A 57,671-nucleotide genomic window follows, 5' to 3' on the forward strand; every position below is an offset into this window, starting at 1 on the left:
GGTGAGGGATGGTGTCATGTGGGATCCTAAAATGGTTTGAAATTAGGAATTGACACCATAGTCACTTGTTATGTTTTTAACCGAAGATCTAAAAAACGCTTCATTAATTTCACATATTCAGAGTGTTGTTGCTCAATTTCCTTTTTATCCGCTGATGATAGCTCATGCAAATATCCATTTCTAAGCTGCCTAGCACTCTTACTTCCTCGCTTTCCAGATCCACCTTTATAAATCAAAAGTAAAGATTCTGAATTAAAGTGCAAATTGAAATGTTCAAGTGATTTAGAGAGGCTTTGAGTATTCAATCTCGTCTGCAATGGTTGTTTATCTGTTTGGTAATAATGCTGTAATTTTGTCGCGAAAACTTCACAGCGAAGGTATAAACCAATAAATTCACCGACCACTCCTTGGCACGAAAAACCAGGATCATTTTTAGATACACTATCTAATCCCAAATTTCTTCTAGCAATCAAAGCTGACTCTTGTTTGGTACTTCGTTTGATCATGACAACCTATTAAGAAAACATAACAGCTTATTGAACCCCACTTTGGTGGTTTATAACACCCCAAGACGGCGCATATTACATTGTTTGATATTTACACTAAATAACTCTATTAGTAACAACTAGCTACAAGAGTTATTCAATGACCTTTATTATTTAACCTCAAAACGACTTTTAATAATGTTATAGGACAAAACTAAAGTCACTGTGTTTATACACAGCAATTAATTAATTCTATTTTATTTTAGGCTTTATAGCTCTAGCCTTTAAAACCTTGTATCCCTTTCGCAAGGATTACCATCGCCATCACCATCCATTTTTGTGTTCGGGCAGTTATTAATAAAAAATACAGCCTCTTCTCGTGAGCCCATTTCAGTACAATATTGCCTGCCATCACACGTAAAATTTTGCGTGCTTTTTTGAATAACGATTTTTGGGTATTGTTTATCAAAGGTGGCTAAATCGGCATTGGTGATGACGGGGGTTTGGCTGCTTGAGTGAGTGTTGTATTTATTAATCGCGTAAAAGCAAAGTGCGGCAATAAGCGCAATTGATGCGGCTTTACCTAGAAAGCTACTGGCAAAATTAGATTTGGCAATACGGTGCGGCTGGTTATTGTGTTTTTGATAAGGTGCTTTAAGCTCTGCAACGCCTTCTATACGACAGTTAACTGCTTTGGTTTTACCGTCGGGCTGTGTTGCTACTTCAAAGTAAATGGTGTCGCCAACTTTTGGCTTGCGGCTCATGTGTTTGAGCGCTGATATGTGTATAAATGTGTCGTGTTCTAGGGTGTCTGATTTAATAAAACCAAAACCTTTGTCTGTTTTCCACGACTTTAACAATCCTTTGTTCATGTATTCACCTGCTCTGCTTAAGCTGCGTTTTACGCAAATTCCATTTAGTTAACACTTGTTATTATACGTTCCTAAATTAAAACCATGCAACCAATTATTCATATTGCGTTAATTTTCACGCTTTCGCTATTAAAGTTAGCTGAAAAATAAACGCGCTAAAAACAACTAAATCCAACCTGTTTTATTTATACTTTGCGGTCATATGTCCTTTAATTCACATGAATCATTGCGCACCCATTTATGAACTTAACAGCTTGTTTACACTGGTTTTTGTTATTAGTTATTTCTATCTGAATGATGCTTTTTTAGTATGATTTTTCATTCGTTATTTACTTAATTTATCTATACAATCCACACCTTATTTTTACGCACGAATTTCAAGTGATTATCTCATGCTATTAACGATTGTTTATATTATTGGTATTACCGCAGAAGCCATGACCGGCGCACTTAGCGCAGGACGAATGAAAATGGATTGGTTTGGCGTAGTGCTAGTAGCCAGCGCTACAGCAATTGGTGGTGGTAGCGTTCGAGATATATTACTAGGCAATTACCCGCTTACGTGGGTACAACACCCAGAGTATTTATTAATTACCTGTATTGCCGGTATTGTTACTACGTGGCTGGCTAAATGGGTAGTTAAATTTAAAGGCATATTTATGCGCTTAGACGCCCTTGGTTTAGCTGCCTTTAGTATTATTGGCTGCCAAGTGGGTCTAAATATGGGATTACATTACGGTATTTGTGTAGTGGCCGCCGTTGTTACTGGCGTATTTGGTGGGTTACTGCGCGATTTGATTTGTCGCCAAGCACCGTTGGTATTACACAATGAGCTATATGCAAGCGTATCGTTAATTGTAGCGTGCTTATACCTAGCATTGCACCATTACAATATTGACGACAACATAAGCATTATTGTGAGCTTGGTTGCAGGTTACTTAATACGTATGGCATCAATACGCTTTAAGTGGCGCTTACCTACATTTAGTTTATTAGAACCCGCTAAGTAAGTAACTTAAATAAATTAAATGAGACAGGCTTGAATCGGCTAGGCAATTAGGCAATAAAGCCTGTCTCCTCTTTTATTACTCTTTAATGCTCTCTATCACTCTTTAACACTCACTACATCGCTTAACGCGGTTTTTAACCCGCTGCTATTGTGCGGCATTACGCTAAAACTGCCATCGGTTTCTAGCACTACGGCGGCTACATCTTCTATGGCTAATATGCCCGCACCACGAATAGCAGCGCGAATTTCTGATTTTGTTACTCGCTGCGATTTAAGTGCAGCAGTGCAATATTCACCATTACTCAGTAACAACGTGGGCTCAGCTTTTACTAAAGCTGCAAATTTAGATGAGCGAACACTGAGCCAGGTAATTAAATATTGCAGCCCTATTAAAACAACAAAGGCCAATATGCCTTCAAGCAGCGCGACACTTTTTGTAATAATAACAGACGCTAATATAGAGCCCAGCGCAATGGTGACTACAAAGTCGAACACGTTCCATTTAGATAGTGTTCGCTTGCCCGATACACGCAACCAAAACACCAGCGCTACATAACCCAATACGCCAATAATAAGTACGCGCACTAAACCCTGAAGATCATCAAAAAACATGCTTACTCCTTTATTTTTAAAGCCGCTATTAAATTTAACCCTTCTTTAATTGAGTTAATAGCTTTGCACCTAAAATCGTACCAATGGGGATAAATAAAAGCCATAGATATGCATAAAACTTTAAAGCAGATTTAAGCAATGCAAAGTCATTTACACGTTTATTTTTAATCAACGTGTAACTTATAAAATAGCCAGCTATTGCTGGTGCAATTTGTATTAACGAAATTACAATACCTGATGAAATATGCCCTGCTATTAATTTAGGATCGCCACCAGCAAATGCTGCATAAGCATTATAAACACCTGTAAAAAAACTAATTAGCGAAATTAGCGAAATTAGCGAAATTAGCAAAAAAGCCTGTAAAAACAGACTTACTACGGCTAAAAATACGATTGACGATTGTTTCAAAATCATCTTTAATTTAGCTAATGCATTGTTTAAAATTAGTTTTATGGCCCAACGGTTTTATCTGCCAGTGCTGCTAATACTTTACCTATTTTTTTAGCCGCTGGGCAATTTACTGCGTTATGGCGCTCAGCTATATAAGTAGGATCGTTATAACTTAACCACACTTGCGATTGTGCGTCTTCCCATACCAGTGCTTTTAGCGGTAAATCAATACCTATTGTTTGTGCGCACTGCATAAGAGGTGTGCCGCCTTTGGGGTTACCAAATATAAGAACCTCTGTTGGGCGTAGTTGCTGTTCTACTTTTTTAGCACCAGCAGCGTGATCTATTCGTGCAAATATATTTAGCCCTTTTTGTTTTGCCAAATTCTCAAACTTATCCATAGTGGCTTTTGCACTTAATGGGCTTTTTACTGAAATTAGCCCCTCTACTGCGTTAGCATTTGTAATAGCAAAGAGTAATGCGAGTCCAAAAATAATATTTAGTGTTTTCATAGTGTCTCCGTTTAAATATAAAAATACTGAGCGTTATTGCTCCTTTAATTTTTACAATGTACATTTTTTGCTAGGTAATTAAATTTAATAAATTTTTTGGCTGATGGTTATCTGTTTCAATGTATAATAAATTTAAAGGGAGAAATACATGCACATTGGAATAATTGAAGATCATCAATTAGTACGCGACAGTTTTAAAAAACTACTAGAGCTACAAGCAGACTGGGAAGTAATAATAGAAGCCTGCAATGTTAGCCAAGCAAAACTGGCTGTTGAGCTTGAACAACCCGATATATTTATTGTTGATATATCACTTAATGAATCAGAAACCGGCCTTACATTTTTAACCTACCTTAACGAAAATTTCCCTGAAATTAAAACCATTGTTGCCTCCATGCACGATTACGAACCTTATGTAAGTAATGCGCTACGATTAGGCGCACTTGGTTACGTGTCTAAACGCTCTGCGTCGGAGGAGTTAATTGATGCAGTTAAATCGGTTACATTAGGTAAACGCTATATAAGTGAAGATGTAAATTTTGCTTTAAATACGCCAAACTCAGCGTTAACTATTTTAACTAACCGAGAACTCGAAGCTTTACCACTGTTAGCAAAGGGCTTTAATGCAAAGCAAATAGCACAAAAATTAGAAATAATGCCTAAAACAGCGCATGTGCATAAGGCAAATATTTACAGCAAGCTTAATGTAACAACATCGTTTGAACTGCTAAAAATAGCAATTGATGCGGGAGTAATTCAGCTAGATGAACTTACCTAGTACATTACCTGCTTTTAATTTTTCTATTGCAGCAACCGCTAAAGAAATTACAAAGCAGTTTGTAGTTGGCATAATTTATTTTCTTGCCTGTATTGCTGCTTTTTGGGTTGGAGCTAATTTAGAAACTGTCCCTGAAAGTAGCGCTATATTTATTCCTGCAGGGATAAAAATTGCTTTTTATTTGCTTTCGCCAACTCGGTATTGGATTACGTTGTGGATATCGTCTCGTGCTTTGGCTGCTCACTTAGGTTATACAATGACCGGGGTTTGGGAGTTTAATTTACTGCATGGTTTTTGGCAGGAGCTTTGCTTTTTTGTCCTTGTGTATGTGTTTAAACATAGCCGCTGGCCGCCAAATATTAATAATAGTTTAGGTATACTTTCGTTGATTTTATTGTGTGTTGCGAGCACCTCAATAAAGTGGTTTTTGTTTTCTAGTGCGTTTGAATTTACAAACATATTGGTTGCTAAAGAGCTATTACAGTATCAGTTAAATATGTGTCTTGGCGATATAACAGGCTCGTTATTAGTTGCGCCGTTTATTATGCTACTTCACTCTTTAAACCTTTCGTTAAAGCGCCCGGCATTACTTAAAGTAACTAATTTAACGGTTACGTTAGCTACTGTTTTACTTGTTGCGATGCTTGTATATCTTATACGGCCCGATACTTACCCATTACTTCGCCTTGCATCGTTATTACCTATTATTTGGTTTTCGTATCGCTTTGGCGTATTAGGCGCAGTAAGTAGTGCGACGCTTATAAATGCACTCATAATAGTTGAAGCAAGCATGACCCATGAGCCTAGCAATACCTATATTAGCCAGTTGTTTATTTTGGCTAATGCGATTACCAGTATGGTGTTAGGCGCGGCAATTACAGAGCTTAAACGTAAAAATACTGAGTTAAAAAAGATTAACCGTGCACTGACTAAGCAGCTTAATCAAAATACCCTTCTTGGGGCTAAAATGGTGAGCGTGCAAGAAAACGAGCGAAAGCACCTTTCACAAGAGTTACACGACGAACTTGGGCAAAACTTAACAGCTTTAAAAACCGACTTGGCTATTTTATCGCACCTTTGTGACGAAAAAACACAATCGTTTGTGGCTACGTTAAAAAGCAATGCAAACTCTATGTACGATTCTGTTTACCAATTAATGCACTACCTTCGCCCTCGTGAATTAGACGAGTTAGGGCTACAAAATGCGATGACTCAAGGGCGATTAAAAAGTTTACTTACAAAAGCAAATATAAGCTATGAGGTTAATTTTAACGTAGATGATACGCTCACTAAAGAGCATGAAATTGCCGTTTACAGGATTTGCCAAGAAGCTGTTACCAATTGTATTAAGCATAGCAACGCAACCAAACTTATTATAAATATTAAAACGGATAGTCAGTTTATAAAATTAGAAATTAGTGATAACGGAAGCGAAGTAAAACCAACAGAAAACTCAGGCCACTATGGTTTAGCTTTTATACAAGAGCGAGCTATTGCGCTGGGTGGTAGCTTTAAGGTTACTAATCAAGGCGGCTTTAGCATTAAGGTAAAACTGCCTATAAATATTGGCCGTTAAACACTTTAACAAATTGATACTTGCTTAGTGTAAAACTTTTGCCTTGGTTGATCATCAAATGCGCTATCTGGGTTTACCTGAATTTCAACTTGGTTACCCACCAGCTGTAGCAATAGTCCGGTAGCTATTTGGCAATTGCCTAAGGTTGACTTTACTATTACCTTTTTGCCTATAGCGTCTTGCAGCCTTGGTTTTGGTAAATTAGGGTTAGTAACAGGCCTCAAACCTTCTGCTTTTACAAATAAATTTATGCAGTAAAGTTTAGCTGCGGCGACTCTTTGCTCGTTCATTTTAGCTATATCAACATTATTCAAAAAATGAATAATGGCTTGGTTAGCGCGGTTAAAGTCACTGGTAACATCATCTAGTTCGCGCCCTTCTGCCCACTTTCGGGTAACTAAATACTTGCCAGCTTCCACTCTTGCTAAGGTAATCGACGCTCCGGTCATTTTACTAAACCACTCAATACAGTAACTTGCTGTATTGGTGTTATGAAGTAATACGCTCATACTGCCAAATTCTTTTGTACTTTCATCTAATAAAGTCATATTTGTATCTTAACGTCCTAGTTTTCAATAGTTTATTAGCAATTATGAAAGTAAAAAATCATCCATATTCCTAATCAACCTAGGAAAATGGCTTAGAAAATAACACGTGCTATTTATAAAGCTCCGTTTTGACAGTCAATTCCACGATTAATGGTTAATAAGTAAAGCAGTGGTTTAAATTTATAATACGGTTGATTATGATAAATTAAGTACTATATCTATGCTTTCGCTTTATTATTTTCAGTAAGGATCACCATGTCTAGCTATAACGAATCTCCAGAGCAAATTGAACAAGCCACGCAAGGCTATGTGATGCAGCAAACTATGTTGCGTATTAAAGATCCAAAGCCGTCTTTAGAATTTTATGAAAATGTATTGGGTATGAAGCTTTTAGGTAAGTATGACTTTCCTGGTATGAAGTTTACGCTTTACTTTTTAGGCTACGAACAAGAGTTGCCAGAAGGCGATGATAAGGCAAAAGCTGAATGGGTGTTTCGTCGCCCTGCGTTGATTGAGTTAACCCATAATTGGGGCACTGAAAACGACGACAGCTTTGAGGGCTACCACAGTGGCAACCAAGAGCCTAAAGGCTTTGGCCATATTGGTATTAGCGTGCCGGATGTTTACGAGGCCTGTGAGCGCTTTGCAAAATACGATGTAGAGTTTGTAAAAAAACCAGATGATGGCTCAATGAAAGGCTTAGCCTTTATTAAAGATCCTGACGGCTACTGGATTGAAATACTCTCTGCTGAGGGTATTACTGAAATTATTCTTTCTCAGTAATAAAGATTTATTTATATTAAAAAACCAGCTTTTTAGCTGGTTTTTTTAATCGTAAAAATTCATTTTTATTTATAGGCCCAAGCATCGGTTATTGTTACTTGGCACTTGTTATAACTAGCCGCTTGTTTTTGCGCAATACCTCTTACTCTAAAGTTGGTTGAGTCATTAGGCATTAGAATTAGGTCTTCGTCGGACATTGATAGCGTATCGACTAGAGTGTTTTGATCTGTTAAAAAATCGACCTTAAACTTTAAATTTTTAAACGAAAAATCTGATTCATTTTTTATTTTCCCTATACAGGCAACATACAAACCATCGATTTCATTTTTAGTGCTTATTTGGTTTACATTAGCAGTTAGGTTTTTTTGTGCTTGTTCTTCAAGCCCTGCTACATATATATTTTGATAAAAAATAAACCCAAAAATACCAACAATAATTAAGGCCAATGCACCAATAATAATAGGATTGTTTTCTAAATTAGAATATTTAGCTTGAAGTGAGGTGCATTGCGGGCATTTTTTAGCGCGTGAATCTATGGCGCTAAAACACATAATGCATTCTTTAGTTTGCTGCATCTTTTCCACTACAATAAGCATCCTTGTTAAGTATTAAATGTTAAGTATTAAAACCAGTAGTATTGCTGACTTTAAGGTATGTTAGTTTACTTATACATAATAACTTCGTAAACACATATAGCTTAAAAAAGTAACGATTTTATAAAGCAATACAAGGCGCTGTATATAAACACAGTGCATGCGTGTTTTGGTATTTTAACGTAAACATAAAAAAGCCAGCAATTAAGCTGGCTTAGTATATTAACTATTTTACATAATTACTTACGAAGTGCGTCGATTCGAGCATCAAGCGGTGGGTGCGACGAAAACAACTCAGCAACACCTTTACCACTTGCAATACCAAAGGCCATCATTGAACCTTCTAATTGCGACGGATGGTTTTGCTTTAAACGCTCAAGGGCTGATCGCATTTTATCGGCACCAACTAGTTTTGCCGCGCCGCTGTCGGCTGCAAATTCACGTTTACGGCTGTAACTTGCCACTACTATACTTGCTAGCACACCAAATAATACTTGGAATAACATATCGAATAAGAAGTATGTCCAGCTACTACCACCCTCTTCTTCATCGCTATTAATAAAGTTATCTACTATGCCTGCCAGTACTTTTGCAGCAAATATTACAAAGGTGTTTACCACGCCTTGTATTAGGGTAAGCGTTACCATGTCGCCGTTAGCCACGTGCGATACTTCGTGGGCAAGTACGGCTTCGGCTTGATCTTTGGTCATGTTGTGCATTAAGCCTGTGCTTACTGCCACTAACGAGTTGTTTTTACTTGGGCCGGTTGCAAATGCGTTCATTTCTGGGCTGTCGTAAATAGCCACTTCTGGCATTTTAATACCTGCTTTTTTTGCTTGCGCAGATACCGTTTGTACAAGCCAGCGTTCGGTTTCGTTTCGGGGCTGCGTAATTACATGCGCGCCGGTTGATTTTTTAGCGATCCATTTCGACATTAATAACGAAATAAACGATCCACCAAAACCAAACACCGTGGCTATAAGTAAAATTCCGCCAAGGCTACGATGGCTTAAACCCAGCGCACTCATTATTATTGAAAGCACTACACCTAATACCAACATAACCGCTAGGTTAGTTAATAAAAACAAAAATACACGTTTCATATTGTCCTCACAAAATTAATATTGATCACCGAACGCTTAAAATAAATTAGGTTAAAGCAACCACTACGCCATGACACACTATGTCATAACGTTAGCGCTATTTTGTGACAAACTATGTCGTAATACAAGTGTTATTTATGTGTTTATTGATAATTTTTTTGAGAGGCGTTTTATAGCAAATTTAAGACTGAAGTTTCTTTATAAATCAGTTTATTACAAGCTGTTATTTAGCTCTGCCATATCAATTGGAAAACCACGCTCACCTGCTAATATGCGTGCAACTTCACCAATATTTTCGCAGCTATTGTGTTTAAGGTACGACCATTGATGGCTAATGCGGTGATGGTTTACAGCAGGATCGCTGCTTATTATTCCTAATTTTATAAACTCAGACACTATTTGATCTGCAGCAATTAACGTTGACGATGCTTTGACATTTTCGGCCCGGGCATAACTAATATGCGAATATAAGCTTACATCGGCTACGCGCAAAGTGTCGTCATCCCCTGGGATTTGTTGCCCGCCAAACAAGGCATTATTTTGAGTGTTAGCACTTTTAAACGCGGGTACAAACTCGGCTACATAATCTATTGCTGTTTGGTTACGTGTTTGCAATGCTGTTTTCTCCCACCCATCTTTAATATAGTGCAGGTATTTATCGGGGAGTTTAGGTTGAGCACTCATTGGTGTTGCATCAGCTAAGCCATCATTAAATAGCGTAATGTCGTTGGTCATGCCGTGTATTTGAAAATATCCATTTGGGTAAGGCGTTAGCTGCGCCATGCCCTCTGGTGTGCCACGGTTACCGTAAATAATAATTTCGGGTATTTGCCCACCAGCACCTTGCCAATGAGTGATGTAAGAGGCTTTAAATTCAACCATGCGCTTTACATCTACCCCAACCAAGTCGTCAATAATACCGGTTTGAAAACCACACGCATTGATTAGGTAATCTACTTCAACGGTTTTAGCTTTTAAACTTGGTTGTGTTTGGTATTCAATATTCCACTTGGTTATTTTTTTATCAATCTTATTATTGGTAGCAGGTACGACGCGATTAACGCATGTATTTGTTAAAACGTGAGCATGTTCATACTCGGCAAGCGCGAGTTGAGCACTGGCCGATAAACGAAATATATTCCAACCATATTCTTGTGCAACAATTAGCGGAAACTTTAGCTTATCTAAATCTAAATGCTTAGCCACGGGTATCATCCACTCATTTAACGACGTGGGCTTGGCTACTTGTTTTTGCTTAGCAAGCTTTAGCATTTGCTCGCGGCTATATAACTGATAATAATGCTCTGGCTCACCTAACACTTTGTTGGCGCTGTCTTGCTCAACAAGCTCGCTATAGGCTTTTACTAATTTATCTAAACGCGGAAATAAATCCTCTGGTGAGTCATCGTCGCGCTTGGGTACAGCAAATACTGTAGGGCGAACATCGATGGTGTGAGGATAAAGGCGCGCTATGTCTATACATTGCTTGAGTAAATCTATGCAGTCTTCGTCGGGTATTTCGCGATATAAGTTACCACCTGAGTGCAAATGGCACATTGGCGGGCCATCAATTAACGAGTTTTTCTTTTCAAATACGTAAGTTTCTAACCCTAACGCAGCAAGCCTGATGGCTATAGTGGCACCCGCTGTGCCCCCACCTATTATGCCTACGCGTTTTTTAGGTAAACCCTTGTTTAGTGCTTTTGGCTCTGCACTTACGTGCGAATTTGGGGCGTAGCTTTCAATAAATGGGTGCGTCATATAGTCGTTATGTCCTTAGTAACATTGTTTTTGAGCAAGCTTTGTATTTATAAATGTTTATATGTGTACTAAGGCTGACTATTTCAATATTTACCTAAAAAAGTAAATCTTTCTAAAACCGCTTAAGTGTTTATAGATAACGCACTAAGCAAGCTTTTGTATATTTGTAACTTAGGCTTTTGCTCGCTGTAAGGGCTTATGGCAAGTATTGGAAACGGTAAACGTGCTTTGAGTGAATCTAGGTTTGCTTGGTACTCGTCCATATTTTTATCGACTTGGTTTGCAATCCAACCAACGCAGTTTATACCCATGCTTTGCATATGCGCAGCGGTTAGTAATGCATGATTTAAACAACCTAGCTTCATACCTACAACGAGTATGACTGGTAGCTGCTCAGCCTTTACCCAATCGTATAAATAGTCGGTATTATTAATTGGTAGTGCCCATCCACCCGCACCTTCAGTAAGGATAATGTCAGCACCTTGTTGTTTTACGTTTTTATAAGCATCACTTAGTTTATCGACAGTAATACTCACCCCAACTTGATCAGCAGCTATGTGCGGTGCAATAGGTGGTGCAAACGCAAACGGATTAACTACGTCGTATTTAGCGCTTACTGTTGCGCTTTCCATTAGTATGAGAGCATCAGCATTTACTAGCTGATCAAACGCCATTTCGCAGCCAGCAGCAAGAGGCTTAAAGCCAATGGCTTGTTTTTTATGTTGGGCAAGTAACTTTAATAGCAAACTGGTAACGTGGGTTTTTCCGGCATCGGTGTCGGTGCCTGTTATAAAAAATTCTTTCATGCGTTGCCTTTAATGTCTTTGGGCTTATTTAGTGTTTTTCTAATGATAACAGCACCACATGATAAGACACACATGCTTTGTTATTTATAAGCGGATACGCACTGCACACTTTTTGTAGCGCAGATTTGGTAAGTAACCCTTGACGCGTATTGGTATGATTTTGCGTAGTTGCCCCTATAGCTTTAATTGAAGCAATCGCTTTTAAAGGTGTTGTGTATTCATCGGTATAAATACATTTTTTTGCACTGTTAATAATAAACCCTGCATTTTGGACTGATTGGTTTATATGCAATTCACTATTAAAAGTATTTATGTGGCTGTTTGAATCAAGCGCTGCAAACGCTGTTTTTATTTCGTTAAGTGAGCCCTCTACCACAGTGCTTATGTACGCCTGCCCGCCTGGTTTTAATATGCTGTAAAGTGATTGCATTAAAGTCGAAAAATTAGCAGACCATTGCACTGCAAAGTTACTGTAAATAACATCAACACTGTTTGCTTGCAGCGGTAAGTTATCCATATCGGCACATATTTTAGCTGTGGTTAAATAACTACTTTGCAGCATATTTAAACTTAAATCTATTGCCACAACGCTTGAAAACATGCTTTGTAATGTATGTGTATTAACAAGTGGACCTGCGCCTAAATCAACACATACCTTATTTTTATTAAAGCCTGGTTTTATAAGTTTAAATAGATCGGTCGCGGCATGTTTTTGTACATTTGCATGGGTGTTATAACTCGCCGCCGCCTTTGAAAACTTACTTTGGGTGGACTTTTTAAGCTCCTTGCTTAGCTCTTTATTCAATTCGCTAATTAATTCTTTATTTAACTCTTCATTTAACTCTTCATTTAACTCTCTATTTAACTCGCTACTCACCAGGCACGGTTTTACTTTACGTGTTTGCATTAAATCTGTTTTTAATACTGGCTGAGCAGTCATGCTATTGCACCTACTAAATGCTTCACTAAGTGCGTTATGTCTTGCTCGGTATGTGCTGCGGTTAAAGTAATGCGTAAACGCGAGGTGTTATGTGCAACCGTCGGCGGTCTAATTGCAGTGAGCCAAATACCCTCTTGCTTAAGTTTATCTGCCGCTTGCAACGTTTGCTCAGCGCAGCCTAATACAATGGGCTGTATGGCTGTGTTTGACTCCATCACAGCAATATTATGGCTTTTAGCGAGTTGCTTAAACAATGCAATATTGGCATTTAGCTTATCGCGCTTATCATCAGCTGTTTTTATGCTTTTAATACGCGCAAGTGTGTGGCTTGCCAAAAGCGGCGACATAGCAGTTGAATATGTGTAATCGCGATTAAATTGCAGCATGTAATCAATAAACTGCTGGTTGCCCAATACACACGCGCCACTACTCGCAACGGCTTTGCCAAAGGTAATAACTAAAATATCAGGAAGTGTAATACCGTCTTCTAAAAGTGCTTCGCAACTGCCTAAACCTGTTTTACCTAATGCACCAAAGCCATGTGCGTCGTCAATCATTAGCAATGCGTTGTGCTGTTTTGCTAAGACGAGTAATTCTTTAAGAGGTGCGGTATCGCCACCCATCGAAAACACGCCTTCGCTTATAATTAGCTTGTTTTGCGCTTTTGATTTTTCGAGCCGAGAACGTAAATGGTTTAAATCGTTGTGATTAAAACGCACTAAAGCCGCGTTACAATGCAGAGCACCGTCAATCAAGCTTGCATGATTTAACTTATCTTGAAAAATAGCACTGTTTTGTGCAGCAGCTTTATCTTGAAACAATGCTTTAATTACGCTGCTATTAGCGCTAAACCCTGAATTAAATAACATTCCTGCGCCATAACCAAATTGCTCGCATAAGTATTGCTCAAGCGCTTTTTGCTGCGCCTGATAACCTGTAACCAATGCTGAGCTGTGACTGCCTAATGCTTGGGAGTCATTAAGGTTTACAGCCTCATCCCCAAAGCCTAAGTAGTCGTTACTGGCAAAGTTAAGATAGGTTTTATTATTAACCGTTATGGTGCGCGCTGTAGCGTGCTCTACTACATTGCGTTTACGAAGCAGCGCATCTTGCTGGCGAGCCTCAAGATGCGTATTTATAAAATCAAAAGGCATAGATATAAAAGCCTACGCTTCGTAAAACAATTCAGACGTTGCTTTGTCGGCTACTTGCGATGAAAGCGAGGCTTCTACGGCTTCGTCTGAATAGTCATGACGTTTTTCTGGGTTCATGCCTAGTTTTTTAATTAGGTTCATATCGGCATCAGCGTCTGGGTTTTCGGTGGTAAGTAGTTTATCACCATAAAATATTGAGTTAGCGCCTGCAAAAAAGCACATTGATTGCATTTGCTCGTTCATGGCATTACGCCCTGCCGATAAACGTACATAACTGTGTGGCATCATAATACGCGCTGTTGCTATGGTACGTATAAATTCAAAGTGATCTAAATCGTCTACGTTTTCAAGCGGTGTGCCTTTAACTTTAACCAGCATATTAATAGGCACGCTTTCTGGCTGTTGTGGCAAATTAGCTAGTTGCATAAGTAGTCCAAAGCGGTCGCTTGCTTGCTCGCCCATGCCGACTATTCCGCCCGAGCATACTTTCATACCGGCATCGCGTACGTGGTCAATGGTATTTAATCTATCTTGAAAAGTACGGGTTGATATAATTTGCTCGTAATACTCAGGTGACGTGTCAAGGTTGTGATTGTAGTAATCAAGCCCTGCGTCTCTAAGTTCATGGGCTTTTTCGTTAGTGAGTTTGCCTAGCGTCATACAGGTTTCTAACCCTAGCTCTTTTACTTCTTTAACCATTTGCGAAATGTATGGCATGTCTCTATCTTTTGGATCTGACCATGCAGCCCCCATACAAAAACGGGTCGCGCCTTTTTGTTTTGCAAGGCGTGCTTGCTCTACTACTTTTTCTACTTCTATTAAGCGTTCGCGTTCTAAATCGGTTCGGTAATGCCCCGACTGCGGGCAATACTTACAATCTTCTGGGCAAGCGCCTGTTTTAATTGATAACAACGTAGAAATTTGCACTTCATTTGGGTTGAAGTTAGCACGGTGAACCGATGCGGCTTTAAAAAGTAAATCGTTAAATGGCATTTCAAATAATGCTTTAACTTCAGCGTGGGTCCAATCGTGACGAACAGGTGCAAGTTCCATAATACTCTCTTATTTTTTTCTCAGCGGTGATATTGGCTTAGTCTACGAGTTGAAGTACCATTGTCAACGAAGCCCACCAAGTTAAAGTTTACATATGATTAAAAAGAACACGATTGACCTTGATTTTGATCGTGAGCACATTTGGCATCCATATACATCTATGACTAAGCCAATTCCGGTATACCCCGTTACACATGCAAATCACAACATTATTTACCTCGAAACTGGCGAGCAATTAATCGATGGCATGGCCTCGTGGTGGAGCGCAATACATGGCTATAACCACCCTGTTATAAATAACGCCATGATTGAGCAAATTAATAATATGAGCCATATTATGTTTGGCGGTATTACACATAACAGCGCGGTAGAGCTGTGCAAAAAAATAGTAAATATAACGCCGCCTAGTTTAACTAAAGTATTTTTAGCCGACAGCGGCTCGGTAAGTGTTGAAGTGGCAATAAAAATGGCCCTGCAATATTGGTTAAGCCAAGGCATTACAACAAAACAAAAATTAATGACGCCTTACAAGGGCTACCATGGCGACACGTTTGCAGCCATGAGCGTATGTGACCCCGTTAACTCAATGCATAGTTTGTATAGCGGCTTTTTACCTGAGCATGTTTTTGTACCTGCACCGGTGAGTAAGTTTGGCAGCGAATTTAACCAGGCAGAAGCCCAAGAGCTTGAAGCGTACTTTAAAGCAAACCACAGCCAAGTAGCCGCCTTTATCATTGAGCCTATTGTACAAAACGCAGGTGGCATGAACTTTTATCATCCTGATTATTTAGCCTGCGTCCGTAAATTATGCACCCACTATAACGTACTACTAATTTGCGACGAAATTGCCACAGGCTTTGGCCGTACAGGTAAATTATTTGCTGTAGAGCACGCCAATATAGAGCCCGATATAATGTGTATTGGTAAAGCACTCACTGGCGGCTCAATGACGTTATCGGCCACTATAACTAGCGATAAAATAGCGATTGGCATAAGCGAAGGTGAAGCAGGTGTTTTAATGCACGGCCCTACGTTTATGGGTAACCCACTTGCCTGTGCAGCGGCCTGCGCAAGTATTGATTTATTACTTAAGCAAAACTGGCAACAACGAATAAAGCAAATTAACACCCAACTACAACAACTTCATAAATGCAGCGAACTTAATGCAGTTGCCAATGTGCGTACCTTAGGTGCAATAGGTGTTGTTGAACTAAACGAGGCTGCGGGCAATGTTGATGTTGCAAAAATTCAGGCCTATTTTGTAGAGCAAGGTGTATGGATACGCCCATTCGGTAAACTAATTTACCTTATGCCACCGTATATAAGTGATGACACCAGTATAAAAACATTGTGTGATGCGATTTATAATGCAATTAACAATAAGCATTACTAATACTTGTTGTTAATTTACTTACTCATATTCTTCATTAGGATTTAGGCTAGGGTGTGGAGACCTTTATGGATTGAAACTTGTCTAATCTGAGGCGATTGAATTGCGGCGCGGGGTATCAACCTAGTGGGCTCGGAAACTGCTCCTGCATTATTCTAATGGCTTACGTCCATATAAGAGTAAGTAAAAACCGAGCAAAACTTTCGCACCCTGCTCACGCCCCTTACCAACATCCGTGGAGTAACAAAGAGCATATCGTCACTATAATATACCCAACGGGCGCGCATTTTTGCGCATTTATTCTACGTTATCGCCTACTTATGCGGAATAAACATATTCCATAGGCCCTGCTTTAAATATCAAACATACTACTGCAAATTCAACCACGAAAGATAATATGCCTAATTAGTAAAAATACTCAGTACAAGTAAGGATAAGCCAGCGCAAAGCCAGATATGGCCAAATTTTTGCCATATTAGCGCGTTTTTATACACTCTGTGAGGGTTGTCTTTATCAACTAATAAGGAACAAGGCTCTCCTTGTTTATATAATTTAAATATCGATTCATCTAAGTCAACTACAACACTGTGAATATCGCCATTGTAATTAAAGCTTACCAACATTGATTGTTGTTGCGCGCATTCTAATGGTAATACGCGTGTGTTTATTACGGAGGTGATGTTACTAATTGCACATACTCGCCAATGATGTTTGTTTATCTTACATTTCATCCATCTGAAAAATGGTAATAAACCGGCAGCTATAAAACACATCCCTAAGATTACAAGTATATTACTCATTACATATTAACCTTCTAATAATTGATAAGCACTATGCGCTGCAATTAAGTCGCTAAGTCCAGTACCGACCGATTTAAATAGCGTCATATCTTTATTATTTAAACGGGCATTCTTGTTCTGGATTGCCAATTCGGATAATTCTGCGCAAATTTCGTGTGCGCAAAACACACCCTCTTTAATTGGCAAGAGTAATTCGCCAGCCTCAGCAAGTACGTTTACTTTACTATCAACATATACATTGCTGCGAATAATTGTGGTTGAGTCACATTCACGTTGTTCACTATGGTGATTACCAATTAAATCAATATGAGTGCCTTGGTTTAACCAAGACCCTTTAAATAAAGGTGTTGGCGATCCCGTTGCACAGCTAATCACATCAGCACTGTAAACAACTTCCTTAGTGCTTTTACCAATGACGAACTCCATATTAGGAAATGCCTGCTCTAGGGTATGTTTTAACGCCGCCACTTTTTGAGCATTTCGTGCAATAAGTGTTACTTTCTCAAAATTACGCACCGATATATGTGCTTTAATCATATATAAAGCTAAATTTCCGCTACCAAAAAATACTAAGTGTTTACTGTTTTTTCTGGATAAATACTGGCTTGCTAATGCAGACACAGCTGCAGTTCGCCAAAGCGTAATACGCGTGCCATCGACTAATGCTAATGGTTCACCATGATTGCGAGAAAATAGCATTATTTTAGAATAGAGCGATTGATATTCTGTTTCTGTGTTTGTAGGAAAGTAAGTAAACGCCTTAACGCCAATAACATGTTCATTCCATGCGGGTAATATCGCAAAAGCATCATGATTTGACTTGTCTGTATTAAGTTCGTACACATTACGTTTAGGCATACAAAAAGCAGATGCAAAACCCTTTTGGAGTGCTTTTATTAAAGATTCAAAATTAAGAGCGTAATCAATTTTTTCTGCATTTATTATTTTCATTTTTTACTCCAACCTTAATAGTGCTTATGTTAACTGAGCTTTATATTTAATGGCTCATTAGCACAGCACTATGGCCTGTAGTATTATTAGTAATTAACTCAATAAAAATAGGTTACCCATAAAAAATGCCGAACAGTCTCCTGTTCAGCATTAAGGTTGTATTGCTTCATTGATAGCGATTCTTTGCCTTATGTAGTCTTAAGCAAAGTTATTAAATCAAGTAACAACCTTCTAGGGGAAAACTAAAATTCAATACGTGCAACCAACGACATATAGCGAGCACCTTGGCGGCTAGTCACTAAACCATAGTCAGGGTTTAACTCTAGGCCGTTATCGCCATACTGAGCACGCTCTTCGTTAATATTTATCGCACTATCGCTGTTAAATAAATTATATACAGTACCTTTTAAGGTCATGTCTGAACCAAAAAAATCTGTGTAATAAGTAAGTGACATGTCTACGTTTGTTGACCAAGGCAGATTACCCTTACTGCCTCGTGGCGCAGGGTTGCCATTTTCATCGTAGTGAGATGCTTGATCGTAGTATTTACTAATACATGCATCCCACGGGCTGCCTTGCTCACAGCTATCAACGCCTTCAGGGTGAACAGAGAAATAACTCTTAGGTCGGCCAGACGTAGCGCTTGCAACAATGCCAACGGTTAACGCATCGGTAATATTATAAGCACCACTTACCTTTATTGAATGGCGATGATCGTTTGGTAAATTACCGTAGCCATGATCCATTAAATCGCCGTAGTCATAAGATGTTGTCCAACCTGGATCTGCTTGGTTGTTATCCGTTTTAACTAATCCTTCGGTATTACCATAACTATGTGACCACGTATATGATGTATTGATTCGTAAATCATCAGTTAAGTTGCCATCTAGAGTAAATTCAAGCGCGAGGTATTTTCGTTTAGCTTCTGGTAGTGCCAGTTCTTCGGCGCTCAAATTAACGTTATCTACTTGGCCATCTCCATCAAAGTCATACGACATTTGAATTGCTTCACCAGGGTTATTAAGCACATAATATGAACCTTGCCCTACGTTATCGGTGATACCCATTTCAGCAAGCTTTTTAGCAAGCACAGGACCTACATCGGTATCTTCTACACTGCGACCTAAATCACGGTAAATAGCACGTACACCCGCAGACATAGTGTCAAACACTTCTTGCTGATAACCAATTGTAAATTCATCACTGTACATTGGTTTTAAAGAAGCTGAGGCAATTAACCCTGGTTCAGTAATACCACGCTGGCGCCAGCGTCTATCACGTAACATGTCACCTCTGCTAGGTGAGCCATCAGCCAATAAAGAAGGTGATCCATTGCCTTCTAATTGATCTAATTCGAAATACTCAAACCATTCAATAGATGCAGAACCCTGGGTGATATTCATGTTCGCAGAAACAGGTTGAAAATAACGCCCAAAGGTTGCAAATACTTTTGCACTACCATCGCCACTAACATCATAAATTGCTTGTAAACGTGGCGCGATTTGATTATCTATATCAACAAAAGCGCGACCATCTGAAACAGTGTTTTCGAACTGGCTATAGCGTAAACCCATGTTAAGCACTAAATTATCAGTTGCTTGCCATGAATCATTTATATAAAAAGCTAATGAAGTGGTATCCGAATCTACTTCACGACTACGTACTCGTCTTTCGATAAAATCCCCACCTAGTGCAGCACCAGAGACATCGTTTTCACCGGCCGTTTTTACTGTCCACCAGCCTTCAGCGTCCCCAATGCCATTTTGGCCTTCAAAGAAATCAACTTTTACATTGGTGTAATCCACACCAAATTGAATTGAATGCTCATCTAAGTCCCAGCTAAAATCAATGCGAGCTTGGTCTCGAATGTACTCTTCTTCTGTTATACCGGAATTTGTATGCTGACTTAACGTAACAAAGCCATTTCTTTCATCCCATACACCTGGGTTTGGAGACGCTACCACGTTTTCAACATTTTCAGTAACACGACCAACAACGGCTGACACTGAAAAAGTATCAGTCAGATAGCCATTGTAGTTAATGCTATAAACATTACCGCCATCTTCACCCGGTGCATCAACACCTTGTTGCTCACCAACGACGTTTTCTTCCCACGCGTAAGCAAACGTTTTATCAGTCCAAGTACGTTTATTGTTCATTGTTGAAAAACCTACTGAGTGGTTTTCATTAATAAACCAATCAACTTTTGTAAACCAGCGGTCTTCATCACGCTCAAAATCAGAAAATGTGCTTTGCCCAGCGCTGTTCGACTCTTCTCTTCGTGGAGCAAATAGACCATAGAAGAAAAGCGTATCTTCAATAAGTGCACCGCTCGCCCATAACTGTACTTCTTTAAAATCGTAACTGCTCTGTTTCGTATTGGTATTGATGGTGCCGCTATCTTGGAATATTGAATCATGCTGACTACGAAGACTATCAGGATCCCAGCGTACCTCTGCACCAAATTTAAAATCATTATCACCCGATTTAGATACAGCGTTTACAATACCACCTAGAGCCCCACCAAACTCAGGGCTTACTCCACCCGTTTTAACTTGAGTTTGCGAAATAGCCTCCCATGGTAATCGAATCGAACCTAGCCCAGTACGAATACTTGTTACATTCAAGCCATTAAAGTAGTAACCGTTTTCAGCTGCTGACGATCCACCAAAGCTTGATGCGCCTTTAAAATTAGAACCACCTGGTGCAGCAGTGCCCGGAGCCAACAAAGCAATACTTTCAAAACCTGTATTTACCGGCATTGCTTTGAGCTCTGAACTGCTGAACGTTAAGCCAGAGGTGGAAGATGCCATATCAACACGACGAATGGCTGAACCAGTAACAGCAATACGTTCAATATCCGTTCCAGCTTTATAAAGCTGTACATCAAGTATTATTGATTGGCCAATAGTTACAGCAACATTTTCTTCAGTCATTGTTTGATAACCATCTTTTACAATAGTTACATCGTATGTACCTACAGGTACGTTTCTTAATAAGTAATCACCCTCGGCGTTACTGGTAATGGTGTAAACCAATCCCTTACTTTTATGCTTAAGTGTAATAGTTGCGCCGGTTAAATCATTCCCCGATTGGGCAACAATATGACCTTTAACAATACTGCTGCCATCAACAGCGTGTGCAGCTGGCACGATTAATAATGCTGCTGTTACCGCAGTTGCTAGCAGGGTTTTAGCACCCACGCCCCGAGTTTGTTTTTTGTTATTTGTAAACATGTAAGAGTTCCTTGGTCCTGTTGATTTTTTATTGTGAGACTAGCCTCGACATGAAAAATATACACATATTACATATTGTATACAATATGTAATATGCGTATATTTTTAGTTAAATTTAAATTACAAATTATACAGAACCTAAAACCTTTTCAATTTGTACCTAAAAACAGAGACTTGGAGTTCTGAGATTTAATACATAAAACTGAAATATTAAAAATAAATATTTATAACGATGATTAACTGCTTGAGGCGAGCTTATGTAATCTATGTTATTTGGTGTAATAGGCTCCTTAATATTTTTAAACTAGATACTTAATTAATTTTGACCTAGGTATTGCCGAAGTAAATTTTGCTGCTACAATAAACTGCACACTGTATACAATATACGAAAATAAGTGGATATAAGAGGAAGCATAATGAAAACAAATAGCAAAGACTGGCGATATACTGTTATGCCAGCTGTATTTACTTGGCTTAAAGAGTCGCAGTCCGGCGCCCTTGAAATTGATTTTGATGCAACGCAAAAATATGCAAATGATATTTTAAGCGTTAAAGGTAAAGGAGGTACTAAAATGGGAGGGCTTGTTGGCTCTGGCACACTGGGTGAGAATACCTATTTAAGTGACGAGCAGCGCCTTTCTTTACTAAAGGCTCTTTCGGTTGTAGCTAAACAACATAATGTTCCATTAATCAGTGGAGCAGCAGCTGAAACTAAAGAACAGCTTGCCAAAATTGTTACAGAACTTGCGACTGTTGGCGTTGATACCGTGATGGTAATGCCACCAAAAACCACATACACACCTTCTGATGAAGAAATGTATGCATACTATGCCCTTTCTGCAAAAGCTGCAAAAGAGGTAGGCATAACAATAATGCCCTATAACAATCCTGATGCAGCCGGCTACCATGCGCTCTCAACTGATCTTCTAACGAAGCTTGCTGCTTTACCTGAAGTTACCGCGCTTAAAATTTCAACGATAGACGTGTCAGTTATTGAAACAATGATGCTAATGAACAAAGACTTAAAAGTACTAGCTGGTGTAGACACCGTAACCGTACATGCAGGACTCGCTGGTGCGTGCGGTGGAATTACAGGCGTTGGTTGTATATTCCCAAAAGCAAGTGTCACTATGCAGGAACATGTGAATAAAGGCGAATGGGCTGAAGCAAATAAAATTTCTCAAGCGATGAATTCTATATCTTACCTTGATGCACAACCGTTACTTTTAGAATACCTTAAGCTTGCTTTTGGCATTCATCACAATGATGTAACGGGTGGGCTTCGTACCCTTGGGAAAAAACTAACTCAACAGCAGATTGATGATGTTCAAACACGGTATATCAAGGCAAAAGAGAGACTTGAGATTCTAGGTTTAATAGACTAATTATTTAAAATTTAACAAACAAAAACTCCATTTTACGGAGTTTTTAGTACCTACCGCTTAACTGTTCTTGCGATGGTTGCATCTCACCCTATTAAATAATCTTACTTATTGAGCATTAAAGAAAAATAGAAATTTAAGGTAGAAAGTTCAGGTGTATCGTTTATGCGAATATTAGGTAAGGTTAAGCTTTACACTTCTAAGCTTTTTGCTCTACCTACCTAAATTATTTTTTAAATATTCACTTTAAAAATGCAGATAAGCTGGTTGAACCTTGAATGGTAGCCAGCTGAGCACATTATAAGAATGTGCTAGCAAAGATTTATTAAAAACTACCTTTTTTCATCTTCTATTTTAAGTAATAGTTTTTTAATGTCGTTTTTTGCGCTCAAGATATGCTTTTTCAAAAAAACACAGGCTTTTTTGGTATCTTTTACGCGGCAAAACTGTAATAAAGTGCGATGCTCTTCGGGCGCAGTAGTTAAGCCACCTGCCAGTAAAATATGCATCCGTACATAACGCTCTGAATTTTTACTATACATATCAACTAGCTCCCGAGTTTGTGGCCGTTGTGCGCGTGAATACAACTTACCATGAAAACGGCTGTTTAAATCGCCCGTTGCCAAGTGAGTATCACCTGCTTCCATGGCGCTTTCAAGCTCAGTTAAGATAAGCTCGGCATCGGTTAAATCTTGTTCTGTTAATCCCTCTATTGAGTGACTTAGCAGCTCAGCTTCAAGTAATGCCCTCAAATCAAAAATTTCATCAATTTGTGATGCTGAAAGCTCTGTGGCCGTGGCTCCTTTATGCGCTTCAAAATTAACAAGCCCTTCAGCTTCAAGCTGAAGTAGTGCCTCACGAACAGGTATTCGACTCACATTAAGTTCAGCAGCAAGTGCAGCTTGACGCAGCGGATCACCAGCTTTTATCTCACCGGTTAATATTTTTTCACGAATTGCTTCTGCGACTAGTTGGGTACGGGTTTTGTGCTCGATAGCCATGGTGATCCTTTTATATTGCATTTAGCATACATTATACCCAAGTTCACTTATATGCCAAGTTAGAATCTGCCTAAGCGTCCTTAAGAATAAGGAAAATCGGGAATATACAATTTGTATATCCCGCCCAATAATCTTATGCTTGATAACAAATTGGTCGCATAAATCGCAACATTGCATTTGTACCAACAGAAGTGCTGCGCACATCCGTTGAGCTTGGGAATGGTCCACCATGGTTCATTGAACCACACACTTCTACACCTGTTGGCATTTGATTTTTAATCAAACGGCCTACTTTATATTGCAGTGCTTCAATAACACTATCAGCTTTATTTAAATCAGCCTCAGTACCATGAACACTGGCAGTAAGCTGACCTTGAAGTTTATTTATCAATATCATGAGCTGTTGCTCACTGTCGTAGCGCACAACTAATGCCGCAGGGCCAAACACTTCTTCATGCAAAGTTGGGGTTGTTAAATAATCATCGGCATTACACGCGAAGACATGCGCATTAGCATGAAACGCTTGCTCAAGCTTACCTTTGCCCAACACGCTTAGTTGAGCAAATTGGCTGCGCTCTTCGACTTGTTGTTTAAACGTTTTAACAATCCCAGGGGTGAGCAAGGTGTCTGATGGCGCATCATTAATACACGCAGTAATGTGTGCTTCAAGTTCATCACACCCTGTTGGCACTAACCAAAGCCCAGGACTGGTACAAAATTGCCCGTTGCCCATCAGCATTGACTGGCAAAGTGACTGTGCCATCTCTTTACTCTGTTCTATGGCTTTATTAGGTAAAATAACTTGTGGATTAATACTTCCCAGCTCGCCATAAAATGGGATGGGTTCTTCACGCTTGGCAATCGTTTCTTGCAGTTTACTGGCCACATTAAATGATCCGGTAAAGCCAACCGCTTTAATTCCCGGAGCAGCAACTAATTGATGCGATATGTCATACGCCTTGCTTTGCACCATAGCAAACACCCCTAAAGGCATCGCACATTCTTTAATGGCTGCAAGCGCCGCTCGTGCCATTAACTCACCCGTACCAGGGTGCGCTGTGTGATTTTTTACAATCACTGGGCAACCTGCAGCAAGCGCTGCTGCAGTATCTCCACCCAGTGTTGAAAAGGCATAAGGAAAATTAGATGCTCCAAATACAGCAACGGGCCCTAACGGTAAATAGTTAAGCTCAGTATGTGGCTTTGGCAAAGGTGCTCTTGTGACATCTGCTTCATCCACTACTTTCAAACCCAGAGGTGACTCAGGGTTTTCACGTAATGCACTAGCAAATGCTTTAAGTTGATTTACGGTGCGCATGCGCTCCCCCTGTAAACGCGCAAGTGGTAGGTTAGTTTCTTGCTGTGTTTGTTCAATTAGCTCATCGCCAAGTACTAAAATTTGCTCTGCGATGCACGTTAAAAAATCTGCACGTTGCGCGAAACTGGTTTTACGGTACTGATAAAACGCCGATTGTGCGGCCTCTATCGCACCGTTTAATTCAGCCGTACTAAGATTAAAAAAGCGCGTTGGTAATGCTTCATTGCGCGCAGGGGAAAATGCGTGAAATTCACCATTCGCTGAATCACCGATCCACTGCCCTGCTACTAAACTTTGTCCTGTTAATGTCATGCTTTGCTCCTCATTAAATTACTTGAAACCCAAATGCATATGGGTCATCGTCATCCACGGTGATCGCGCTTGTGCCCGTCACTCTAGACCAGCCTTGTATACTTGGTAATATGGCTGATATGCCTGCTATTTCTGTTACTTGCTCAATACAACCAATAAACTGGCTCCCAATATAACTTTCGTGAATAAAATTCTGCCCTTGAGCCAACTGTCCTTTGGCAAAAAGCTGTGCCATACGTGCGCTGGTACCTGTTCCACATGGCGAACGGTCAATAGCTTTGTCGCCATAAAAAACAGCATTTGCTGCATCCGAATTGGGATTTTTAGGTGTGCCTGTCCATAAAACATGGCTAGCACCTTGAACGGTTTTATCTAGCGGGTGCGTACATTGAACTTTCGCGTTTATTGCTTCTCGGACTCTAGGGCTGTACTTTAAAATTTGCCCTGCAGTTAAATGTTCAATGCCTTTATAATTCGTCTGCGGCTCAACAATAATGTAGAAATTACCTCCATAGGCAATATCTACTTTAAGCTCACCTAGCTCAGGTATCTCAATAACTATCGAGCGGTGTGCTAAATATGCGGGTACATTATAAATTTTTACCCACTGTACTTTGCCATCAGTCATTTCATAGTTAATATGAATACGCCCAGCTGGTGTGTCTAACAGCAAAGTACCTGGCACTTTTGCATGTAATAAGCCATGCTCCAAAGCGAAGGTAACAATACCCATCGTACCGTGACCACACATAGGTAAACATCCTGATGTTTCCACGAATAATATAGCTGCATCACCATCTTCCGTGGTGGGTGGATATAAAAACCCGCCCGACATCATATCGTGACCCCTAGGCTCAAACATGAGCGCCTGGCGTATCCAATCGTGATTTTGCAAAAAATCCTGGCGCTTCTCACTCATGCTCAACCCGCTTAATTGCGGGTGACCACTGGTTATTAGCCTTACTGGGTTACCACAGGTATGGCCGTCAATACAAAAAAAGGTCCCTTTGAGCATAACTTATTCCAAATTAAATTTTGTTAAATCAAAGTGGCTTGCCGACGCTTCATTGTAAAGCGAGGTGACAGCTACTTTGATGTCTGCCGTAACCAGTTCAATAATGCCGTGAACGCCTTCGTTATTTAGTTCATCATTTACTGTTGATGCAAAATTAACGGCGTTATTTGCATTGAACTGAGTCGTTATTACTGAATAGACTCCTTGCCAATTTACTGCCATTTTTATTACCTAATTTATGTTTAGACTTGATATGATAGGTATATTGTATACAATAATCAATATGCCAATGTGGCATTTTACAAATTTATAGGTGCATGGTTCTAAACCAAAAAAGAAAGTTATGCTAAGGCACTGTAAGTAAATAACTAATAATTAATAATTAATAATTAAAGTTGTTACAGCGTTGATTATTAATGGTACACAAAACAACACAGCCCGTTTATTACAGGCTAACAACGCAAATAGTATTAAGTGGAGTAACACATTTTGGCAGAACAAAAAAAACAACAAATAGCTGTGGTTGGTGCTGGAATTATTGGCATTTGTTGTGCACTTAACCTACAACGAGCTGGCTTTTCCGTCACTTTGTATGACGAAAATGGATTGGCTCAAGGCTGTTCAAAAGGTAATGCGGGGCATTTTGCTACCGAACAAATCTTTCCACTTGCACACCCATCATTATTGAAAAAGTTACCGGGTATGTTATTCAACCCATTGGGTCCACTACGCATAGATTGGCGCTATATTTTTAAAGCGCTGCCATGGTTTTGGCTGTTTACAAAAAATATGAGAAGTAAAACCTACAGTGCAAATATAGAAGCGCTTAAAGCATTAAATAACAGAGCTATAACTGCATACGAGCACTTGCTCAATGAGTTTAATTTAGCCCACTTACTCACAAAAAAAGGAAGTTTGTTAACTTTTGAAACAACATCGCTCACACATATAAAAAAAATTTATAATAGCTTTATAGCTCAAGGTATTGCTGTTGAACTACTCAGCGCTGAAGAGGTTAAATTATTAGAGCCAACCCTATCGGCAGTAATAACACATGCTTTATTATTTAAAGATGTAGCCCACAGCGTAGATCCTTATTTTTTTTGCATTAATTTAGCTGAACAATTTAGTGCACTAGGGGGGAAGTTTTGCCAACAAAAAATATCTAAAATTAAGCAGTCTGACGGCGGGTATATACTCAGTAATAATCAACAAACATTTTTCGTTGATAAAGTTGTTGTTGCAGCAGGAGCATGGAGTAAATCGCTAATAGAGCCTTTAGGTTATAAGGTGCCATTAGATACTGAACGTGGTTACCACTGCATGCTAGCAAGTAATTATGGCTTATCTAGGCCTGTTGCGTCTGCAGAACGAAATTTTATTATGACCCCTATGATCCAAGGACTCCGTATTGCAGGCACTGTTGAATTTGCTGGCACTGAGCGAGAAATGAACGAAAAACGTGCTTTTGCATTAGTACCGCACGCAAAAGCAATGCTAAGTAATTCTTCTATTCCATCAGAACCGAGTAGCATATGGATGGGTTGTAGACCATCTTTGCCAGACTCATTACCCGTAATAAGTGAAGCACCTTACCACCCTAATTTATTTTTTGCCTTTGGCCACCAGCATCTCGGTTTAACACAAGGTGCCGTCACAGGAGAATTAATCACTAGTTTATGTTTAAGACAAGACGCAGAGATTGATCTAACACCTTATAGTATATGCCGATTTAACACCCAAGCGGCAAGTAATTCACACATACCATTTGCGCAATAAGCACATTAACTAGGAGAGTATAATGACAACCAAAGGTATTGGCATTCAAACCAAAGAACAAGCACTTGCTAGTTTGAATGATATGACTGAAGATTTAACCCCGATTCAACCACAAGAGCACCTAGAACGAATTAAAAAAGCTCAGCAATACATGCAGGCCAATGGTATTGATGCCATATATTTAAATGCAGGCACAAACCTTACTTACTTTACGGGAATGCGTTGGTATGCAAGTGAGCGTCTGGTGGGAGCAATTTTACCTGCTAATGGTAGTGTGCAATATATTGCTCCGTATTTTGAAATTGGTTCATTAAATGGCTTTAAAGTGATTGATGGTCCAATTCACGGTTGGCAAGAGCATGAAAGTCCATACGCATTATTTGTCAATATATTATCTGAAATGGGTATTGCTGCTAATGGCACAGTTGGTATTGACGAAAGCGCACAGTTCTTTATTTTTGATGGCATTAATAAAGCCCAAAATGGCTTAAAGTTAGTTAATGCACAGCCTGTTACTGCACATTGTCGCATGCATAAATCAGCCAATGAACTTGCATTAATGCAATGTGCTATGGATATGACGCTGGCGGTACATAAAGCAACTGCCAGTATGCTACATGAAGGCATCAGTACCACTGAAGTAGAAGCGTTTATAAAGCAAGCACACCAAAAAGTAGGCGCACCAGGCAATTACTTTTGCATTGTATTATTTGGTTTTGCAACTTCTTTCCCCCATGGTGTAAAAGACGCGCAAATATTAAAAAAAGGTGACATGGTATTAATTGATACTGGTTGTAAAGTGCATGATTACTTATCAGATATCACCCGCACCTACGTATTTGGTGAAGCGAGCGATCGCCAGCGCCAATTTTGGAACTATGAAAAAGCGGCACAAATTGCTGCATTTAATGAAGCAAAAATAGGCCAAACATGTGAAGCCGTAGATGCTGGAGCTCGTAATTATTTAACAGCACAAGGGTTGGGTCCTGAATACCAAACTCCTGGCTGCCCGCATCGCACTGGCCACGGCATTGGCTTAGACATTCATGAATGGCCATATTTAGTAGGCGGTGATAAAACCCCTCTTACTAAAGGTATGTGTTTTAGTAACGAACCAATGCTAGTTGTACCTGATGAATTTGGCGTGCGATTAGAAGATCACTTTTATATGACTGAATCAGGACCTAAATGGTTTACAGAACCCGCACACAGTATTGATAATCCATTTGGCTTGGCTGAGTAAGCCAGATAAACAAAAAATAAATTCGGCTATATAATATAATATTAAACAGCACAGTTGCTCAAACTGTGCTGTTATTATGCCACTTTATGCGTGTACTAATTAAGTTAAAGTTCTCTGCGGTTTGTGTCAACTAAGCCCTCGTCACCCTCTGCTATACAAGTAAATAATCGCTGTATAAACCTAAAACTCTGCATGTTTTTAACTCATATTTTAAAGGGTAAGTTAAGTATGTAAACGTTATTATTAGTTTACTTTTAAACCCAAACACCATACCATTTATTGTATACAATATACATAAATACAAGGTGACGATAATGATAAAAAGTATAATCCTTCTACTACTCGTATTTTTAACTGTAGCTTGCCAACCACAAGCAGCGACTTATATTAAAAACCCTATTAAACCAATAACACCAGCACCATTAAAAGCTGATATAGCAGTGAACGGTTACACAAGTACACTAAAGGACATAGATATTAAGTTTTTGGGTAAAGAAGTTCCCTACACTTATAGTGAGAGTAAAATTGCTAATAGCCGAGGTTATAATTGGTGGATAAGCAAGCACTTTGCACTTAAAAGTGACCTACCTGAAGAAAAAGTAAGGCTATATTTAGAGTTATTAGAGATGTCTTATCCACACTATGTTGCGTTGTTTGGGATGGAGCCACCTAATATTGAACGCCAACGGATTGCTGTGGTTTATGGTAGTAGTCGTTCAAGAGTCCGTGAAGCTATGCTTGATGATGGTTTTTTACGTGGCGTTCATAAAGCAGCTGGTGGTGAAACCATGTATTATAATCGCGCAGGTTACAACTTCCCTAGTCATAGAGAACATCATCAGCGCTACATCGTGATCCACGAAACAATGCATGCATTTCATATGGCATTAAATGGCCATTCTACATGGGCACCCAATTGGATAACAGAAGGTCTAGCTGATTCAGTTGCTCATCATGTTTATGATCCAAATCTGAAACAACTAACAGTAATGGTATTTGATCGTGCCCCAATGAACTATATAGAGATGGGCTTAAAACAGTATTACAGCGAGAACAAACCCACTATTGAACAAATTAACGATGATCCTGCACTTAAACGCGGTCTTAATTTTTTTATCATTCATTATCTTTTAAGTTCACCAGAGCGAGCACAATTTTTTGCTTACTTTTTAAAGCAGCTTAGGCTAGCTAACCCCCATAGTGAGTCAACCCTTTCAACGGCTAACTCATTACTTAAACACACTTTTAAAGATTGGCAAGCAATTGAACAAGGCTTCGCTGATTTTGTACAAAATATTAAGCCAAGTTTTCATATAGTGTCAGGACCATGGGAGCAAGATGGGGCTTCTTATTGGTTACGAAATACAGACTCAACTGATTTATCTCGTTTAGATATTAACCCACCGAGAAAACAGACCCACCCTGTCATGGATTTTCCTGGACCATTATCGAATCAGATTATAAATATTTCTAACAAAAACCAAGTGGCTGTTTTAATCGGTTTTGAACAATCACAGATACGCCGAAGCGAAGTCGGTGTTGCTTTACAAGCAAAACGTAGCAAACATAATCAACTATATAGGCAGCGTTTTATTGGGAAAGAACAAATAAATGATGATCAGTTGTTGGAATTTATAATCGTTGATGGTGAACGCTTGCATATAAATGGGCAAAATATAAATAAATTTAGTTCATTACAGCTAGGCTTAACACCTGAAATTAGGGAGGCCTTAATTAAAAATAAATCTATTGCCATCCTGCTTTCTTTAGAGGAGGCACATATAAAAATCACCTTAACTGCACTAAATAATAAATTAATAGAGCAGCAAATTATTCTGCCTATCGCTCGTGATATACTAACAATATTAAACACCAAAAAAATCAGCTTACTAAGTAGAAACAACAACCATTTACTTACCCCTTATTTATATCCTGCTAACTCATTTAGTAATACACAGCCATCTGTTGCCCAAATACCTAATCCCTGGGTGTTTAAAAATTATAATTTACTAAGCCGCTTATTCAGAACGTGCCAAATTCATGTCTTTAAACTAACAAATTGTGAGCTTGAATTAAGTAAGTTAATGGCAAAGCTAACAGATAAAAAACACCATACAACTATTAACTCTGAGTTAAACTTAAAGCTTAACGATTACATGAAGCGATTAGGTGATATTGGTTTTAGAGCGCTTTCTGGTATTGATTCAAGTATATACTTTAATAAAAGTGATGCTTTTTTAAGAGTTTACAACCCCACAGATTTTGAACTAAAGATTTCAGCTAACATTCAATTTTTAGATACTAAAGGGAATGTTATTGCAAAACAAAAAATAAGTAATGCGCTAAAACCCGGCACTCATAATCTCGATTTAACGAAAGTCCAAGGCGCTAAAAGTTTAAAGGTTGACCAAAAACTACAATGGCAGTCACTTAGCTATCAATCACATTTTCGTGAATCTCTAATGCCCTTTAATGGTGTTGGAATGAAATATAAGTACACCAAAAACAATAAAAACATAGGTGTTTTCAGCGTAACGCTTACAGGACCATATTCAGGTAAAACTGATGGTACGCTCACTCTTTCTGCTATTTCTGATTTAAAACCTTTAGTAATAAAAGAACTCAAACAAAAGGTGAAAATAGAACCTTATGAGAGCAGAACCTATCACTTTGAATTAGCTAATAACAGTGAGCTCACTCGTGCAAATATTACAGCATATTTAGATGTAGATGGTGAAAAAATAAGATTAGTAAAAAACGTAAACTTAACTAAATAAAATCATGCGTTTTAAGTTGCTCACAAAAGCAGCTTAAAATTCTCGCCAACCTGCGAAAAAATAAACCTGCTTAGTAGTAACATTTATAATCGCTACAAAGTAAGCTTTCTTACATGACATTAAGTTATTTAAATCATAGAGAAAAATGGGATTTTACGAGTAAATATAGATATATTGATTTTGGCAATCATTATGGATATGATAATGGCTATCATTTACAATTACCTTTTGGACTTCTTTGCTATGAAATTACTATTTAAACCAGCCAAAACTTTAGGTGCAAGCCTTTTACTAGCCTCGGCGTTTATGGCTCAACCAGTATTAGCTAACGGCCCTATTGGCGAGCATGTTAATCATCTTCAAGCTAACCTTAAAAGTTACGCAGAAGAAGTAGAATGGATGGTAGGCAAAGTTGATACCATGGTAAGCGACTACGATACTAAAGGCGCAAAATCTGTAAAAACTGATGATTTAATTGAATATTGGGAATCAGTTAAGTTTCACAGCGCAATAGAAACTAACTTTGTACCGGTATACGCTTCTATTTGGCAGGGTCTTTATGGCGTAAAAATGGCCATTGATAATAAGCAGCCTGCTGAGGAAGTTCGTAAACAACAAAAAGCGATGAACATAGCCTTGTGGCAAGGCCTTGGGGCTGTTAAGCTTGCTGCAAAATTCCAGCAAAAAGGCTTGTTAGACACTGTAAAAGCAACCGCTACAAAAGAAATGACACAAAGTGCCACAATTGATGAAATTAAGCACAAATTAGACCGTGTAGTAGCTAAATTTGCTGAGCGTTTACAAGACGAAGCAACTGAAATTGTTCATGACACTTACCTACACCTGTTTGAAGGCGTTGAAGGTACACTTATTGAGCAAGACGCTAACCTAGTTGAAGTGCTGGAAAAAGACTTTAACGTAACACTGCCACTAGCAATTAAAAACAGCAAAAGCGTAGATGAAGTACGCGATGTGATCAGTGATATGCAAACAAAATTAGACCGCGCTAAAACGCTTATAGAAAAAGCAGAAAAAGCCCGTAAGGATGTATTTTAAGTGAAGCGTAGGACCTTTATTCAAGGCCTAGCTGCGTTAGGGGTGGTTGGCTCATTGCCACTACCTCTTTCTCGTGCGCTAGCCGCTGATATAGCAAACCCAGTTTCTGTTGATGATTTACCAAAGCTTGAAGGTGAGTTAACCCTTTATTTAGGTCGAGGCGAAGGTGGTTTGTATGAAAACGTATTACAGGCAATCCAGAAAAAAAATCCAGACTTTAAACTCGGTATACGCCGAGGTCCTACTGCTGCTTTAGCAAATACCATTGTTGCAGAAGCTAAAGCCGGTGTTCGCCGCGCTGATTTATTTTGGGCGGTTGACTCAGGCGCTATAGGTTTGGTAACCGATGCAGGTCTTGCACAACCTATCCCAGGTGATTTATCTGCTCAGTTACAACCACAATTTAGATATAAAGAGTGGGCACCTGTAACTGGCCGTATTCGTACATTGCCATATAACACGTCGCGTTTGACCAAAGATCAAATTCCAACAAGTATTATGGAAATTGCCGACAGCGATTTAAGTATTGGTTGGGCGCCCGCCTACGCTTCTTTTCAATCGTTTGTAACCGCAATGCGAATTTTAGAAGGCGACGACAAAACTGCTAAGTGGCTTAAAAAAATTCAAAAACGTGCTAAAACATACGCTGGTGAATTAGGTGTTGTGATGGGCGTTGAACGCGGTGAAGTTGATATTGGTTTTGCAAATCACTATTACACTTTGCGTTTAAAATCAGGTAAGCCTGATGCCAAGCTAGATTTAGCATTTACACAAAATGATGCGGGCTGTTTAGTTAATGCATCGGGTGTATTAGCGCTTAACAATGATCCGCTTGCTACTAACTTTATGCGTTACTTACTAAGTAAAGAAGTACAAGGTTACTTAGCCAGTGAAGCGTACGAAATTCCGTTAGTAAATGGTATTACCCAACCTGAGGGTTTACCGTCACTTGCTAATATTTCTCCACCTAAAGTAGATTTAACACAGCTAGCTGATTTACGCCCTACTATAGATTTGATGCGAAGCAGCGGCGTATTGTAATGAAAATACCTGCCTCTTATCCAATGGCGCTGCTTGCAGCGCTTGTTGCGCTTACCCCTGTTTATGTATTAATTGTACTTGCAAGCGATGCAAGCTCAGTGTTTGACACCCACAATCTTCAAATTTTAGGAAACACGTTATCCTTAATGGGTTTAACGGTACTCGGATCTATTTTAATTGGTGTGCCACTTGCGTTTATTAGCGCGTATGTCCATTTACCATTTAAAAAGCTCTGGCTGGTTGTATTTGCAGCGCCGCTGGCAATTCCCAGTTATATTGGCGCCTTTACCCTCTATGCTGCTTTTGGCCCCGGTGGCGAAATAAACACCTTAACAGGAATAGAAACCCCATCTATGTATGGCCTAACCGGCGCTGCCATTGTAATGACGCTTTATACCTTCCCATTTGTAATGATGACAACTCGCTCATCCTTACTGAGCCTTGACGCGAGCATGGTTAACGCAGCGCGTACGCTTGGAATGTCGATGACGCAAAGTATATTTAAAGTAATATTACCGCGCGTAGTTAACGGTATTGCAGCAGGTTCTTTGTTAGTCGCGCTTTATACGTTATCAGACTTTGGCACGCCCGCAATGATGCGCCTAGATACCTTTACCCGCGTAATTTACGTTGAATACAACGCCTTTGCGTTAGGGCGTGCAGCCATGCTTTCGCTTCAACTGATGGTTATTGTTGGCTTTTTACTTTTAGTTGAATCACAAATAAAAACAGCGCCTGAGCGCAATGGTCGCCCGTTAATTTTATTTCCAAACAAATTACAGTTAAGTGCCATGTTTGTTACGTTTGCACCTGTTTTACTGCTTGCTATTGGCTTGCCTTTGGCTATATTTTCGCTTTGGTTAGCTCGTGATGGTTTTAGCTCATTTGATTTTAATATTGCGTGGAACTCTACGTATGCATCGGGTATTGCGGCAATTGTAGCTGTTATCGTTGCGATTCCCGTTGCACATGCCGCACTGAGTGGAAAAACGGGTCGTATAATGGAGCGTGTTACTTACTTTGGTTTTGGTATTCCGGGCATAGTAATGGGCACAGCGCTTGTTTACGGTGGTTTGCAGTTACCGTTTTTATATCAAACACTGGGATTGCTTATTATTGCTTATATGCTGCGATTTTTACCACTTGCTGTAGGCTCTGTTAGAACAAGCACTGAACACTTAGACCCGAGCTTAGTAAAGTCTGCGCGCGTATTAGGGGCAAGCCCACGTGAAGTATTTACTCGCATAACATTGCCTTTAACTATGCGCGGTATTATTGCCGGTGCAGCACTGGTGTTTTTAGAGTCAATGCGCGAACTAGAAGCCACGCTCCTACTTGGCCCAACAGGGTTTGAAACCCTCTCTACTTATTTATGGCGTGTATACGAAGCGGGCTATTTTGGTCGCGCCGCTATTCCTGGATTATTGTTAGTAGTGATATCTGCCTGCGGGTTAGCTATTATGATGTCTGGCGAAAAACGCAACCAGTTTGAACATTAAGGATTTTAAAAACAATGCTATCTGTAAGTCAGTTGTCTATAGATTATGGCAGTAACCGCGTAGTAAGCGATTTAAACTTTTCGCTTGGTGAAAATGAAATTCTTATGCTTGTAGGGCCAACAGGTTGTGGTAAAAGTACAATTTTACAAGCCCTTGCGGGCCTTATACCTATTAGCGAAGGCGAAATAAACACGGGTAAATGGCGTGCTACACCTAAATTAACCATACCTCCTGAAAAACGCAGTGTAGGTATGGTGTTTCAAGATTTTGCGTTATTTCCGCACTTAACCGTACAGCAAAACATTTGCTTTAGATTAAAAGATACAGCCCCTGCTGAGTATTGGATAAACCTACTTGGACTGAGCGATTTTAGAGATAAAAAACCAGCAACGCTTTCTGGCGGCCAAAAGCAGCGCGTCGCACTTGCACGCACCCTTGCCCACCAGCCTGACTTTGTATTACTTGATGAGCCGCTTTCTAACTTAGATGCTGCCCTTAAAGACATGCTTCGCTGGGATATTAGAAACGCACTTAAAGCCGCTGGCGTACCTGCTATTTGGGTAACACATGACCAAGAAGAGGCACTTTCTGTTGGCGATCGTGTTGGCGTTTTAAAAGGCGGTGAAATTCAACAAATTGATACGCCAGAGCGCTGCTTTAGTACCCCAAACAATCGCTTTGTGGCACGTTTTTTAGGTGAGGCGAGCTTTATTAGCGGCCAATTTAGCCAAGGACAAGCCACTACTTCAATTGGTAATGCTCCCGCTCATGGCGTTGACTGTGAAAGTGGCGACGTTGATGTACTACTTCGACCAGACGATGTATTACTCGTTCAAAGCAGTGTTGGCAGTAACGGCGAAGTTATTTGGGTACGCTTTGAAGGTGGCAGCCGCTTGTGCGCTGTAAAACTTGCGTGCTCTACTGTTGTAACTAGTCGAGTAAGCCATGAAGTTGTGGTAAACCCTGGCGATGAAGTACATGTATCACTAAGTACATCCCACCCACTAGCGGTTTATAAATCTACAGACTGATATAAATATTGATGTAGGTATTAATTTAAACACTAATACCTACATCAATACTTGCTATTTAGACCCAAAATTCAGTTTAAATACGCTCCCCGTAAAAGCCTGTTGCGCTTAAAACTAATACCTTTTACCTTTAAAAAACTCACCATAGTCAATAAACAAAAATAATATGCAGGTTAATTTATGAACCTCTTGCTATTAATCAGCTGTTGCTGTTTACTGAACAAAGATTAATGTTCAAATAGTTCCTCTCAGATATCGCTTATCAAGTTACGCCTTTTATATTAGTTGAAACCACACACACACATCAAAACACATTATTAAGCATTGCTTTTAGCGAACGTATTATAAAAATAAAGCTATAATCACAGCATTCCTGAACCTTAATTATCCTTTAAACGTTTATAAAGTTGTTCAGCCCTTAATGGTACAAAGGAACTAGATAGTGAATAAAATAAGTACCAAGAAAGAACTATTAGAATACTCTGAAAGTATTGTAAATACAGTTCGTGAGCCACTAATTGTTTTAGACCAGCACTTAAGAGTAGTAACAGCGAGTCGCTCATTTTATGAGTTTTTTCGCGCTAATCACAAAGACACCGTTGGAAAGTTAATATACAACCTTGGTAATAATCAATGGAACATTCCCAAGCTGCGTGAATTACTAGAAACGATATTGCCTCAAAAAACGAGTTTTGATGATTATAAAGTTGAGCACAATTTTAAAACAATTGGTTGGCGTACAATGCTGCTCAACGCAAGGCAAATTAAACGCACTCAGTCAAAAGATCGCATAATTTTATTGTCTATCGAAGATATTACCGAACGTAATGCGATTCAAGAAGGGTTAGTAAAAGCAAATAAAGCACTTGAAGTATTAACAAACGATTTAGAAAGTGCTGCACGAGTAAAGTCTGAGTTTTTAGCTAATATGTCGCATGAACTTAGAACCCCACTTAATTCTATTAATGGATTTTCTGAAGTGCTTTACGATGAAACATTCGGCACTTTAAACGACAAACAAAAACAATATGTCAAAAATGTATTGGTGAGCGGCAAACATTTATTGTTACTTATTAACGAAATATTGGACATGGCTAAAATTGAAGCCGGTAAAATGACCCTTACTATTTCTCACCTACCGATACGCCAAGTATTATACGAAATTACAGGCCTTACAGCAGATACAGCTAATCAGAAGCAACTGGATATGTGCCTTGAAATTGCTGATGACTTGCCACCAATTGAAGCAGACTCCCTTAAGGTTAAACAGATACTTTATAATTTGCTTTCAAATGCAGTGAAGTTTACACCCGATGAGGGTCAAATTGGTGTCAAAACACGACATACAGATACTGAAATAGAGATAACAATTTGGGATACGGGTATAGGTATAGCTGCTGAAAATATGGAAAAAATATTTGAAGGTTTTTTTCGCATTGAAACTCCCTACTCTAGATTAACAGAAGGTACAGGGCTAGGACTGCCTATTGCAAAAAGTCTAGTTAAGTTGCATGGGGGCGAATTTGTTATTGAATCTGAAGGTGTCAACAAGGGCACATCGGTTCGTATCACTTTGCCTATTAAACAAAAGCAGATGGTAAAGAATAATGAAAACCAAAATAGTTGTAGTTGACGATAATGCCAATAATTTATTGTTAGAGAAAGATCTCTTACTCATGGCAAATTTTAAAGTGTTTACTGCTATGAATGCAAAGGATGCACTTTTAACAATAAGACGTGAAATCCCGGAAGTAATTATATTAGATGTTCAACTCCCAGATATGTCTGGGACAGAAATTGCTAAAATTTTGCGAGATGAAATAGAAACGGCAAATATTCCTATCGTTTTTGTTACGGCTTCTGTTTTACCCGCAGATATAGACCAATTGCTGTGTATACCTAACAGCGCATATATTTCTAAACCTATAAATACGCGTACATTCGCAAAAGAAATTAGCTCATATATAAAGTAATAATAATTTTAAATTTAAGCTTCAATGCACAAGGAAAAGTTAATGAAAGATCACCCAGTAATTTTGATTGTAGATGATAACCTTCAAAATATAGAACTCATGCAAGCGTATCTTGAACCAAAAGGATATAAAACGGTAACAGCTACTGGTGGTCAACAAGCATTAGACATTTTAGCAAATCAGCCTATTGATCTTATTTTACTCGATATTATGATGCCGGGTATGAACGGCTTTGAAGTAACACGTCGTGTACGTGGAGACGCTTTATTAAAGCTATTGCCTATCGTCCTTATTACCGCTTTAAGAGAGACAAAAGAGCGAGTTAAAGGCATTGATGCTGGTTGCGATGACTTTATTACAAAGCCTGTAGATAAAAATGAGCTGTTATCACGCGTTAAGTCTCTTCTAAAGATTAAAGACTATAATGATTTAAGAACAAATTATCAGAAACAACTAGAAGCGGAAGTTGCCCAAAGAACAGAATCATTAAAGCAAGCAATGCTAAGCCTAAAAGAAGCTTCACTCGAAACAATTAATAGGCTAACTAAAGCTGCTGAATATAAAGATGAAGAGACCGGAGCGCATATTAAACGCATGAGCTTATATTCGGAAGCCGTTGCACGCAGCTTTGGATTAGATGAGACAACAGTTGAAAATATTTTATTTTCGGCATCTATGCATGATCTCGGAAAAATATCTACACCTGACCATATCTTGCTAAAAGCCGGTCAATTAGATGCTGCAGAATGGGAAATAATGAAACAGCATACCGTTGTAGGCGCTAATATACTTTCAGGTTCTGATTCAGAAGTTATTAAACTAGGTGAAATTATTGCCCGCTCACATCACGAAAAATGGGACGGCTCTGGTTATCCTGATGGCTTAAAAGGTAATGAAATTCCAATTTCAGCACGCGTTGTTGCTATTGCCGATGTATTTGATGCTCTCTCATCAAAGCGTCCTTATAAAAAATCATTCTCACAAGAGAAAACATTTGCCATTATCAAAGATGGTAGTGGTAATCACTTTGATCCCGCAGTAGTGGATGCTTTTTTTGCAGTTCAAGAAGAAATTCTAGCGATTAAACAAAAGTATGCTGAAAAATAACACGTCCATAATTAATTAGAGGAAACCCCATGAACGGACCAAACCCAAATAATCCTTCACCAATGGAAGGTTTTCCTCAAGTAGGTTTTTTAAAAAACTTTATTACTTCCGCCAATATTGAAGTAGGCGATTATACTTATTATGACGATCCTGATGGCCCTGAAAATTTTGAAAAAAATGTGCTTTACCATTTCGATTTTATAGGTGACCGTCTCATTATCGGGAAATTCTGCGCCATCGCTAAAGACGTTACTTTTATAATGAATGGTGCTAACCATCAAACTTCTGGCTTTTCTACCTATCCCTTTTTTATATTTGGTAATGGCTGGGAAAAGTCTGCACCAAAATCAAATGATTTACCCTTTAAAGGCAATACAGAAATTGGTCATGATGTTTGGATTGGGTATAACGCTACAATTATGCCCGGAGTAAAAATTGGCAGCGGCGCTATTATTGCCAGTAAATCAGTTGTCACCTACGATGTACCTGCTTATAGCGTTGTGGGTGGAAACCCCGCTAAAGTGATAAAAAACAGATTTGACGATAAAACAATAAATACGCTGCTAGATATAGCTTGGTGGGATTGGAGCAATGAAAAAATCACTGCTCATTTAGATGCTATAACTCAAAATGATTTAGACCTGCTGTCTAAACTTTAGCACTACCACTCAAACATGTAAGCCATTTTACTTATTGTTTTAAGCGGGACATTATGAGAATTACGCTTAGCATATAAGTGCTGCATTGATTTGTCTTTCACTTCACCCACTATTACTTCTTTTACTTGATAACCTAGAGCAACAGCAGCTTGAGAGTAAGCTATAAATTCCCACTTTTTAATATTGGTGTTATCTACAATTACCAATGGCATACCTTGAGCAAGTGCATTTATAAAGCGCGCTAAATTTAAATTATGAAATTGCGACAATTTAAATTTATCGAAATGATATTCGCCCTGCTCATTAATAAAGTAATCATCAGTTGAGCAGATTAGGTATTGGCTTTCGTCAACTCCACCTAATTCGTCAGCAAGGCTTTGCGCATAATAAGACTTACCGCTTCCTGGTAGTCCTCGTAAAATAAAAACTTGTTTCATAGCATCGATTTTTTAAGTGTGAATAAATATTAATTTGATTTGTTTGTTAATAATGCCACAAAATCATTAAATTTAAGAGCAACAAATCATAATAGTGGCAATTAAACTCTAAAAACTGTTTAAAAATAAACCGCATGCATAAAAACTTTTAAAGAGTTGCCCACAATAGTTTTTTTATTCAACTTTACTAGGTAAGATACAGGGTTCAAGTGCAGCGCCGTTTATGTGCAATTTATGCCCGAGTGTTGCGCACAGTTAAAATAAAATAGTTAGGCAACTTATATCATTGGAGTGAAGATGAGCCATTTAGCGATTTCAGAGCTATTAAAAGGCAATGTTGCGGTAGACAGCCAAGTAACAATTAAGGGCTGGATCCGTACTCGCCGCGATTCAAAAGCAGGAATTTCATTTTTAGCCGTTCATGACGGTTCGTGTTTTGATCCTATTCAAGCGGTAGTTCCTAATTCACTGAATAATTATGATGAAGTTACTAGCTTAACAGCCGGTTGTTCTGTGTCGGTTACTGGTGTTTTAGTACAATCTGCTGGCCAAGGTCAATCTTACGAAATTCAAGCTAACACTGTGACTGTATTAGGTTGGGTAGAAAACCCAGATTCATACCCAATGTCGGCAAAGCGCCACAGCATTGAGTACTTACGTGAGCATGCTCACCTTCGCCCTCGTACAAACATGATTGGCGCAGTAACACGTGTACGTAACTGTTTAGCACAAGCTATTCACCGTTTTTACCACGAGCAAGGTTTTTACTGGATCAGCACGCCAATCATTACGGCAAGTGACTGTGAAGGCGCTGGCGAAATGTTCCGTGTATCAACGCTTGATATGCAAAACTTACCGCTTACAGATAAAGGCGAAGTTGATTACAGCGAAGATTTCTTCGGTAAAGAAGCATTCCTTACTGTATCTGGCCAATTAAACGGCGAAACTTACGCGTCTGCAATGTCAAAAATTTACACGTTTGGCCCAACATTCCGTGCAGAAAATTCAAATACATCTCGCCACCTTGCAGAATTTTGGATGGTAGAACCTGAAGTTGCGTTTGCTGATTTAGAAGACATCGCAAAACTTGCTGAAAACATGCTTAAGTATGTATTTAAAGCCGTACTTGAAGAGCGCCGTGATGACATGGAATTTTTTGCACAACGTGTAGAGAAAACCGCAATTACTCGCTTAGAAGAATTTGTAGATAAAGACTTCGCACAAGTTGATTACACAGACGCTGTAGAAATCCTTAAAACATGTGGTAAAAAGTTTGAGTACGCTGTTGAATGGGGTGTTGATTTACAGTCTGAGCACGAACGTTACTTAGCTGAAGAGCACTTTAAAGCACCGGTAGTTATTAAAAACTACCCGCGCGATATTAAAGCATTTTACATGCGCCAAAACGAAGACGGAAAAACCGTTGCTGCAATGGACGTAGTAGCACCAGGTATTGGTGAGATCATTGGTGGTTCACAACGTGAAGAACGCCTTGATGTACTTGATGCACGCCTAGAAGAAATGGGCTTAAACAAAGAAGATTACAGCTGGTACCGCGATTTACGTAAATACGGTAGCGTGCCGCATTCAGGCTTTGGTTTAGGCTTTGAACGCTTAGTTGCTTATGTAACAGGTATGGGCAACGTACGTGACGTTATTGCCTTCCCTCGTACTAAAGGCAGCGCAACTTACTAATACTAAGTTAGCCGTTTATAAATACTAAAAACCAGCCAATTGGCTGGTTTTTTTGTGTTTTTAATTTACCGTATAAAAAAGCCGCAGCACTCTAAGAGCACCACGGCTTTCAACCAGAATAAATTTTGCTTAATTAAGCGTTATAAAGCGCCTTCAAGCTGAGGTAGCACTTCAAATAAATCAGCGACTAGGCCGTAATCTGCTACTTGGAATATTGGCGCATCAGGATCTTTATTAATCGCAACGATTACTTTTGAGTCTTTCATGCCCGCTAAATGCTGAATAGCACCGCTGATACCTACTGCAATATATAAGTTAGGCGCTACAATTTTACCTGTTTGCCCTACTTGCATGTCGTTAGGTACAAAGCCTGCATCAACTGCTGCACGCGATGCGCCAATAGCTGCACCTAGTTTATCGGCAATACCATTAAGTAATGCAAAGTTTTCGCCGTTTTGCATACCGCGACCACCCGATATGACCACACTAGCAGCTGTAAGCTCAGGGCGTTCTGATTCTGTTTGCTCAACACTTACAAAGCTGCTTAATTGCGAATCTGATACTGTATCTACATTTGTTATAGCAACAGCTGATTGCTCACCTTGTAAATCAAAGCTACTGGCACGTACGGTAATTACTTTTTTACTGTCGAGTGATTTAACCGTGGCGATTGCATTACCTGCATAAATAGGTCGTTTAAATGTATCTGCGTCCACTACTGCGATAATTTCAGAAATTTGCGCAACATCTAAAAGCGCGGCAACACGTGGCATAAAGTTTTTGCCTGTTGTCGTTGCACTTGCAACAATGTGGCTGTAGTCATCGCTAAGCGATAAAACTAAATCGGCCATGCTCTCAGCTAACTGGTGTTCATAAACGCTATTATCGGCAACTAAAACATTATTTACGCCATCAATGCTAGCAACGTGTGAGCTCATTGCGCTTAAGTTGTTACCTGCAATAAGTACATCAACAGGAAAACCCATTTTTACTGCAGCGTTAATAGTTTTTGAGGTTTCTGGTTTTAAGGCACCGTTGTCGTGCTCTGCAATTACGAGTGTTTTCATTTAAATCACCTTTGCCTCTGTTTTTAATTTTTCTACAAGCTGTGCAACGTCTTCAACAATAATTCCTGCGGTGCGTTTAGCTGGCTCTTCTACGCTCATTAATTGAATTCGCGGTGTTAAATCAACACCAAGCGAATCAGCTGCTATTACTTCAAGCGGCTTACGTTTGGCTTTCATAATATTTGGCAGTGATGCGTAACGAGGCTCGTTTAAGCGTAAATCAGTTGTAACAACCGCCGGTAAGTTAAGTGCTACCGTTTGCAGGCCCCCATCAACTTCGCGGGTTACGTTTACTTTGCCATTTTCAATAACAACCTTGGATGCAAATGTACCTTGGCCACGTTTAGTTAAAGCCGCTAGCATTTGACCTGTCTGGTTATTATCTGAATCGATTGACTGCTTACCTAAAATTACAAGTTCAGGAGATTCTTGCTCTACAATTTTAGCGAGTAGCTTTGCAATATGGAGTGACTCGAGCTTTTCATCGGTTTCGATGTGAATGGCTTTGTCGGCACCCAGTGCTAGTGCTGTGCGTAATTGCTCTTGAGATGCTTTAGGACCAATAGTAACAGCAACAACTTCGCTGGCCGTACCGGCTTCTTTAAGGCGAATCGCTTCTTCTATAGCAATTTCACAAAACGGGTTCATTGCCATTTTTACGTTGGTTAAATCAACGTCGCTGTTATCACTTTTAACGCGTGCTTTTACGTTGTAATCAATCACTCTTTTTATTGGTACGAGAACTTTCATAGGAACTCCATAATTATTGAAACCTATAAGGTGACGTGCACGTCAACCTATTTATTTTATGAAATTAGACTACTTCCTGTTGACGTAAACGTCAACCTAAAATAACCTTTAACTATTCACAGTCTGTAACGTTTAATTTGCAAGGTTATAAATAGGCTGTACACCTTATTTAAATGCGTAGTAAACATTCGAATAAGTCCGTCATAGATAAAGAGGTTATTATGGTCGAACGTGAAACCATGGAATTTGATGTAGTAATTGTTGGTGCAGGACCTGCTGGGCTTTCAAGTGCAATAAAACTGGCGCAATTAGCACAAGAAAAACAACAAGAGTGCATGATTTGCGTAGTCGAAAAAGGTTCTGAAGTGGGTGCACATGTACTATCTGGTGCTGTATTTGAAACCAAAGCTTTGGATGAGCTACTACCAAGTTGGCAAGAACTGGGCGCCCCTGTTACAACCAAAGTAACTAACGATGAAATTTATTGGTTTAATAATGAGCAAAAAGCGACATCTATCCCCCACTTTGCTACGCCTAAAACATTCCATAATGATGGTAACTACATTGTGTCTATGGGTAATGTATGTCGATGGCTTGCAGAGCAAGCTGAAAACTTAGGCGTAGAGATATTCCCAGGATTTAGTGCTCACTCTTTAATAATTGAAGATAAAGCAGTAAAAGGCATTATTACTGGCGATATGGGAGTCGACAAAGACGGTAATGAAAAAGACGGTTACATGCCAGGCATGGAACTTAGAGCAAAATACACTATTTTTGCTGAAGGTTGCCGAGGACATTTAGGTAAGCAGCTAATTAATGAATTTGCACTTGATGCAGATTCATCGCCACAACATTACGGTTTAGGCTTTAAAGAAATTTGGCAAATAGATGAAAGTAAACATGAGCTAGGCAAAGTAGTTCATGGTACAGGCTGGCCACTCAGCGGCGATACTAATGGTGGTGCATTTATGTATCACAGCGAAAACAATCAAGTTGTTGTAGGTTTAATTGTTGATTTAAATTACTCAAATCCGCATTTAAGTCCATTTGATGAATTTCAACGCATTAAGCACCATCCTGTATTTAAAAAGGTACTTGAAGGCGGTGAACGTATTGCATACGGTGCACGTGCAATAGCCAAAGGCGGCTTACATTCATTACCAAAAATGCATTTTGCTGGTGGATTACTTGTAGGGTGCGATGCGGGCACACTTAATTTTGCAAAAATTAAAGGTAATCACACTGCAATGAAATCGGGAATGATTGCCGCTGAGGTTATTTTTGAAGCACTGCAAAATGAATTAGCAAATACCGATTTAACCAATTATCAAACTGCGTTTGAAAAAACGTGGGCATACAAAGAGCTATATCAATCTCGTAACTTTGGCCCTGCTATGCACAAATTAGGTAAGTTTGTAGGGGGTGCATACAACACGCTTGATCAAAATATCTTTAATGGCGCTTTACCGTTTACGTTTAAAGATAATACGCCCGATCACTCTACCCTTGTTGATGCTAACGCCGCAGACAAAATAGCGTATCCAAAACCAGATGGGGAATTGAGCTTTGATAAACTTTCAAGTGTGTTTTTATCAAATACGAATCACGAAGAATCACAGCCTTGTCATTTAAAGCTCAAAGATCCGTCAATCCCTATTAACGTAAATCTATTGAAATTTGATGAGCCTGCACAGCGTTATTGCCCAGCAGGCGTTTACGAAGTGCAAGAAGTAGAAGGCAGTAAAGAGTTTGTTATAAACGCTCAAAACTGTGTGCATTGTAAAACCTGTGATATTAAAGACCCTAGTCAAAATATTACATGGGTAACACCTGAAGGCGCTGGTGGACCAAACTACCCGAATATGTAACTAAATTATGCGCTAGATACGTATTTAAGTACTATTTTTACATATAAATTATAAACATATCCTAAATTGCAGGGGCTTCGGCCCCTTTTTTACGTTATGCTAATAGTAGTTTTAATAAATATGAGTATTATCTATGCCGTCGTCAAAAGTTGTTTTTCGTTTTTTAGCAGAGCCTACCGATGTAAATTTCGGAGGTAAAGTTCATGGTGGGGCCGTCATGAAATGGATTGACCAAGCAGGCTATGCCTGTGCTGCTGGTTGGAGTGGTCATTACTGTGTAACGGTTTCGGTTGCAGGTGTTAAATTTAGACGCCCTATTCTAGTAGGCCAAATTGTAGAAGTAGAAGCAAAAATTGCCCATACGGGTAGAAGTAGCATGCAAATATTTATTCAAGTTAGATGTGGCGACCCAAAAACACAGAACATGGTAGAAACAAACCACTGTGTTATTAGTTTTATTGCTATGGACGAAACTGGCTACCCAATAGAAGTCCCTTCGTTTAAAGCCGTAACCGAAGAAGATATTAAATTAGAAAACTACGCTATAAAAATGAAAGAAATTGCGATAGAAACAGAAAACTTGCTTCATACAGTTTAGATACCAAAATAATCATTTAAGAATGTATCCTATACCTATAGGCATGTAAAAAACTCATAATGTTTTGTAAAACATACAACTTATATTTGAAAACAAAATCATCAAAAAGTTCAGTTTGTTTATAAAACAATCTAAACGCCATAATAACTAATACAAAAGTAGCTATTATGGCGTTTTAATATCATTTTTAAAATTGGCATGTTCGCTGCAACTAGATAATTGTCGTTTGATAAGTTTAATCAAACATTTAAATTATTTTAAAGGAGCTATTCAATGATTAAAACACTTTCTCTTTCTGCACTTGCTTTAGCAACAATGGGTTTTAACTCTGCAGCACACGCTGACATTTCTGATTTCGATTCTCCACGTATCTACACAGGTATTGGTTACGGTCAATATTCTTTTGAATTTGAAGATAGCGATAACGACACTGATTTTGACGACGATGCACAAATGCTTAAAGGTTACGTTGGTGCACAATTTAATGAATACTTAAGCTTAGAGCTTGCATATCAAAACTTTGATGAAGTGAGTGATATCGACAGCAAAGCTGAAATTGATGGCGTATCGCTTGCCGCACGTTTGGGCTATCCTATCACTGAGAGCTTTTCTGTGTATGCAAAAGGCGGTTGGCTTGAATGGGATGCTGATTACACACAAGATTTACCAGTAGGCGGTGTAACAGCTTCTACAGATGGTGGTGATGCGTTTTATGGTGCGGGTATTGAATACGCACTTACAACAAATGTACAATTTCGTTTAGAGTACGAACGCTACAAACTTGATGACGATATTGATCCAGATATGGATGTAGCATCTGTATCAGTTCAGTACATGTTTTAATTAATATTTAACATGTATAAAAGGTAAGCCTAAGTGCTTACCTTTTTTGTTTCAGGCTCTTTTTAATTAATACACTCATATAAACCATTCAGTCTAATTAAAGATTTAAACCGAGCGGTTTATAAGTAATAAACTTTCTTACCTTAATGCGATAAAGACTAAATGCGGGTAGAATAGCGCTCTATTTTATTTGTACCCGAGTACTATGAGCGATTACACCATTTCGGCTATTGGCCACATTGAATCTCCTTATAAACAAAAGTTTGCTATACCTAGGCAACCGCGTTTAGTGCCCCAAGCTAAAGCAAAGCTTATTTTTGCACCTGATTTTAATCGCGAAGAATTTGTACGCGGGCTCGATGAATTTACTCATATTTGGTTGCTATTTCGTTTTCACGAAACAGCTGATAAAGGTTATTCTGCTATGGTACGCCCTCCACGATTAGGTGGTAATGAGCGAAAAGGCGTATTCGCTACCCGCGCTACATTTAGACCCAACGCGATTGGAATGAGCGCAGTAAAACTTGAAGGCATTGAATATAAAAACGGACAACTTAGCTTATTACTTGCTGGGATTGATTTACTTGATGGCACACCAATCATTGATATAAAACCGTATTTGCCTTATTCAGACTCAATGCCCGATGCAAGCGCTGGCTTTGCTGACACGCGCCCTGAAACACAAATGACGGTTGAATTTAGCCCTCAGGCAATTGAGTTCGTTAATGCCCAAACACAATACCCAGACTTACATGATTTTATAGCGAATGTTTTAAAACAAGATCCTCGCCCTGCTTATAAAAAACAAAAAGAAGAAATGCAAAGCTACGGGATGACTCTCTATGACTTTAATATTCGCTGGCAGGTTAATGATGCACATAACTTAGTAACAAGCATAGAAAAAAACTAAATAACTCACTTAGCGCTTTAGTGTAAAAGCATCCGCTGGTAAACTTAAGCTCTATTAAAAGAATATAATTACTCTATTTCGGAAAAAACATGCGTACAAGCCAATATATACTCGCAACACTTAAAGAAACGCCATCAGATGCTGAAATTGTATCGCATCAGTTAATGCTTAGAGCCGGTATGATCCGTCGCGTCGCTTCGGGTTTATACACTTGGTTACCCTCTGGTTTACGCGTGCTACGTAAAGTAGAAAACATTGTACGTGAAGAAATGGACAAAGCTGGCGCCATTGAAATGCTAATGCCTGTTATTCAACCTGCTGATTTGTGGGAAGAGTCTGGTCGTTGGAATGAATTTGGTCCTGAGCTTATGCGCTTTACAGACCGTCATAACCGTACGTTTGCACTTGGCCCAACACACGAAGAAGTTATTACAGATTTTGTTCGTAAAGAAATAAGCAGCTACAAACAACTACCGGTTACTTTATACCAAGTACAAACTAAAGTACGCGACGAACGTCGTCCTCGCTTTGGGGTAATGCGTGCTCGTGAATTTACAATGAAAGATGCCTACTCTTTTCACTTAAGTGAAGAGTGTTTAGATGCAACTTATCAAGCAATGCACAAAGCATACTGTAACATTTTTGAGCGGTTAGGCCTTGATTACCGCCCTGTTATAGCCGATACAGGCTCTATTGGTGGTAGCGTATCGCATGAATTTCATGTACTTGCTGAATCGGGCGAAGATGCAATTGCATTTAGTGATGGCAGTGATTACGCCGCTAACATTGAAAAAGCAGAAGCTCTGGCACCTATTGAAGCTCGCCCTGAAGCATCAAAAGAGCTTAAAGCGTTTCCAACACCTGACGCTAAAACTATTAACGAGCTTAAAAAATACTACGGTGTTAAGCCACATCGCGGTGTTAAAACGTTAATTGTTTATGGTACGCCTGATGAAAATGAAGTACGTGGTTTAGTTGCCTTAGTACTGCGTGGCGATCACGAATTAAATGAACTAAAAGCTGAAAAACACCCATTAGTAGACTCTCCGCTTGAAATGGCAACAGAGGCGGATATTGTTGCTGCTATTGGCGCAAAGCCTGGCTCATTAGGCCCTGTTGGCTTATCAATGCCTATTATTGTTGATAGAACAGCTAACATACTTGCTGATTTTGTTGCCGGTGCAAATAAAGACGACGAGCATTACAGCGGTATTAACTGGGATCGTGACGTAACTGATTACGACGTTGCTGATATTCGTAATATTGTTGAAGGCGATATGAGCCCATGTGGTGAAGGTACTTTGCAAATTAAACGCGGTATTGAAGTTGGGCATATTTTCCAACTTGGCACTAAATACTCAGAAGCCATGAAAGCCGGCGTATTAAACGAAGGTGGTAAAAACCAAACCATGACTATGGGTTGTTACGGTATTGGTGTTTCACGTATTGTTGCCGCTGCTATTGAGCAGAACAACGATCAATACGGGATCATTTGGCCAAAATCAATCGCGCCATTCGATTTAGCAATTGTTCCAATGAACATGCACAAATCGCATCGTATTCCTGATATTGCAAATAACCTTTACCAAGGTTTAAAAGATGCAGGTCTTGATGTGTTATTTGATGATCGTAAAGAGCGCCCTGGCGTTATGTTTAATGACATGGAGCTAATTGGTGTGCCATTTACGCTAGTAATTGGTGAGCGTAACCTTGACGAGAATAAAGTTGAGCTTAAAAACCGCCGTACAGGTGAAAAGCTAATGATTGATATCGATACAGCAATTGATGCAATTAAAGCAGCCGTTAAAGGTTAATAACACCCACGCTTAGAACAGACTATAAGGCCGCATTTAAAATGCGGCCTTTTTTATGCGCAATTAATAGCAATGCGTAATGGTAGCTTATCATCAACTCACCTTTCCTAAGGCGCATTGATCTCGTGGATTGAAATTCGCTCAATCTAGGGACGATTTAATCGCAGCGCGAAGTTTGTAACCTAGTAGACTCGATAACTGCTCCTGCGTTATTCTACTGACTTACATCCATTAAAAAGCCGAGCAAGGCTTCCGCGTCCTGCTTACGGCCCTTACCGACATCTATGTAGGCAACAAAGAGCTAATAGTCCCTTAAGAACTCAAAGGGCAGCGCATGTTTGGCATTTATACTGCGTTATCGCCTATTTATGGGGAATAACCACGCTACATATGATCTTCCTTGCCTAAAAACCAACAGTCTGCTGTAAAATCAATCACGAAAGGTCAACACGCCCTAGCTCTATATAAGTATTTTAATTGCATGACTTTGTATAAATTGTCATAGAGGCTTCGCTAAAGTGTCTCATAAGTGTCATTGGGTTTATCTACAGTGTTAATTATTACACTATGGATAACGGGCATGACAAACAATCAACAGCGTAAGAAACAACACTACCCTACTATTTGGATATCAGATGTTCATTTAGGTTACAAAGACTGTAAAGCCGATTATTTGCTCGATTTTTTAAACTCGGTAGAATCCGACACACTTTATTTAGTGGGTGATATTATTGATTTGTGGTCGATGAAAAGACAGTTTTATTGGCACCCTTCGCATTATCAAGTATTGAGCTGTATACAACAAAAAGCAGTTAACGGTACACGCGTCATTTATATACCCGGTAATCATGACGAAACGTTTAGGAACTATATAAATCAAACGTTATTTGGTATTGAAATCCACCAGCAGTTTATTCACACCACTAAAGCTAATAAACGTTTTTTACTCGTACACGGTGATGATTTTGATTCCGCGACACGCTATAACAAACTTATTAGTATCGCGGGCGATGCAGGATACGACTTTTTATTATTTTTAAACCGCTGGACCAATCGTATTCGAAAGCTATTTGGTGGTAATTACTACTCGCTTGCATCATGGATAAAAGCTCGCGTACACAAAGCACGTGAAGCAATTAAAGCCTTCGAAGATGCCGCAATTCATGAAGCTAAAAAGCAAAACGTAGACGGTATTATTTGTGGACACATTCATCATCCCAAAATAAAAGTAGATGACGGAATTATGTATTGTAATGATGGAGATTGGATTGAGAGCTGTACAGCGCTGGTAGAGCAGCAAGATGGAAAAATTGAATTACTACATTGGTCAGACACACAATCCGTACTCGATAGCGCCGACATAACAAAGTTAAATATATCAACGGATGCTAAACCAAAAAAATCAGCTGCATAAGCAGCTGATTCTCAATTAATAACTATTAACTTAGCCAGGTGATTAACTTATCTTTTAGCGTTCTTGGCTTGATTGGTTTAGTAATATAGTCGTTCATGCCTGCAGTTAAACAACGCTCTCTATCACCTTCCATCGCGCTTGCTGTCATCGCAATAATAGGAATGTGTGTGTAATCGACTCCGGCTTTACTATTTCTGATTTCACTTGTTGTATCGTACCCATTTAGATTAGGCATTTGGCAGTCCATTAAAATTACATCAAAGGATTGTTCTGTGTTTTCTCTCAATGCTTCTAATGCTTCTACGCCATCTGATGCACAGGTGATTTTTACTTTAGTTCGTTTTAAAATCGCCTTAGCTACTTCAATGTTTATCATATTATCGTCTACTAATAATATATGATAAGCAGAAAGGTCAGGCTCTACTTGTTCTTCTGTTAAGCCTTTGGGTGGCGCTATAATACAGTCATTACTAGCACCAAATAAGCTTGCTAATTTATAGCTGAATTGATCTTGGGTAAGCGGTTTATTTAAAATATGGCTACCTTCAGGTAACACCATTTTAGTTGGTTTATCGGTCACCATGTCGCGTAAAATTAAGACGTACTTTTTATTAAACTGTTTACAGTAATTAATAAGGGCATCAATTTGAGGGTGTTCATCATCAATCAATAATAAGTCAGCCTCAAACTCTTTATGCTCACTAAAGTAGTCGAGTCTTATAATGTTTTCTGCATTTACTTTACAAGTTAATAGCAACAAATCGCATACATTTTGATAGACATTATCGCGCGCTATTAATGCAGCTACGCTAATGCTAGTAGCAAGTTCAATACCTGTATTTAGTTTTTTCTCTTGTGCGACGTGTAGCTCAACCGTTGCTGTAAATGTACTACCAACGCCCTTTTCACTTATAACAGTGATATTACCACCCATTAACTGAGCGAGCTTTTTACATATAGATAAACCTAAGCCTGTACCACCAAAGTGGCGGGTTGTGCTTGAGTCTTCTTGTGTAAACACTTCAAATAGTTTGTCTATGTTCTCTGGTGCTATACCAATACCAGTGTCTTTTATTGTAAAGCTCATTAATAACTTTGAGTCGGTAATGTACTTAGAACCAATTGTTAGACTTACTTCACCTCGGTGAGTGAATTTAAAAGCATTATTAACTAAGTTAATTAAAATTTGTTTAAGGCGATGGCTGTCGCCGATAACCATTCTGTCTACTACATCTTTAGTATCTAAAAATACTTCAAGACCTTTGCGCTGGCCTTGTAACGCTAAAGAGCTAATCATATCGCTACATACTGTAACAACATCAAATGTATGATTATCAATATCAAGCTTACCCGCTTCTATTTTCGAAAAATCGAGAATATCGTTAATCAAGTTCATCAATGAGTTAGCACTGCTGTTGGCTAGTTTTAGGTAATGATATTGTTGTTCGCTTAAGCCATCTTCTTTGAGCATTTCAAGCATACCCAAAACGCCATTCATCGGTGTACGGATTTCGTGGGATATATTTGCTACAAAATCACTTTTTGCTTGGCTTGCTGCTAATGCTTGATCAATTGCGCGCTCTAGCTCAACAGTCCTTTGTGATACTTTTAGCTCCAAAGTACTGTTCAAACCTTCAAGCTCTGATTGAGTGTTTTTTAAGGAGCTAATATTTCTTAAAATAGCCGCTACTTGATAACGGTTATTGTATACATCAAAAATACTGCTGAGCGTAATTGAAAAGTATTGTTTATTGCCATAACCATCTGTGTAGATAGCTTCAAACGGCATTTTTGACCCGTTTGAAATAGTCTCTTCTATACAGTTGTTATCGACTTCATTTAAGTTAAATAAAGAGACAAAGTCAGGACTAACACCTGTAATTGAAGTACCAAAAACCTCTTTAGCCGTGCTGTTAAAGTGAACTATTTCGCCAGTTTGCTCAATTGTAAAAATAGCATCCAGTGAGTTTTCAATTACTTTATTGTTTTGCTCTTTTAATGAGTTAATTAACAATTTACGGTTGATGAAACGTTGGTATAAAAAGGCGATAATTAAAAATATACCAAAAAACATGAGTAGCATAACAATAAAGTTTTGACGCCTTTCACTAACTTTTGCTAACAATGTTTTAGTATTAACACTTACACCAAGCTCTAAAGGTAACATCGCAATATCACCCTCAAGCGAAATACGTTTTTTTAATGTATAAGAAATTGGGTAATTACTTAGCGGTAAAGTACCTTGCTCTAGCATTGTGGTTGCAGCGGAGAATTCTTCAGTCCACGTTTTCGCTTTATTAAATTCAAATCCGAAACGTAGTTGAGAGTTTGGATGATATAGAAATTCACCTTCATTATTCATGAGGTAAATGTGTGTTCCATCTGGCGATTCAACCGTTAAACTTTTTATTAATTTATCAGCAAAGTAGTTAGTGACTAATATTGCAAATATCTTATTTTTTTCATCAAAAACAGGCTTAGCTACACGAAAAGTACTTATATAGGGTTCTTGTATCTGCCCATTTTCACGGTTGTAGTTAATAGGAGAAATATAAACACTTTTATTATCGAGCATGCTCGCTTTTATCATGTAATCGCGTTGACCTTTTTTTTGTAATTGCAGGCCTTGCAGTCGATTAATTTCCCCAAGCTGGTTTCGATCAACCCTGACAACTTCTTGCCCACCATCTGCGAGAATAATATAGCGAGCCTGAAGTATGCTGTCATCTGTGCGCATAAAACCACTAAAAATGCTCGCTAAGCGTTCTTCCCAAACGTCAATGTGCGTGCCTAACAAGGGATCTATTTTCTTGTTTTCAGTGGCGCGAGTAATACCTTTAATCGGGGGGGTAGCGTCTAAAAAGCGAATAGCGGTAACACTATCTTTGAGATGGTTTTTTAGTGAAAGGCTTTTTGTTTCAAGCTCACGTTTTAATTCTATTTGAGCTGAATGGTAAACATCACTTCTTACTTTTTGATCAAACAAATATAGAGAAGGCAAAGCTATAAGAACAAATATTATTGTTGCAACGAGCATTAATTTATTATTTTTTGTTACATTCAACAAAATATTTCTTTTTAACATTTACCTTCACCATAAATTTTTATTGTTATTAGTATAGAGCATTAACGAAAGAATTGGACCATCTAACTAATCGGTTATCGTTATAATTTTTATAATAAAAAGACTAAATCATTAGTTTTATTTAAAGCTCACTCTCTATATGAATTATAAATGAATGAGAGTATCCGTATCGACTTACACAGACTATAAAATAGTTGTTTCAACCAATCATCCCTTTAAAATATAAAAGGTAGCCAATGCTACCTTTTATATTTTTTTAGAATGCTAAATCTATATAATTATCTAAATAATACATCTTCTCGGTTAAACCATTTAACACAAAATGCTAGTAACGCACCTGCAATAAGTGCGGTTGCTAAAAATATTAGCCCTACAAAGGTATAATCAACTGTGCCTTTAATTATGTCTTTAATGGCTAATGCGACGTTTGTTACCGGGATAAACGCGGTTTTAGCAGTCAATTCCATATTTGGCATTATGGAAATAATGATAGGGAAAAATACTACCATACTTAAAGGCTGCATATAATTTTGTGCCTCTTTAAATGTACGCGCATAGATTGAGATAGCTAACGCTAAAGAAGAGAATATGGCAGCCAGCGGAAGTAAAAGTAAAAAAATCATCAGTAAATCACTAACTGCTAGCGTACCGAAGGCCGTTTTAATAAAATCTAAGTCAGCAAATGTTAATGCAACTGCAACCCAACACCCCATACTCACAATCGTAATAGTGGTTGATGCAATAGAGGTAGTAAGTAATGTTATAAATTTACCGAGCACCAATTCTGTACGTGTAATGGGTGTAAGTAGGAGTGTTTCTAGTGTGCCGCGTTCTTTTTCGCCAGCACCTAAATCAATAGCTGGGTAAGTAGCCCCCATTAAAACCAATGGGATAAGTAAATAAGGTAAATAGGCGCCTATTTTTTCACCTAAGTTTTCACGTTTATCGGCTGTATCTACTTTAACAACTTCAATAGGGTCAAGAATAGCTTTATGCGCAGACTCTTCTATCCCAAAGCTTTTTAACTTATCAGCTTGCAGTACGTCACTGTATTCCTGAGCAAGTTCTTTAACCCGATCGAATAAATAGTTTATTGATTTAGCATCGTTAAATACAACTTGCCATTTGCTTTGCTCACCACTGTCGAGAGTTTTTACGGCATTACTTGGCAAGTAAATCCCCATATCTATGTCGCCGGCGGTAACACCTGCTTTGAGATCTTCTATTGTATTAAAGGTTTTACTGCCATTATAGAGTTCAAAGCTTTTATGGTAAAATACTTTGTCAGTAAATTCTTGTGCGTATTCGCCGTTAATAATGACGTATGTATTTACTTTTTGATCGGCGTCAAGTGCAGCTTGCGTGCCAATAAAAGCAACAATAGCAAATATTATTGGGAAAATAAGTACTGGCAGCAACACAACAAACATAAGGGTTTTTTTGTCGCGAAGGAGCTCTTTTAATTCCTTTTTATATACTTCAAACATCATGTTTCTCCGTTAATATGTTCATAAACGCTTGATTAAGCTCATCACTATTACCTGCTAGTTTAAATTCATCTACTGTTCCGTCAAAGCAACTAATACCTTCGTTAATTACAGCGACTCGGTCACATAAAAGTGCAACTTCATCTAAATGATGGGTAGAAAAAATAACAGGAGTACCTTGCGCTTTTAAGCCCTTAATAAATTGAATAACGGTTTGCGTGGTCATTATATCGAGCCCCGTTGTTGGCTCATCGAGCACCACTACTGCTGGGCGATGTACAACAGCACGAGCGATATTCGCCTTTTGTTTCATACCAGTTGATAGATTTTCAGCGCGTTTATCTACAAACTTATGCATATCAAGCAATGTGAATAGCTCATCACAACGCGATGCAATATCGCTTTTGCTCATACCGTGAAGCTTTGCAAAATACTCTATGTTTTCTTTTACAGTTAAGCGACCATATAAACCGGTAGAACCTGATAAAAAACCGATAGACTTACGCCCTAATAACGGTTTTTTCACAATGTCGTTTCCAGCAATTGTTATTGAACCTTCATCGGGCTTTAATGCGGTTGATATCATTCTAAGTGTTGTTGTTTTACCTGCGCCATTGGGTCCTAGTAATCCAAGTACCTCACCCTTCGCGCAACTAAAGCTTACGTCTCGTACTGAATGAAAATAGTCTTTATCTTCACGAGGATCGATGTCGTCTATTTTATTTTTTTTGTGATCTTTAGTTAGCTTAAATTTCTTTTTAAGCCCAGCAACTTCTATCATGTTCGTATCCTTCGTTTCGCTCTAAAATAATCTGTATTGTTATAAAAAGAGTCGTCTTTGTTTTCATCATGCCAACCAGGCACGCCTAATAATGGCAGTGGCGAAAGCTGTTTGTTATCGGCTAAGCAGTTATCTATTTTAATCATCTCATAAAGGGCTTGGTCTAGGTACTGATATTGAGTAACTAAATCTTTACAAAATGTTTCATCTGGTACACAAACAAACAATGCTTTACCCGTTAAACCTATATAAGGTTTGGTGAGCATTTCATAATTAGCATGGCCAAACATAAACGCTTTAATGCTTTTTCCCCATTCACTTTTATGCTCAACAAACGCTTTTTTCCATTGGTGATCGCGAAGCAATTCTTGCCATT

At 38.9% G+C, this 57,671-nt stretch carries 51 protein-coding genes (1 of these 51 running past the window's edge); 24 read left to right on the forward strand and 27 right to left on the reverse strand.

Annotation, left to right across the window (positions count from 1 at the left end; all coding sequences use genetic code 11):
- Positions 1 to 68: 68 nt before the first annotated feature.
- Both I6E80_RS13165 and I6E80_RS13170 read right to left on the reverse strand, forming a co-directional pair.
- Entirely contained in the window at positions 69 to 506 is a 438-nt protein-coding gene (locus I6E80_RS13165) for a hypothetical protein (RefSeq protein ID WP_182674299.1), read from the reverse strand.
- A 263-nt stretch (positions 507 to 769) separates the two neighbouring features.
- Positions 770 to 1,357, reverse strand: a complete 588-nt coding sequence (locus tag I6E80_RS13170) for a cold shock domain-containing protein (protein ID WP_197185717.1) — start codon at positions 1,355 to 1,357, stop codon at positions 770 to 772.
- Positions 1,358 to 1,749: 392 nt separating this feature from the next.
- Between I6E80_RS13170 and I6E80_RS13175 the strand changes: the two genes are divergently transcribed.
- The gene (locus tag I6E80_RS13175) at positions 1,750 to 2,367 is read left to right on the forward strand and encodes a trimeric intracellular cation channel family protein (RefSeq protein ID WP_165742095.1); all 618 of its coding nucleotides are present in this window, start codon (positions 1,750 to 1,752) and stop codon (positions 2,365 to 2,367) included.
- A gap of 95 nt (positions 2,368 to 2,462) precedes the next feature.
- Here I6E80_RS13175 and I6E80_RS13180 read toward each other — a convergent pair whose 3' ends face one another.
- Genes I6E80_RS13180 through I6E80_RS13190 form a run of 3 tightly spaced genes read right to left on the reverse strand, consistent with a single transcriptional unit; the run spans position 2,463 to position 3,881 of the window.
- The gene (locus I6E80_RS13180) at positions 2,463 to 2,978 is read right to left on the reverse strand and encodes a DUF421 domain-containing protein (RefSeq protein ID WP_197185718.1); all 516 of its coding nucleotides are present in this window, start codon (positions 2,976 to 2,978) and stop codon (positions 2,463 to 2,465) included.
- A gap of 34 nt (positions 2,979 to 3,012) precedes the next feature.
- A complete protein-coding gene (locus I6E80_RS13185; protein WP_231616791.1) occupies positions 3,013 to 3,387 on the reverse strand; it encodes a hypothetical protein in 375 nt (124 codons plus the stop codon).
- 41 nt (positions 3,388 to 3,428) lie between these two features.
- Positions 3,429 to 3,881 carry a DUF302 domain-containing protein gene (locus tag I6E80_RS13190; protein WP_024599606.1) on the reverse strand — a complete coding sequence of 151 codons (453 nt, stop codon included), beginning with the start codon at positions 3,879 to 3,881 and terminating at the stop codon, positions 3,429 to 3,431.
- Positions 3,882 to 4,029: 148 nt separating this feature from the next.
- On the opposite strand from I6E80_RS13190, the gene I6E80_RS13195 reads away from it, so the two are divergent.
- Together I6E80_RS13195 and I6E80_RS13200 are read left to right on the forward strand one after the other, a co-directional pair.
- Positions 4,030 to 4,659, forward strand: a complete 630-nt coding sequence (locus I6E80_RS13195; protein WP_197185720.1) for a response regulator transcription factor — start codon at positions 4,030 to 4,032, stop codon at positions 4,657 to 4,659.
- Entirely contained in the window at positions 4,646 to 6,235 is a 1,590-nt protein-coding gene (locus I6E80_RS13200) for an MASE1 domain-containing protein (RefSeq protein WP_197185721.1), read from the forward strand. The genes I6E80_RS13195 and I6E80_RS13200 overlap by 14 nt, the downstream gene beginning before the upstream one ends.
- 5 nt (positions 6,236 to 6,240) lie before the next feature.
- Here the strand turns inward: I6E80_RS13200 and I6E80_RS13205 are convergent, their stop codons facing one another.
- Positions 6,241 to 6,783, reverse strand: coding sequence for a hypothetical protein (locus tag I6E80_RS13205; protein WP_076924628.1), 543 nt, complete (start codon positions 6,781 to 6,783; stop codon positions 6,241 to 6,243).
- A gap of 255 nt (positions 6,784 to 7,038) precedes the next feature.
- Between I6E80_RS13205 and gloA the strand changes: the two genes are divergently transcribed.
- Positions 7,039 to 7,566 (forward strand): lactoylglutathione lyase, encoded by a 528-nt coding sequence (gloA, locus tag I6E80_RS13210; protein ID WP_197185722.1) that lies wholly within the window; start codon positions 7,039 to 7,041, stop codon positions 7,564 to 7,566.
- A 65-nt stretch (positions 7,567 to 7,631) separates the two neighbouring features.
- On the opposite strand, the gene I6E80_RS13215 is transcribed toward gloA, so the two are convergent.
- From I6E80_RS13215 to bioB, 7 genes are all read right to left on the reverse strand, one after another.
- Entirely contained in the window at positions 7,632 to 8,141 is a 510-nt protein-coding gene (locus tag I6E80_RS13215; RefSeq protein ID WP_231616792.1) for a hypothetical protein, read from the reverse strand.
- Between the two features lie 257 nt (positions 8,142 to 8,398).
- Positions 8,399 to 9,262, reverse strand: coding sequence for a protease HtpX (gene htpX / locus I6E80_RS13220; RefSeq protein WP_197185723.1), 864 nt, complete (start codon positions 9,260 to 9,262; stop codon positions 8,399 to 8,401).
- 213 nt (positions 9,263 to 9,475) lie between these two features.
- Positions 9,476 to 11,023: an FAD-dependent oxidoreductase gene (locus I6E80_RS13225; RefSeq protein ID WP_197185724.1), complete on the reverse strand. Its 1,548-nt coding sequence runs from the start codon at positions 11,021 to 11,023 to the stop codon at positions 9,476 to 9,478.
- Between the two features lie 122 nt (positions 11,024 to 11,145).
- Entirely contained in the window at positions 11,146 to 11,829 is a 684-nt protein-coding gene (bioD, locus tag I6E80_RS13230; protein WP_197185725.1) for a dethiobiotin synthase, read from the reverse strand.
- A gap of 28 nt (positions 11,830 to 11,857) precedes the next feature.
- Complete coding sequence (locus I6E80_RS13235) at positions 11,858 to 12,769, reverse strand: methyltransferase domain-containing protein (RefSeq protein ID WP_197185726.1); 912 nt, start codon at positions 12,767 to 12,769, stop codon at positions 11,858 to 11,860.
- The gene (locus I6E80_RS13240; protein WP_197185727.1) at positions 12,766 to 13,923 is read right to left on the reverse strand and encodes an 8-amino-7-oxononanoate synthase; all 1,158 of its coding nucleotides are present in this window, start codon (positions 13,921 to 13,923) and stop codon (positions 12,766 to 12,768) included. Before I6E80_RS13240 ends, I6E80_RS13235 begins: the two co-directional genes overlap by 4 nt.
- Positions 13,924 to 13,935: 12 nt before the next feature.
- Entirely contained in the window at positions 13,936 to 14,976 is a 1,041-nt protein-coding gene (bioB, locus tag I6E80_RS13245) for a biotin synthase BioB (RefSeq protein WP_002961242.1), read from the reverse strand.
- A 94-nt stretch (positions 14,977 to 15,070) separates the two neighbouring features.
- On the opposite strand from bioB, the gene bioA reads away from it, so the two are divergent.
- Positions 15,071 to 16,369, forward strand: coding sequence for an adenosylmethionine--8-amino-7-oxononanoate transaminase (gene bioA, locus I6E80_RS13250; protein WP_197185728.1), 1,299 nt, complete (start codon positions 15,071 to 15,073; stop codon positions 16,367 to 16,369).
- Positions 16,370 to 16,767: 398 nt separating this feature from the next.
- Here the strand turns inward: bioA and I6E80_RS13255 are convergent, their stop codons facing one another.
- The 3 genes from I6E80_RS13255 to I6E80_RS13265 all read right to left on the reverse strand — a co-directional run bounded on the left by I6E80_RS13255 (position 16,768) and on the right by I6E80_RS13265 (position 21,353).
- Positions 16,768 to 17,166: a hypothetical protein gene (locus I6E80_RS13255; RefSeq protein ID WP_197185729.1), complete on the reverse strand. Its 399-nt coding sequence runs from the start codon at positions 17,164 to 17,166 to the stop codon at positions 16,768 to 16,770.
- Positions 17,167 to 17,172: 6 nt separating this feature from the next.
- Positions 17,173 to 18,117, reverse strand: a complete 945-nt coding sequence (locus I6E80_RS13260) for an ornithine cyclodeaminase family protein (RefSeq protein WP_006793003.1) — start codon at positions 18,115 to 18,117, stop codon at positions 17,173 to 17,175.
- A 242-nt stretch (positions 18,118 to 18,359) separates the two neighbouring features.
- Positions 18,360 to 21,353, reverse strand: a complete 2,994-nt coding sequence (locus I6E80_RS13265; RefSeq protein ID WP_197185730.1) for a TonB-dependent receptor — start codon at positions 21,351 to 21,353, stop codon at positions 18,360 to 18,362.
- A gap of 416 nt (positions 21,354 to 21,769) precedes the next feature.
- On the opposite strand from I6E80_RS13265, the gene I6E80_RS13270 reads away from it, so the two are divergent.
- Positions 21,770 to 22,738 carry a dihydrodipicolinate synthase family protein gene (locus tag I6E80_RS13270; RefSeq protein ID WP_006793005.1) on the forward strand — a complete coding sequence of 323 codons (969 nt, stop codon included), beginning with the start codon at positions 21,770 to 21,772 and terminating at the stop codon, positions 22,736 to 22,738.
- 329 nt (positions 22,739 to 23,067) lie between these two features.
- Here I6E80_RS13270 and I6E80_RS13275 read toward each other — a convergent pair whose 3' ends face one another.
- The 4 genes from I6E80_RS13275 to I6E80_RS13290 all read right to left on the reverse strand — a co-directional run bounded on the left by I6E80_RS13275 (position 23,068) and on the right by I6E80_RS13290 (position 26,603).
- A complete protein-coding gene (locus I6E80_RS13275) occupies positions 23,068 to 23,736 on the reverse strand; it encodes a GntR family transcriptional regulator (protein WP_197185731.1) in 669 nt (222 codons plus the stop codon).
- Between the two features lie 133 nt (positions 23,737 to 23,869).
- The gene (locus I6E80_RS13280; RefSeq protein WP_182196382.1) at positions 23,870 to 25,366 is read right to left on the reverse strand and encodes an aldehyde dehydrogenase (NADP(+)); all 1,497 of its coding nucleotides are present in this window, start codon (positions 25,364 to 25,366) and stop codon (positions 23,870 to 23,872) included.
- A gap of 13 nt (positions 25,367 to 25,379) precedes the next feature.
- Positions 25,380 to 26,381, reverse strand: coding sequence for a 4-hydroxyproline epimerase (locus I6E80_RS13285; protein ID WP_197185732.1), 1,002 nt, complete (start codon positions 26,379 to 26,381; stop codon positions 25,380 to 25,382).
- A 3-nt stretch (positions 26,382 to 26,384) separates the two neighbouring features.
- Positions 26,385 to 26,603 carry a hypothetical protein gene (locus I6E80_RS13290; protein WP_197185733.1) on the reverse strand — a complete coding sequence of 73 codons (219 nt, stop codon included), beginning with the start codon at positions 26,601 to 26,603 and terminating at the stop codon, positions 26,385 to 26,387.
- A gap of 267 nt (positions 26,604 to 26,870) precedes the next feature.
- Here I6E80_RS13290 and I6E80_RS13295 point away from each other — a divergent pair, with 267 nt between their 5' ends.
- From I6E80_RS13295 to I6E80_RS13345, 11 genes are all read left to right on the forward strand, one after another.
- Positions 26,871 to 28,160, forward strand: coding sequence for an FAD-binding oxidoreductase (locus I6E80_RS13295; RefSeq protein ID WP_024599539.1), 1,290 nt, complete (start codon positions 26,871 to 26,873; stop codon positions 28,158 to 28,160).
- Positions 28,161 to 28,182: 22 nt separating this feature from the next.
- Positions 28,183 to 29,403, forward strand: coding sequence for a Xaa-Pro peptidase family protein (locus I6E80_RS13300; protein ID WP_197185734.1), 1,221 nt, complete (start codon positions 28,183 to 28,185; stop codon positions 29,401 to 29,403).
- A 314-nt stretch (positions 29,404 to 29,717) separates the two neighbouring features.
- On the forward strand, positions 29,718 to 32,180 hold the full coding sequence (locus tag I6E80_RS13305) for a hypothetical protein (protein WP_197185735.1): 2,463 nt from the start codon (positions 29,718 to 29,720) through the stop codon (positions 32,178 to 32,180).
- 243 nt (positions 32,181 to 32,423) lie between these two features.
- Positions 32,424 to 33,236: a hypothetical protein gene (locus I6E80_RS13310; protein ID WP_024599542.1), complete on the forward strand. Its 813-nt coding sequence runs from the start codon at positions 32,424 to 32,426 to the stop codon at positions 33,234 to 33,236.
- On the forward strand, positions 33,237 to 34,277 hold the full coding sequence (locus I6E80_RS13315; protein WP_024599543.1) for an extracellular solute-binding protein: 1,041 nt from the start codon (positions 33,237 to 33,239) through the stop codon (positions 34,275 to 34,277). It abuts the gene before it with no gap.
- Positions 34,277 to 35,776, forward strand: coding sequence for an iron ABC transporter permease (locus I6E80_RS13320; protein WP_170070854.1), 1,500 nt, complete (start codon positions 34,277 to 34,279; stop codon positions 35,774 to 35,776). Before I6E80_RS13315 ends, I6E80_RS13320 begins: the two co-directional genes overlap by 1 nt.
- Positions 35,777 to 35,790: 14 nt before the next feature.
- The gene (locus I6E80_RS13325; protein ID WP_076924612.1) at positions 35,791 to 36,807 is read left to right on the forward strand and encodes an ABC transporter ATP-binding protein; all 1,017 of its coding nucleotides are present in this window, start codon (positions 35,791 to 35,793) and stop codon (positions 36,805 to 36,807) included.
- 442 nt (positions 36,808 to 37,249) lie between these two features.
- Positions 37,250 to 38,440 carry a HAMP domain-containing sensor histidine kinase gene (locus tag I6E80_RS20620; protein ID WP_024599546.1) on the forward strand — a complete coding sequence of 397 codons (1,191 nt, stop codon included), beginning with the start codon at positions 37,250 to 37,252 and terminating at the stop codon, positions 38,438 to 38,440.
- Complete coding sequence (locus tag I6E80_RS13335; protein WP_024599547.1) at positions 38,415 to 38,780, forward strand: response regulator; 366 nt, start codon at positions 38,415 to 38,417, stop codon at positions 38,778 to 38,780. The genes I6E80_RS20620 and I6E80_RS13335 overlap by 26 nt, the downstream gene beginning before the upstream one ends.
- A 42-nt stretch (positions 38,781 to 38,822) precedes the next feature.
- Positions 38,823 to 39,887: an HD domain-containing phosphohydrolase gene (locus I6E80_RS13340; protein WP_024599548.1), complete on the forward strand. Its 1,065-nt coding sequence runs from the start codon at positions 38,823 to 38,825 to the stop codon at positions 39,885 to 39,887.
- Positions 39,888 to 39,916: 29 nt separating this feature from the next.
- Complete coding sequence (locus tag I6E80_RS13345; RefSeq protein WP_197185736.1) at positions 39,917 to 40,546, forward strand: Vat family streptogramin A O-acetyltransferase; 630 nt, start codon at positions 39,917 to 39,919, stop codon at positions 40,544 to 40,546.
- A 2-nt stretch (positions 40,547 to 40,548) separates the two neighbouring features.
- On the opposite strand, the gene I6E80_RS13350 is transcribed toward I6E80_RS13345, so the two are convergent.
- Positions 40,549 to 40,983: an ATP-binding protein gene (locus tag I6E80_RS13350; RefSeq protein WP_024599550.1), complete on the reverse strand. Its 435-nt coding sequence runs from the start codon at positions 40,981 to 40,983 to the stop codon at positions 40,549 to 40,551.
- A 297-nt stretch (positions 40,984 to 41,280) separates the two neighbouring features.
- On the opposite strand from I6E80_RS13350, the gene asnS reads away from it, so the two are divergent.
- Positions 41,281 to 42,678 carry an asparagine--tRNA ligase gene (gene asnS / locus I6E80_RS13355; RefSeq protein WP_007586801.1) on the forward strand — a complete coding sequence of 466 codons (1,398 nt, stop codon included), beginning with the start codon at positions 41,281 to 41,283 and terminating at the stop codon, positions 42,676 to 42,678.
- Positions 42,679 to 42,818: 140 nt separating this feature from the next.
- Here the strand turns inward: asnS and I6E80_RS13360 are convergent, their stop codons facing one another.
- Positions 42,819 to 43,745 (reverse strand): electron transfer flavoprotein subunit alpha/FixB family protein, encoded by a 927-nt coding sequence (locus I6E80_RS13360; protein ID WP_197185737.1) that lies wholly within the window; start codon positions 43,743 to 43,745, stop codon positions 42,819 to 42,821.
- Positions 43,746 to 44,495: an electron transfer flavoprotein subunit beta/FixA family protein gene (locus I6E80_RS13365; protein ID WP_197185738.1), complete on the reverse strand. Its 750-nt coding sequence runs from the start codon at positions 44,493 to 44,495 to the stop codon at positions 43,746 to 43,748.
- 221 nt (positions 44,496 to 44,716) lie between these two features.
- Between I6E80_RS13365 and I6E80_RS13370 the strand changes: the two genes are divergently transcribed.
- From I6E80_RS13370 to I6E80_RS13395, 6 genes are all read left to right on the forward strand, one after another.
- On the forward strand, positions 44,717 to 46,363 hold the full coding sequence (locus I6E80_RS13370) for an electron transfer flavoprotein-ubiquinone oxidoreductase (protein ID WP_197185739.1): 1,647 nt from the start codon (positions 44,717 to 44,719) through the stop codon (positions 46,361 to 46,363).
- Between the two features lie 133 nt (positions 46,364 to 46,496).
- Positions 46,497 to 46,961, forward strand: coding sequence for an acyl-CoA thioesterase (locus I6E80_RS13375; RefSeq protein WP_007586808.1), 465 nt, complete (start codon positions 46,497 to 46,499; stop codon positions 46,959 to 46,961).
- Positions 46,962 to 47,234: 273 nt separating this feature from the next.
- Positions 47,235 to 47,804 (forward strand): outer membrane beta-barrel protein, encoded by a 570-nt coding sequence (locus I6E80_RS13380; RefSeq protein WP_024599554.1) that lies wholly within the window; start codon positions 47,235 to 47,237, stop codon positions 47,802 to 47,804.
- Between the two features lie 205 nt (positions 47,805 to 48,009).
- Positions 48,010 to 48,714 carry a tRNA (N6-threonylcarbamoyladenosine(37)-N6)-methyltransferase TrmO gene (gene tsaA, locus I6E80_RS13385; RefSeq protein ID WP_197185740.1) on the forward strand — a complete coding sequence of 235 codons (705 nt, stop codon included), beginning with the start codon at positions 48,010 to 48,012 and terminating at the stop codon, positions 48,712 to 48,714.
- A gap of 89 nt (positions 48,715 to 48,803) precedes the next feature.
- Positions 48,804 to 50,528: a proline--tRNA ligase gene (locus I6E80_RS13390; RefSeq protein ID WP_197185741.1), complete on the forward strand. Its 1,725-nt coding sequence runs from the start codon at positions 48,804 to 48,806 to the stop codon at positions 50,526 to 50,528.
- A gap of 580 nt (positions 50,529 to 51,108) precedes the next feature.
- The gene (locus I6E80_RS13395; protein WP_170070847.1) at positions 51,109 to 51,942 is read left to right on the forward strand and encodes a UDP-2,3-diacylglucosamine diphosphatase; all 834 of its coding nucleotides are present in this window, start codon (positions 51,109 to 51,111) and stop codon (positions 51,940 to 51,942) included.
- A 25-nt stretch (positions 51,943 to 51,967) separates the two neighbouring features.
- Here the strand turns inward: I6E80_RS13395 and I6E80_RS13400 are convergent, their stop codons facing one another.
- From I6E80_RS13400 to I6E80_RS13415, 4 genes are all read right to left on the reverse strand, one after another.
- Complete coding sequence (locus tag I6E80_RS13400) at positions 51,968 to 55,027, reverse strand: ATP-binding protein (protein WP_197185742.1); 3,060 nt, start codon at positions 55,025 to 55,027, stop codon at positions 51,968 to 51,970.
- Positions 55,028 to 55,305: 278 nt separating this feature from the next.
- The gene (locus I6E80_RS13405; protein ID WP_197185848.1) at positions 55,306 to 56,514 is read right to left on the reverse strand and encodes an ABC transporter permease; all 1,209 of its coding nucleotides are present in this window, start codon (positions 56,512 to 56,514) and stop codon (positions 55,306 to 55,308) included.
- Positions 56,507 to 57,295, reverse strand: coding sequence for an ABC transporter ATP-binding protein (locus tag I6E80_RS13410; protein WP_170070845.1), 789 nt, complete (start codon positions 57,293 to 57,295; stop codon positions 56,507 to 56,509). The genes I6E80_RS13405 and I6E80_RS13410 overlap by 8 nt, the downstream gene beginning before the upstream one ends.
- Positions 57,292 to 57,671: the 3' end of a DUF3025 domain-containing protein gene (locus I6E80_RS13415; RefSeq protein WP_197185743.1), read on the reverse strand. 433 nt of this gene lie beyond the right edge of the window; 380 of the gene's 813 nt are visible here — the last part of the coding sequence; the start codon falls outside the window, past its right edge — the gene reads right to left on this strand; it ends in the stop codon at positions 57,292 to 57,294. Before I6E80_RS13415 ends, I6E80_RS13410 begins: the two co-directional genes overlap by 4 nt.

Origin of the sequence: Pseudoalteromonas sp. NSLLW218, from assembly GCF_015864775.1 — a bacterium.
Taxonomy (GTDB): Bacteria; Pseudomonadota; Gammaproteobacteria; order Enterobacterales; family Alteromonadaceae; genus Pseudoalteromonas.

Bases quoted from the DNA above. Each gene is read 5' to 3' on its own strand.
- I6E80_RS13335 (WP_024599547.1), top strand. From the start codon at position 38,415: ATGAAAACCAAAATAGTTGTAGTTGACGATAATGCCAATAATTTATTG.
- I6E80_RS13180 (WP_197185718.1), bottom strand. From the start codon at position 2,978: ATGTTTTTTGATGATCTTCAGGGTTTAGTGCGCGTACTTATTATTGGC.
- I6E80_RS13275 (WP_197185731.1), bottom strand. From the start codon at position 23,736: ATGGCTATCGAGCACAAAACCCGTACCCAACTAGTCGCAGAAGCAATT.
- I6E80_RS13215 (WP_231616792.1), bottom strand. From the start codon at position 8,141: ATGCAGCAAACTAAAGAATGCATTATGTGTTTTAGCGCCATAGATTCA.
- I6E80_RS13205 (WP_076924628.1), bottom strand. From the start codon at position 6,783: ATGACTTTATTAGATGAAAGTACAAAAGAATTTGGCAGTATGAGCGTA.
- I6E80_RS13340 (WP_024599548.1), top strand. From the start codon at position 38,823: ATGAAAGATCACCCAGTAATTTTGATTGTAGATGATAACCTTCAAAAT.
- I6E80_RS13170 (WP_197185717.1), bottom strand. From the start codon at position 1,357: ATGAACAAAGGATTGTTAAAGTCGTGGAAAACAGACAAAGGTTTTGGT.
- I6E80_RS13300 (WP_197185734.1), top strand. From the start codon at position 28,183: ATGACAACCAAAGGTATTGGCATTCAAACCAAAGAACAAGCACTTGCT.
- I6E80_RS13285 (WP_197185732.1), bottom strand. From the start codon at position 26,381: ATGCTCAAAGGGACCTTTTTTTGTATTGACGGCCATACCTGTGGTAAC.
- I6E80_RS13200 (WP_197185721.1), top strand. From the start codon at position 4,646: ATGAACTTACCTAGTACATTACCTGCTTTTAATTTTTCTATTGCAGCA.
- I6E80_RS13360 (WP_197185737.1), bottom strand. From the start codon at position 43,745: ATGAAAACACTCGTAATTGCAGAGCACGACAACGGTGCCTTAAAACCA.
- I6E80_RS13395 (WP_170070847.1), top strand. From the start codon at position 51,109: ATGACAAACAATCAACAGCGTAAGAAACAACACTACCCTACTATTTGG.
- I6E80_RS13240 (WP_197185727.1), bottom strand. From the start codon at position 13,923: ATGCCTTTTGATTTTATAAATACGCATCTTGAGGCTCGCCAGCAAGAT.
- I6E80_RS13390 (WP_197185741.1), top strand. From the start codon at position 48,804: ATGCGTACAAGCCAATATATACTCGCAACACTTAAAGAAACGCCATCA.
- I6E80_RS13165 (WP_182674299.1), bottom strand. From the start codon at position 506: ATGATCAAACGAAGTACCAAACAAGAGTCAGCTTTGATTGCTAGAAGA.
- I6E80_RS13305 (WP_197185735.1), top strand. From the start codon at position 29,718: ATGATAAAAAGTATAATCCTTCTACTACTCGTATTTTTAACTGTAGCT.
- I6E80_RS13270 (WP_006793005.1), top strand. From the start codon at position 21,770: ATGAAAACAAATAGCAAAGACTGGCGATATACTGTTATGCCAGCTGTA.
- I6E80_RS13325 (WP_076924612.1), top strand. From the start codon at position 35,791: ATGCTATCTGTAAGTCAGTTGTCTATAGATTATGGCAGTAACCGCGTA.
- tsaA (WP_197185740.1), top strand. From the start codon at position 48,010: ATGAGCGATTACACCATTTCGGCTATTGGCCACATTGAATCTCCTTAT.
- I6E80_RS13310 (WP_024599542.1), top strand. From the start codon at position 32,424: ATGAAATTACTATTTAAACCAGCCAAAACTTTAGGTGCAAGCCTTTTA.
- I6E80_RS13290 (WP_197185733.1), bottom strand. From the start codon at position 26,603: ATGGCAGTAAATTGGCAAGGAGTCTATTCAGTAATAACGACTCAGTTC.
- I6E80_RS13365 (WP_197185738.1), bottom strand. From the start codon at position 44,495: ATGAAAGTTCTCGTACCAATAAAAAGAGTGATTGATTACAACGTAAAA.
- I6E80_RS13260 (WP_006793003.1), bottom strand. From the start codon at position 18,117: ATGAAAATAATAAATGCAGAAAAAATTGATTACGCTCTTAATTTTGAA.
- I6E80_RS13190 (WP_024599606.1), bottom strand. From the start codon at position 3,881: ATGAAAACACTAAATATTATTTTTGGACTCGCATTACTCTTTGCTATT.
- htpX (WP_197185723.1), bottom strand. From the start codon at position 9,262: ATGAAACGTGTATTTTTGTTTTTATTAACTAACCTAGCGGTTATGTTG.
- I6E80_RS13405 (WP_197185848.1), bottom strand. From the start codon at position 56,514: ATGTTTGAAGTATATAAAAAGGAATTAAAAGAGCTCCTTCGCGACAAA.
- I6E80_RS13380 (WP_024599554.1), top strand. From the start codon at position 47,235: ATGATTAAAACACTTTCTCTTTCTGCACTTGCTTTAGCAACAATGGGT.
- I6E80_RS13265 (WP_197185730.1), bottom strand. From the start codon at position 21,353: ATGTTTACAAATAACAAAAAACAAACTCGGGGCGTGGGTGCTAAAACC.
- I6E80_RS13195 (WP_197185720.1), top strand. From the start codon at position 4,030: ATGCACATTGGAATAATTGAAGATCATCAATTAGTACGCGACAGTTTT.
- bioD (WP_197185725.1), bottom strand. From the start codon at position 11,829: ATGAAAGAATTTTTTATAACAGGCACCGACACCGATGCCGGAAAAACC.
- I6E80_RS13370 (WP_197185739.1), top strand. From the start codon at position 44,717: ATGGTCGAACGTGAAACCATGGAATTTGATGTAGTAATTGTTGGTGCA.
- I6E80_RS13350 (WP_024599550.1), bottom strand. From the start codon at position 40,983: ATGAAACAAGTTTTTATTTTACGAGGACTACCAGGAAGCGGTAAGTCT.
- I6E80_RS13225 (WP_197185724.1), bottom strand. From the start codon at position 11,023: ATGACGCACCCATTTATTGAAAGCTACGCCCCAAATTCGCACGTAAGT.
- bioA (WP_197185728.1), top strand. From the start codon at position 15,071: ATGATTAAAAAGAACACGATTGACCTTGATTTTGATCGTGAGCACATT.
- I6E80_RS13235 (WP_197185726.1), bottom strand. From the start codon at position 12,769: ATGACTGCTCAGCCAGTATTAAAAACAGATTTAATGCAAACACGTAAA.
- I6E80_RS13345 (WP_197185736.1), top strand. From the start codon at position 39,917: ATGAACGGACCAAACCCAAATAATCCTTCACCAATGGAAGGTTTTCCT.
- I6E80_RS13320 (WP_170070854.1), top strand. From the start codon at position 34,277: ATGAAAATACCTGCCTCTTATCCAATGGCGCTGCTTGCAGCGCTTGTT.
- bioB (WP_002961242.1), bottom strand. From the start codon at position 14,976: ATGGAACTTGCACCTGTTCGTCACGATTGGACCCACGCTGAAGTTAAA.
- I6E80_RS13280 (WP_182196382.1), bottom strand. From the start codon at position 25,366: ATGACATTAACAGGACAAAGTTTAGTAGCAGGGCAGTGGATCGGTGAT.
- asnS (WP_007586801.1), top strand. From the start codon at position 41,281: ATGAGCCATTTAGCGATTTCAGAGCTATTAAAAGGCAATGTTGCGGTA.
- gloA (WP_197185722.1), top strand. From the start codon at position 7,039: ATGTCTAGCTATAACGAATCTCCAGAGCAAATTGAACAAGCCACGCAA.
- I6E80_RS13410 (WP_170070845.1), bottom strand. From the start codon at position 57,295: ATGATAGAAGTTGCTGGGCTTAAAAAGAAATTTAAGCTAACTAAAGAT.
- I6E80_RS13255 (WP_197185729.1), bottom strand. From the start codon at position 17,166: ATGAGTAATATACTTGTAATCTTAGGGATGTGTTTTATAGCTGCCGGT.
- I6E80_RS13175 (WP_165742095.1), top strand. From the start codon at position 1,750: ATGCTATTAACGATTGTTTATATTATTGGTATTACCGCAGAAGCCATG.
- I6E80_RS13375 (WP_007586808.1), top strand. From the start codon at position 46,497: ATGCCGTCGTCAAAAGTTGTTTTTCGTTTTTTAGCAGAGCCTACCGAT.
- I6E80_RS13400 (WP_197185742.1), bottom strand. From the start codon at position 55,027: ATGTTAAAAAGAAATATTTTGTTGAATGTAACAAAAAATAATAAATTA.